The organism is Thermococcus kodakarensis KOD1, assembly GCF_000009965.1.
GTDB lineage: Archaea > Methanobacteriota_B > Thermococci > Thermococcales > Thermococcaceae > Thermococcus > Thermococcus kodakarensis.
In genome coordinates, this window is record NC_006624.1 from 1,995,233 (window position 1) to 2,051,810 (window position 56,578).

A 56,578-nucleotide genomic window follows, 5' to 3' on the forward strand; every position below is an offset into this window, starting at 1 on the left:
GCGGCCTGAAGTAGCCGTTGCTCTCGTGCCATAGAATCTCGCTCAAAAGATCATCGTCTACCTCGCGGTTGCTCTGGAGCAGGTAGATTACCCCGCCCTTCATAGTCCTCACGTAGGCCATGGGCACGCCGTGCTCAATGTAGTGCTCGACGAGCGGGAACGTCTCCCTTAGAACCTTTGGCATCTTGTGGCTTATCGCCTTGCCCCCTTGGGTTATGATGAAGTACCCCGGAATCTCCTCGCCGAAGCGCTTCCTTAGATATGCATCGAGGTAGGGCACGTCAACGATGTCTATTCCGAGCTTCTGGGTCAGCTTCCTGTTGTAGAAGCTCTTGGCGACGTAGACGAGGTTTAGCCTCAGGAGCTTTTCAAGGGAGTAGAGGTACTCAAGGTAGCCCAGAACGACGTGGACTGCATTTCTCGCGTCGTCGAGGGAAAGCTCCCTCTCCTCGCCGTACTCGTTTAAGAGTTCCTGGAATATCTCCTCTGCGCTCTTCCTTCCCTTCAGGTACTCGTCTATCGTTGCCCGGGATATCTTTATCCCCCTCGGCGTCGTTCCGGCAAAGTCCCTAACCTTGTAGCCTTTCATGGCTTTGTAGAACTCCTCGAACTCCTCAAGCTTCTCGTCGGCGAGGATTACGTTTCCATTTATCTTGCCCTTCTCCCTCAGCCCGTCCTCAAGCTCCTTATAGTGCTCATCCAAGAGGCTCACGAACTTCTTGACGAGTTCTTTAAGCTTGCCTTTCCCGAGGGCGTTCTCTATCGTGGTTAAACCCTTCACGCTCTCAGGATAGACTGGTGGCCTCGTCAGGGAGCCCGTCAGGGTTCCGTCCATCATGACGTAGTCAACGTCCCCGAGCTTCGCGGACAGGTAGCCCAGCTTGTTCTCAAGGGTCTCCATCTGGAGCCTGATGATCTGATCGGAGATGCCCTGGTTGTAGAGCATCGCGTTGGTGTAGACAAGCCGATAAGCTGGCCCGTTGCCGAAGGCGTAGCTTGAAACGGCGTAGAAGATCGTGCCGCTCAGCCTCTGCTTTCCCTGGCTTCCGTCAACGGCGTAGACCCTCGTCTGCTTCCTCTCCTTCGGGAGAGGTTTCCACTCTATCTCGGCCAGCTTGCTCTCTGCCTCGCGGTAGCCCCTCTCCAGGAGCGCCTTTATCCTGTCCACGCTCCTCCTGTCGATGAGCCTGTACATCAGCCCACCTCCGCTTCCCTGACGACTGAAACGCCGTTCTCAAGGCTCACCCTTATCACCCTATCCGCCGCGTCCTTCAGCTCCTCGTCGTGGGAAACAACGATGACCTGCGGTATCTTCCTGAGGTAGCGCTGCATTATGTCCACGAGCCTTCTCCTCCTCTCCTCGTCGAGGTACGGCGTCGGCTCGTCGAGAATGAGCAGGCTTATCTCTCCGGCGAGGTATAGGGAGAGGGCAAGCCTGAAAGCAAGGCCTAAAGCTATCCTCTCGCCGCCGCTGAGGAAGCCGAGTCCGTATTCCTTTCCGTTGTAGACCACGCCGAGCCTCACCTTGTTCTCCTCGGCCTTCACGGTGACTCCCGAATATTTTTCCTCGGTAAGCTCCTCAAATATCTCGCTCGCCATCTCGCCAACCTTGGCCAAGGCCCCTTCCTTGAGCAGGTTCTTGTAGGCCTTAACCTTCTCCCTGAGCCTCTGCACGCGCTCTCTCGCTTTCTTGAGCTTCTCAAGCTCCTTTGCCTTCTCCTTTCTGGTTTCCTTCTCCTCCCTCAGCTTCTCAAGGCTGGCCTTTACCTCGTCCCTGCGTTCTTCGAGCGACTTCAGGCGGGCCTCAAGGCCAGCAAGCTCGTTTGAAAGCTCCCTCGTCTTCCCCTTCAGCTCCTCGTGTCTGTCCTTATCGTAGGACTTTTCGAGCTCTTCAACTCTCTTCCTCAGCTCCTCGACCCTCTTCGAGGTCTTCTCGATTTCCTTAAGAATGGCCGTGAGATCAAGCTTGAGGCTCTTCAGAAGGTCTTCCTCCCGCTTGAGCTCGTCCCTCGCTGGCCTAAGCTCGATGTAGCGCTTGTAAGCGGGCTCGAGCTCTTTCAGCCTCTCCTCAAGCTCCTTAACGTCTCCAAATCCGAGCTTTTTCAGCTCGCCGAGAAGGGAAGCCCTCTCCTCCTCAAGCTCCCTCAGCTTCTTTTCTACAAGGGCGAGCTTCTTCTTGAGGAGCTCCCCTTTCTTAATCTCATCCTCCAGGCTTTTTATCTCGCCCTCTAAACCAGCCAGCTTTTTCTTCAGCTCTTCGGCTTTCTCGTTGGCCTCTTCGAGCTTTTCGAGGTCGTATTCCTTGAGCTTCTCCTCGGTTTCCCTGATCTGCTCAAGGACTTCTTTGAGGGCGAACAGCTCCCTCTCCTTCTTCAGCGTCTTCTCGACCTCCACGAGCTCGGCCCTGAGCTTCTTTTCCCTCTTTTCGAGCTCTTTCATCTCGGCGGAGATCTCCTTCAGCTCGGCCGTGTACTTCTCGAGGAGCTCCTTTCTGTGCTCCTCGGTCAGCTCCCTCCCGCAGACCGGGCATCTGCCCTTTGCCTTCTTGAGCTCCATTAGCGCCTTGTTCCTCTCACCAGCAATGCTCTTCAGCTCGCCCCTCCTTGAGCCTATCTCCTCGAGTTCTTTCATGATCTCTTCCTTTCTCTCCCTGGCCTTTTGGATTTCTGCTTCTAGCTTTTCTATTTCCTCCTCGCTCAGCGTGAGCCTCTTCTTCAGCCTCTCAAGGTTGGCCATCAGCTCCTTAGCCCTCTGGTATGCTTTGAGGTCCTCTTCGAGGGCTCCCAGCTCTTTTTGAAGTCCTTCTTTCTCCTTCAGGAGCTCCTTCACTCGGGCCTCTTTCTTGCTCAGCTCGTCAATGCGCTCCCTCAGGTTCTCCGCCTGCTGGGAGTAAGTGGCCAGGAGCTTTTCTATTCTGTTTATGCCCTCGGTAAAGTTCCTGTAGAACCTAGAGAGCCTTTCGTATTCCTTTGCCTTTTCCTCCAGGCTCTCAAGCTCCTTTACCTTCTCCTTCAGTTCTTCAACCCTCTTCTCGGTTTCCCTGATCATGCTCTGGATTCCGCTCTTCTTAGCCTCCAGCTCCCTCAGGTTTCCCTCTTCACTCTTCAGCTCGACCCTTGCCTTTGCGAGTTCCTCAGCAGTTTTTTCAAGTTCCTTCAGCTCCTTCTCAAGCCCCCCAAGCTCCCCTCTCAGCTCCGGGAGTTTCGGCGAGATTTCGTTTATTTCCCTGAGGACGGAAGTGAGCTCCTTTTCGAGGTTTCCTATTAGCTCGTCTATGTTCTCGGTGCTCTTGAGGTAGTCCTCGATTGCCTTTATCCTTGCATCAATCTCCTTTCTCACATCCAGAAGGTTCTTGTAGGAGTTTTCGTATCGATCGAGGCCGAGAACCTGCCTGACTACTTTTTCCCTGCTCTCGTCGCTCTCGAGGATAGCGTCTATCTCGCCCTGTCGGATGTAGATCGCGTTGAGGAAGACATCGTAGGGAACCAGCTTCTCCATCCAATCCCTCACGGGCTTCTGGCCCGTCTCAAGGGTCTTCCAGGAGCTTCCGTCGTGGTACTTCACAAAGGCCAGTCCCCTGCCGATGTTCCTGTGTATCTGGTACTTCACGTTCCCCTTCTCGAAGAACACGGTAATTTCCGTCCCGCTCCCGTTTATCCTCTCGAAGTCGTCCTTTTTCAGGTCTTTCGGCTTTGACGGCCAGTAGAGCCCCACGAGGAGGGCATCGAGGATAGAGCTCTTCCCGCTCCCGTTCTGGCCGATTATCAGGTTTATCCCGCTCGAGAAGTTCACCTTCGTGAGGGCGTGAGAGCGGAAGTCCTTTATTATGAGCTTTTCAATCTTCATCTCCCACCACCGAGCCAGTCGAGGAGGTTTGAACCTTTGGAAGGCCTTTTAACGACCTTCTTTTCAGAGTCCTTGCGCTCTTTCGTCTCCCTCTGTTCTTTCCCTTGGGTTTTGGGCCTCTTTTCTTTCTCAGGGCCTCCTTCTTTCTTGGCTGTAGCATCTTCTTTCCTTTCGGGCTCTTCAGTTTTCTTAGGAAGCTTCTCGTCCCATCCCTCACCCAGGAAGAGCTCAACGACTTCTTCAATAGACTCGATAGCCTTTTCGCCCGTGAGGTTTATCGCCTTCAGCTCGACGGGAATGAAGTACTCCTCTGGCTTTGGAACTTCTCCCGAGGGGGTTCTTCCGGTCAGCTTCCTCTCGAACCTCGTCCTCACGTAGACGTAGCGGGCCTTTATCAGCTCGGTGAGCTTTGAAACGTCGTAGGGCCTCTCCCAGCGGATGTCGAGCCTCACAAAGGCTTCCTCTGGAATCTTGGTGGAGAGGCGCTTCAGCTCCCTCTTTGCTGTCTCTTCGTCGGCCTTTATGTTGACGTCAATGAAGGGCCTGACATTCAGCTCCACGAACCTCGGCTCCCAGTCCTCGACGATGTAGAAGCCCTTAGGGTTCCCAGCGGTCGGTTTGAAGGTATTCCCGTCCCAGCGGTACCTTATCTCGTAGTCCCCGAAGTCCCACCTCTGGAGCGAGCCGGGATAGACGAGCTTTCCGATGTCGTAGCTCGTCAGGAACGCCCTGTGGATGTGGCCGAGGGCGTAGTAGAGGTAGCCCTTCGGCAGGTCGCCGAGCTTGAGCTCGTAGTAGTCGCGCTGGCTCTCAGGCAGTTTGCCCATCATCTCCTCGACGAGTTCCCTAACCCCTTGGTGGAGCATGAGTATGGAGTCCCCCTCCGGCCTGAATATCTCCTTCGGCGGGTTCTTTTCGAGCCACGCCGCACTCATGTACTTCATACCGTGTATCTCGACGCTTTTGTTGCCCTTCTCAAAAACCCCTTTAACGAGCCAGCCCCTCTCGGTCTTCTCGCTCGTCTGGTGCTCGCTCTCAACCTTCTCCTCCCTGAGGCCGATGAGGTAGAGCAGGCCGAGCTTTTCGAGGAGATGGTAAGCAGAAACCCTCCTCTGCGTCCTGTCGTGGTTTCCCTCGATTCCAAAAACTGGTATGCCCTTCTCCTTCGGCAGTGAGAGTATTTCCATCGCCTGTTTCAGCGTTTCAGGGCTGGGTCTGCTGGAGTGGAAGAGGTCTCCAGCTATGAGTATGAAGTCCACCTTCTCCTCTACGGCTATCTCAATCGCCCGCCTGAATGCCTCCGCGAACTCGTCGGCTCTATACGGCAGGCGGTACTGCTCGAAGCCGAGATGAACGTCAGCTATGTGTGCGAACTTCATTGGAGATTCCTCCCACCAGCCCAAAACTCCAGAACCTTATGCTGGAGTTCAACCGAGTTATACTTGGGCTTAATATCCCCGAGGGCACCTTTCCAGGGCAGTTCCGGTCTTTTTCTTGCATTTTCCCTCACGATATCACCTCAAAAGTCAACCTCGATGCCCTCTTCTTCATACATCTCTTCCTTCTCCTTCTCCTCAAGCTCGCGCCTCTTCCTTTCAAGCCACCTCTCGACCGCGCCTATGTCTTCTCCTCCGTAGTTCCCGCCGAGGGCCTTGAAGTTGTATATCTTAACCAAAGCCGGAAGGCTTATCGCCTGACCGACTATCACCGCCTCACCCTTGCCCAGTCCAGCGATGTCGCTCATAAGCTCCCCGCTCACCTGCTCGCTGGCCCTTACCACGTACTGCTGGTCGTTCGGATTAACGATGCGCATGATGATCTTGGTGTTTGTCTGGCTCAGGACGTCTTCGCTGAGCCTGCTCGGCCTCTGGGAGACCAGACCGAGGCCGACGCCGAACTTCCTTCCCTCCCTTGCTATCCTCCCAAGGATTCTAACGGCCCCTCCCTTCTCGCCATGCGGTGCGAAGATGTGGGCCTCTTCCACGATGACCATAACAGGTTCAGCAAGGGCTGGGTAGTTCTTCTCAACTCCCCTCAGGAATTCTTCCAGCTCGTTTATCTCATCCGAAACGGCCGATATGTTGCTCGAATAGGCAGTTCTGAGGTAGTCGAGCCTCTTTCTAGCTTTTTCGTAGTCCATCCTCGTCTCGAAGACCTTTTCGAGGAACTTGGCAACTACCAGTTTCATCTGTCCCTCGTCGAGCGGGCCGAGGTCGATCACGTTCACCTTGCCGGGCTCTATGAGGGCAACTATGTCCTCGCTCGAGAGCAGATGGCCGTAGTTCCTCAGGAAGCGGGAGACTTTCATGGTAAGCCTCATTATCGTCTCCTTCTCCGCCGATTTTATCTCTCCGAGGTCTCTATACTGGCCGGCATGCGGATCCCAGTATGTCCCTCCGCCCTCGCTAGCCCACCGCTGGAGTAAATCGTGGACGAGCTTGACCGCTTCCCGGCCGCCAATTCCCTGGTTCTCGTGAAGAACCGTGTCCCAGGCCCTGAGCAGGTAGGAGCGCTGTATGCTCGCGTTGCTCTGGATCTCCATCAAATCTGCCAGCTCCTCGCCGTCCATTGCTTCCGGCCTTATCTTGGCCTCTATCAGGTTCACATATTCTCTTCCCGTCCCAGGCAGGCTCAACTTCGTGTAGTCACCGTGGGGGTCGAGGACTATCACAGTTCCGCCTAATTCTTCCACAAGCTTCCAGAGCATTACTGAGACGGTGTTGCTTTTTCCGGCACCTGTCACAGCTAAAATTGCGAAGTGCCTTGACACAAGCTCGTTCACGTTGAGGTAAACCGGGACGTCTTCCCTGATTATCAGTCTTCCAAGCTCTATGTAGCCGTTTCCGCCGTAGTATATTGCCCTCAAAAGGTCTGAGCTGGCTAAATAAACCCTGTTCCCGTTTGGGACGGGAACTCTGGTCGGGACTACTTCAGCCTTCTCGCCGTTGAGTTGAACCTTCCCGAGGACGTGGACGGTAACTATCAGCGCCTCGTTCTCTCCTATGCTCTCGCCGTACTCCCTTATGTCGAGCTCAAGGGACGTGTATGTGCTCTTACCCTCGCTCAGGAGCCAGTTTATGTTCTTAAGCCCTCTTATTGTGCCGATAACCCACTCAACACCCTCTTCATTCTCTCCCCAGCGGCAGTTTTGATCTTTGGCTTCCTTACAGAGCCTCGCAACCACGAAGTCTCCGAACTTCAGGTCCGTGTCGGGATGAGCGTAGAACTGGAACGAACTAACCGTTGCCTCCCCAGTCACGATTCCAACGGGCTTGTTAATATCCTCGGCTATCCTCATAACTCCCACCTATCGAGTAACTTCCAGTTTCAGAGTTTTAAACTTTGCTGCTTGCCTATTCTTACCACAAAAGGAGAAAAATCAGCCAGGAATCCGCTCATCATCCTGCCCGTCAGGTTCGAGAGTGCTCATCACCTTGGGTGGCCACCCATCAAGGGCTCTCCTCAATCCTTTTAAGGCTTTGGAGGGAGTTTGTAATATGAGCACATCAGCCAGAGAGGCCAGCAGAAGGATTCCCCTCGCGATGGTCGTGATAAGGCCGGCGAAGCTCTTCGACATCCCTGAGGTTATGAGGATAGAGCGCGAATCTTTCCGCGAGGCCTACCCGAGAGGGATTTTCTTAATGTTTCTCGAGAACAATCCCGAAACCTTTCTCGTGGCGGAGTACAACGGGAAGGTTGTTGGCTACGTGATGGGCTACCTCAGACCAGACCTTGAAGGACACATAATGAGCATAGCCGTTGATAAAGAGTACCGGGGCAACGGGATAGGTTCTGCCCTCCTATCTGAAGCCATTGAAAGACTCATAAAGAGGGGCGCCCGCTACATCGGCCTGGAAGTCAGGGTGAGCAACGAAAACGCGATAAGGCTCTACGAACGCTTTGGCTTCAGGAAGGTTAAGAGGATTATAGGTTACTACTCCGACGGCGAGGATGCCTACTACATGCTACTCCCAGCGGAGGAATGGAGGGGAAGCTGATGATAATCTTCTACCTGAGCGGCGACAGGGTCTTCTCAACCGATCAGAACGCGATAAACGGGCTCTACAACAAGCGATACTTTGGAAAGGTCGTTGAGGGTAAGCTGTTTCTATCTCTTCTAGAAGCGGCCTATCTAGTGGAGCGCGGCAAGATTGAGGTCAGGGACGGCAAGAGGAAGCTCTCGCTTGAGGAGATAATGAACCTCGGCAGGGCCAGGGATGAGCTCTTTGATGCAAAATATCTCGTCTACAAGGACCTGAGAGATAGGGGCTACACTGTGAAGTCCGGCCTGAAGTTCGGCTCCCACTTCAGGGTCTACCGGAGGGGAATGGAAGAGCACTCCGAGTGGCTCGTCTGGGTTGTCCCCGAGAACTCCAGGTTAAGTCCAAACGACATAACCGCTCGCGTCAGGGTGGCTCACGGCGTGAGGAAGAACATGATAATGGCGATAGTTGACGAGGACGCCGACGTGACCTACTACAAGGTCGAGTGGGTGAAGTTCTAGACTCATTCGGCTTTTTCTTGGAGGGATTCAAACTCCCTCCTCAGCAGGTTCCACTCCCTCTCATTGAAGGATGCCTTCTCGGCGGGCACTAAGATCACAGTGTTGGTAATGAGGGCATAGTCCTTTAGGGCTGAAAGGAACTTGTAGACGGGAATAAAGCCGTTTTCGATAACTAGGTATTCAAGACCATCGAGATAAATAAGCTTTGGGGTTTCCTCCCGCCGCATGAAATTGACCAGGGTGTGGAGCAGGTACTCAAGCCTGCGGGGATTAACACAGCCCTCGCTGCATTCAGCGGCTGTAATCCACAAAACCGGAACCTCTTTAATGTTAAGGGCCTTTCTCACGCTTTTTGGCATTGTACGGGTTATTATGAGAGGAGCACGGCCCTTAATAAGCTTTGACAGAAGGTTGGGGCCTGAACCAGAGGGGGTAATATACACTCCGGGGGACATCTCTTCGGGCTCGCCCTCTATCTCCACAACGGGAACGAGCTCGTATCTCCTTGTTATGGACGATATTATACCTGCCCAGCCGAAAATCATAGGAAAGAGCCCTATGAAGAGGAGGAGGTTCCCAATAGTGCCGAGGAAATTCTCCGTACTCTGCTCTAAGTGGATAAACCCTGCATCGTTGAGGTCGAGGGGTAGGAAAATCGTCTTTGCCAGGGAGGTGAGTGAAAAACCGAGTGTGATTAAATCGTACGAGCGGGAGAACTGGGGATAGTGGGAAATAAATTGGTGTCTGTAGTACAAGCTAAGCAGGGTTATAGTGAGCAGCGCCACTAGGCAATCCCTGCTAGGCAATCCTGCAAGGACGATGTGCATAATGTTGGCTGTCACGTCTTACACCTAAATATGTAATATGTGACAAAAGTTTATAAGCCCTTCCTGCTGACTTTATAATCTGAATCTTGACTAAGGGTTGCAAAAACATAACAAAAATGGAAAAAATGTTCAAAGTTAGAACTTCACTTCAGGAACCCGGTCTTCTTTCCGAGGTCTTCGAAGGCATCTATGACGTACTGAAGATCCTCCTTGCTGTGGGCGGCTGAGGGTTCGAGCCTAATCCTCGCAGTTCCGAGCGGAACTGTCGGATAGACGATCGCCTGCGCGAAGATGTTGTACTCGTCGTACAGCCTTCTCGAGAACTCCTGGGCGAGCTTCTCATCGTAGAGCATAACTGGGGTTATCGGGTGCTTGGTGTTGCCGAGGTCGTAGCCGAGGTCTCTGAGGCCCTTCTGGAGGAAGTTGGTGTTGTCCCAGAGCTTCCTAACGAGCTCGTCACTCCTCTGGAGTATCTCAACGGCCGCTATAGCCGCTGCAACATCAGGTGGGTTCGGGGCGCTCGAGAAGAGGAACGGCCTCGCCCTCTGGCGGAGGTATTCGATAGCCTCCTCCGGACCCGCTACGTAGCCTCCAATGACACCGAAGGCCTTGCTGAGGGTACCCATTTCGAAGTCAACCTTGTCGTGGAGCTTGAAGTGGTCAACGATACCCCTTCCGCTGTCACCGAGGACACCCTCACCGTGGGCGTCGTCGATGTAGAGTATGGCATCGTACTGTTCAGCCAGCTCGGCCATCTCCGGGAGCGGTGCTAAATCGCCGTCCATCGAGAAGACGCCGTCGCTGACGATGATTTTCTTCTTCTTGTCCTTGTTCTCTTCGAGGCGCTTCTTTAAGTCCTCCATATCTATGTGCTTGTAGATGACCTTAGGCGCACCGCTGAGGCGCATTCCATCTATGATGCTCGCGTGGTTGAGTTCTTCGCTGATGAACACACCGTCCTCGCCCTTCTTAAGGAGCGCGCTTATAGCTCCGAGGTTGGCGTTGTAACCGCTCTGGAAGAGTATGGCCGCTTCCCTCTTCTTGAACTTGGCCAGCTTCTCCTCGAGCTCCACGTGGAGCTCCATGGTTCCGGCGATAGTTCTAACAGCTCCAGCACCAACACCGTAGTCAAGGATAGCCCTTATGGCCGCGTATCTTATCTCCGGGTGGGCGGCTAGGCCGAGATAGTTGTTGGAGCACATGTTGAGAACTTTCTTCCCGTCAACTACAACCCACGGGCCCTGGGCGCTCTCAAGCTTTCTGATGGTTACATACAATCCCTTATCCTTGAGCTCCTGGAGCTCCTCCCTAATCCAGTCAAGCTTTCCCATGAGAATCACCGATGGTTCTTGGTCATTGAAGTATAAAAGTTTTGCAGTGGGCAGGTCAGTGCAGTTCCACGAGAAGACAATGGTTGGTTGGGTACAGCGTCCCAGTGAGACGGCAAAAGCCTTAAACTCCGGGGGCTCATAAAGGTTTAGGTGAAAATCCATGTCCGAGGAAGTGAAGGAAGTTAAAATTCTCGAAAAGCCGTGGGTCGAGAAGTACAGACCCCAGAGGCTCGAGGACATAGTAGGTCAGGATCACATAGTCAAGAGGCTGAAGCACTACGTTAAAACCGGCTCGATGCCGCACCTTCTATTCGCAGGGCCACCCGGCGTCGGGAAGTGCCTCACTGGGGATGCTAAGGTCATAGCCAACGGCAGGCTCTTTGAGCTGGGAGAACTCGTTGAAAAAGTTTCCAAGGGTAGGTTCGGCCCCACACCAGTTGAAGGTCTCAAAGTCCTTGGAATAGATGAGGACGGAAAGCTGAGGGAGTTCGAGGTTCAGTACGTCTACAAGGACAGGGCCGAGAGGCTGATAAAGGTAAGGACTCGCCTCGGTAGGGAGCTCAAGGTCACTCCCTATCACCCGCTACTCGTGAACAGGAAAAACGGGGAGATCATGTGGGTAAAGGCTGAGGAACTCAGACCAGGCGACAGGCTTGCCGTGCCGCGCTTCCTTCCGGCCATAGCTGAGGAAGACCCCCTGGCTGAGTGGCTTGGCTATTTTATTGGGGACGGCCACGCCGACTCGAAGAATAAAGTAATCACCTTTACAAACACAGACCCATCTTTAAGGCAGCGCTTTATGGAGCTGACCGAGAGGCTCTTCCCAGATGCGAAGATCAGGGAAAGAATCCACAAAAACAGGGCACCGGACGTTTACGTGAACTCACGGAGGGCCTGGGAGCTTGTAAGTTCGCTTGGTTTGGCCGGGAGAAAAGCGGATAAGGTTTACATACCTGAGAAAGGCTGGGAGGGGATTCGCTCCTTCCTCAGGGCATACTTTGACTGCGATGCTGGAGTTGATAAGAACGCCGTAGTACTGGCAACTGCCAGCAGGGAAATGGCGGAGCAGGTGACCTATGCCTTAGCTGGTTTTGGAATAACCTCAAAGATAAGGGAGAAAAAAGTCAGGGGTAAGACATACTACCATGTCACAATCTCAGGTTCAGAGAACTTGGAGAGGTTTCTGAGCGAGATCGGCTTCTCCCACAGGGAAAAATTGGAAAGAACCCTAAAGCTCGTCAAGAAGCCCAACCCGAACCTCGACAGCTTGAATGTCAACTATGAACTTATCTCCTACGTTAGAGACAGGCTTAAGCTAAACTTCTCCGACGATAAGAGGAGCTGGAGCCACAGAAAGGCTAGAAAGATCTCGTGGGAGCTGATGAAGGAAATTTACTACCGCCTCGATGAGCTTGAGAGACTGAAAGAATCCCTCTCAAGGAGCATCCTCATAGACTGGAACGAGATGGCGGAGCGGAGAAAGGAGATAGCGGAAAAGACGGGGATTAGGGCCGACAGACTCCTCGAGTACATTAAGGGCAAGAGGAAGCCGAGCCTGAGGAACTACATCAAGATAGCGAAGGCCCTTGGGATCGACCTTGAACCTACGATTAATGCCATGAGGGTCTTTGCAAGGAAGTACTCAAGCTATGCCGAAATCGGAAGGAAACTCGGCACCTGGAACTCCAGCGTGAGAATAATTCTTGAGAGCAACACGGAGAAGATCAAGGAACTTGAGGAAATAAGGAAAATCGAGCTCGAACTAATAGGGGAAATCCTCTCCGACGAGAAGCTTAAGGAAGGGGTAGCATACCTGATATTCCTCTCCCAGAATGAGCTCTACTGGGACGAGATAACCGAAGTGAAGGAGCTTAAGGGCGACTTCGTCATCTACGACCTCCACGTTCCAGGATACCACAACTTCATCGCCGGAAACATGCCGACGGTTGTTCACAACACAACCGCTGCACTGGCTTTAGCTAGAGAACTCTTCGGTGAGAACTGGAGGCACAACTTCCTAGAGCTGAACGCGAGCGATGAGAGGGGTATAAACGTCATCCGTGAAAAGGTAAAGGAGTTCGCGAGGACGAAGCCGATAGGCGGTGCGAGCTTTAAGATAATCTTCCTTGATGAGGCAGATGCCCTCACACAGGACGCTCAGCAGGCCCTCAGAAGGACGATGGAGATGTTCTCGAACAACGTCCGCTTTATCCTGAGCTGTAACTACTCCTCAAAGATCATCGAACCCATACAGTCGAGGTGTGCCATCTTCCGCTTCAGACCGCTCCGCGATGAGGACATAGCGAAGCGCATCAGGTACATAGCCGAAAATGAGGGTCTCGAGCTCACCGAGGAAGGCCTGCAGGCGATACTCTACGTCGCTGAGGGCGATCTCAGGAGGGCAATCAACGTCCTTCAGGCGGCAGCAGCCCTCGACACGAAGATAACCGACGAGAACGTCTTCCTCGTGGCCAGCAGGGCGAGGCCTGAAGACGTACGTGAAATGATGACCCTTGCTCTGGAAGGCAACTTCCTGAAGGCCAGAGAGAAGCTGAGGGATATCCTGTTAAGGCAGGGCCTCAGCGGTGAAGATGTCCTCATCCAGATGCACAAGGAGGTCTTCAACCTCCCGATTCCCGAGGACAAGAAGGTGGCCCTGGCGGACAAGATAGGAGAGTACAACTTCCGCCTGGTTGAAGGGGCTAACGAGATGATACAGCTCGAGGCACTCCTTGCCCAGTTCACGATTATGGGTAAGTGATCCCTATGACGGAAGTCCCATGGGTTGAAAAATACAGACCTAGGAAGCTCAGCGAGATAGTAAACCAGGAGAAAGCGTTAGAGCAGGTTAGGGCGTGGGTCGAAGCCTGGCTCCACGGAAATCCGCCGAAGAAGAAGGCCCTCCTTCTAGCAGGCCCCCCTGGAGTCGGCAAAACGACCACCGTCTATGCCCTGGCCAACGAGTACGGCTTCGAGGTCATCGAGCTCAACGCAAGCGACGAGAGGACGTATGAAAAGATAGAGCGCTACGTTCAAGCTGCATACACTATGGATATTCTCGGAAAGAGGAGGAAGCTGATATTCCTTGACGAGGCTGACAACATCGAGCCCTCTGGGGCGAGGGAGATAGCGAAGCTCATCGACAAGGCCAGAAACCCGATAATAATGAGCGCCAACCACTACTGGGAGGTTCCCAGGGAGATACGCAACAAAGCCCAGATAGTCGAGTACAAGAGGTTGACGCAGAGGGACATCATAAAGGCCCTCGTGAGAATCCTCAAGCGTGAGGGACTCGAAGTTCCCAAGGAGGTTCTCTACGAGATAGCGAAGAGGGCTAACGGCGACCTGAGGGCAGCTGTAAACGATCTTCAGACCGTTGTTACCGGTGGAGTCGAGGATGCCGTTGAAGTCCTGGCTTACCGCGACACTGAGAAGAGCGTTTTCCAGGCGCTTGCCCAGCTGTTCGCAACGGACAACGCCAAGAGGGCAAAGTTAGCTGTTCTTGGAGTTGACATGATGCCTAACGAGCTTCTCCAGTGGATAGACGAGAACGTCCCGTATGTCTACTACAGGCCTGAAGACATAGCGAGGGCCTACGAGGCGCTCAGCAGGGCTGACATATACCTCGGTAGGGCACAGAGGACTGGAAACTACGGCCTCTGGAAGTACGCGACCGACATGATGACGGCTGGGGTGGCGGTCGCTGGCATCAAGAAGAAGGGCTTCGTTAAGATCTACCCACCTAAGACGATAAAGCTCCTCACCGAGAGCAAGGAGGAGCGTTCGCTCAGGGACTCAGTAATCAAGAAGATAATGAGCGAGATGCACATGGCTAAGCTTGAGGCCATAGAGACCCTCCGCTACCTTAGAGTTATCTTCGAGAACAACCCCGATTTGGCGGCCCACTTTGTCGTTTTCCTCGACCTCAGCGAGAAGGAAGTTGAGTTCATAACTGGAGACAAGGAGAAGGCGAAGACGATATGGGCAAAGAGCATGAACATTGAGAAGAAACTCAAAAAAGAAGGCGAGCTTGAGGCGAGAGCAAAGGAAGCCGAAAGAAGGGTGGAAGCGGCTGAGGAAGAGGAAACTATGGAAGCTGGGGAACCTGAAGAAGAACTTGAAGAAGTCGAGGAGGAAGAGTTAACCGAGGAGGAGCTTGAGGAAGCGGAGGAAGAGATAGAGACCGTTGGGAAGAAGGAGAAGCCCGAGAAGGAGAAAACCAAGAAGGGCAAGCAGGCGACGCTGTTCGACTTCCTCAAGAAGTGAATTGTATTGCGAAAAATATAAAAACCCACTTTTCTTATATTTTCTGTGATATAAAATGCTGAGCCGGGAAGAGCTTATTGAGGTGCTTGCCCCCTACAACTTTTGGGGTAGAGAGCAGGATACTGGCATCACGAGAGGAGATTATCTTAAAGATATAAGACGGAAGCTCTCCACGGGGAACGCCCTGGCTCTCGTGGGGGTTAGGAGGGCGGGCAAGACCACGTTAGCCCGTCAGTACCTGAGATTCCTAATAGAGAAGGGTCTTCCGCCGGAGGAGACGCTCTACGTTAACCTTGAGGAGCCTAGGTTCTATCCAGACCTGAGCCTGGAGCTTCTGGAAGAGATCTTCTCGGCGTTTAAAACCTACATCTCAAGGGGAGCTAGACCCGTGGTGGTTCTCGACGAGGTCCAGAACGTCGAGGGCTGGGAGCGGTGGGTCAGGAAGGTTCTGGATTTGGGTGAAGCCGAGGTCATAGTAACCGGGTCGAGCTCCTCCCTCCTCCGCTCCGAGCTTGCGACCCTCTTAACCGGACGCGTTTTAGTAACAGAGGTTTACCCCCTCTCATTCAGAGAGTTTCTCTCCTTCAAGGGGCTCCCCATTGAACTTCCTGCCCTTCTCGGAAGGAGGGGGGAGGTTGAGAGGGCCTTAAGGGAGTACCTTGAGTTCGGCGGGTTCCCGCAGGTCGTCCTAACCGATGACGAGGGATTGAAGAGGGAGCTTTTGAGGGAACTGTTCGAGGGAATAATCCTTAGGGACGTTGCCTACCGCCACGGCTTCAGGGACGCGAGGCTCGTCAAACTCGTCGCCGAGCTGGCCTTAAGCCGGTTCTCCTCTCTAGTGAGCGCATCAAGGCTGAGGAACGAAGTCTCGGGGATAGTTGGGAGAAAGGTCTCGCCAAACCTTGTAGATTCCGTCCTCGACGCAATGGAGGAGGCTTACCTTATCCACAGGGTTCCGATCCTCTCGCCAAAGGTGAAGGACGTGAGGAGGTATCCGAAGAAGCTCTATGCGGTTGACACCGGGCTGGCCAACGTCATGATAACGCGGTTCACAGAGAACATAGGGAGATTGGCGGAAAATGCGGTGGCGAGGCACCTCGTGCAGAGGCACGGGAGGGAGAACGTCTTCTACTACAGGAACGGCCACGAGGTTGACTTCGTGGTGAGAGAGAATCTAAAGATATCGAGGCTCGTTCAGGTGAGCTGGGACGTTGACGAGAGCTGGGAGCGGGAGGTGGAGGGCCTTGTCGAAGCGGCGAAGCACTTTGGCTTAAGCGAAGGGATCCTGGTAACGGGCTGGAAGTCCTGCGAGGAGAGGGTGAAGGGGATAAACGTCAGATGCCTCCCCCTGTGGAGGTTCCTGCTCTCTTGATGTGGATCCTTTACTCCCCACTTCCCCTCTCGGTGAAAAAGGGCCATCTCAGGCCCTCATGGAACTGAGGGCTCAAGATGCTTCGCTCATACCCCATGACAACCCTGTCTACGAGCTGGCGATGGAAGAGGTTAGCATAGCCGAGGCCCTGAAGCTGGCGAGGGATATGCTCGAAAACCCTGAGAAGTACGGGATAAAAGAGAAGGATGAACGCAGAAGAGGGGAGAAAGCCGCCGAGATGCTGAGGAAGACGATGGAAGAGGGAAAGGTCGTCGGGTTCTTCCACAAGGAAAGGGCCTAAATACTCCTCTCCATCCCTTCTTTCGCAATCTCAACCAGATCCTCGGGCGTTAGGACTTCAACGCCCTCAGGCTTCCTTTCGAGAACGTTTTCGTCTGGAACCACCAAAATCCTCCTGCAGTCAAAGCGGTTGAGTTTCTCCTCTATTCTCCTCACTTCCTCCCTCTTAACTCTCTCCTTCCACTTGACCTCTCCAACCACTTCGAGCTTCTTGAAGCCCTGAAGAGCTATGTCAAGCTCCAAATCGGGCATTTCAATCCTCACAGGCCTCAGGCCGAGGCTCTTGGCCAAAAGCCCTTCAACGAAGGCCTCAACGTGCCTCGGTAGTTTCCTGTCTATCGCCTTCCTTATGAACTCCACAGGAGTCTCAAGCTCCGTGTAGGCGTATTTTGCCTCAAGGTAGAAGTGAAGGTCGAAGAGGGGTGACGCGTGCCTGTAAACGAACTTCTTCCTCCTCTTTCCAGTGACCTGGGTTCTCCTAAGTATCCCCATGTCCGTTAGGACTCCAAGGTACCTCTGCAAGACTCCAGTGTTGTCCTTGCTTATCAGGCTGAGGGAGTAGAGGAACGAAGAAAGCTCCGTGCTCGTTTCCTTTCCATCGGCGATGCCCTTCATTATTGCCCTGTAAACTTCCGTCAGCTCCCTCTCCTCCTCCGTGAAGGCCTCGCCAACGAGCTCGCCTATCAGCAAACCCGAAGAACTCAGATAGCCGGCCAAGAACTCCCTCAAAGGCGACCTGTAAAGGGGGACGAGGATAGGCTCCCTGAGGTAGGTAGATGCCTCAATTAGCTCCTTTCCCCTCACTTCTCTGCTCATCTCGGCTAAAATCTCCCTCTCGTCTATGGGATCTATCCTTATCGGCTGGACTATCCCGAGGAGCGGACTCCCGGTTCCAAGGAGTTTCCTCTTCGCTAGCCAGCGGGTTGAGGTTATGAGGATGAGCTCCCCGGTTCCAGAGTAGGCGTGGAGGAGGTCGAGGAACCTATCCGGTAGCCTGTGGAACTCGTCCACCACCACCTTACCGCCCTTCAGCAGGCGAGGGAAGAGCCTCATGAACTCGCCGTAAGTCATTGTGGAGCCCTCATTTAGGTCCCTAACCATTCCCTCCCGCTCAACGAAGAAGAACTCGTCGTAGTCGAGGAAATTCCTAACGAGGAAGGTCTTTCCTGTCTTCCGCCTACCGTAGAGCATCTTCCAGCCTTCGCCCTCGAGCCTCGACAGTTCTATTCTTCTGTGAATTATTCTCATGTGCATAATTACGGCGTGAATACTTATAAGAATTTTGACCGATCAACCCAGAATCTCAACATCCGCACAAACCTTGAACACATGCGGCTTGAAGTCGCTGACCTTCTTTATCCTGACCCTGCAATCTTTTCCCTGTTTTCTGCACTCTTCGAGGATTCTCTCCCCGAACTCTCCTATCTTCTCCTCGTGCACGAAGTCGTAGTAGTGGAGCCACTTCTGGGCTTTGCTTAGGGTTAAAGCAAGGGCATCAACGCCCCTCGGTGTGGGACTTATCACCCTCTCGAAAGTTGGCAGTTCTGGCAGGACCTTGAAGGCGTCTCCTTGTATGAGCTCTATCTCCCCCTTGAGCCTCTTCCTGTTCAGCTCGATGTTCTCCAGCCCCAGCCTGTAGGCATCTTCGTTCAGCTCGACGGCGGTGATTTTGACTTTCTTATAGCGGGCTATAACGAGTGCATATGGCAGGACTCCAGCGAAGGGAATTAAAATCCGCTCGCCGTCCTTCACGAGCTGGGCCAGCCTGTACCGCTCGCCCTTCATTCTCGGGTTGAAGAAAGCTTTACTCAAATCAACCTTTATCTCGACCCCGTTCTCCTTGTGAACTGTTGTCAGCCGTTTCTCCCCCCAGATTATGGAGTAGTCCCTTATTCTGAAGGCACCCTCATGGAAGCCCTTCTTGGCAACGACCTTGATGAACGGGTGGACTTTCCTCAGGCCCCAGACAATATCCTCGGCTCTGTGCTCAAGCTCGGGAGGGATTTGGATAACAGCTATGTCGCCGATGACGTCGTAGCGCCTCAGATACTTCAGCTCCTCAGACGTCAGCCTCTCCGCTAGAACGCTCTCAAGGTTCTTGTATATCTGCCTTTCAGGCCTCAGCGGGAGTTCAACGGGCAGAACCTCGTGTCCCAGCTCGTAAACACGAGGATCATCTATAACCGGAAGCAGGACGAAGTCACCTTCACTCCTTGGCCTTCTCTTCCCGTCGTAGAGGTTCAGCTTCTTGAGCTTCCTCTTTAGTGGCTCGGCCTCCCTCTTCGGGACTTTTATCGCTGGCATCTTTGGCATCCCCACTCTTTGTTGCTGGGGGAAGGACACCAAACAGTGCTATTTCCTCGGCTCTTTCGGGGGACAAGGCCTGACTGAGCTTTTTAATGAGCTCCTCTTCATTTATTTCCTCGAACTCCCTGAGCAGTATAATCTCTTGTTTTTTGTCAAAGATGCCCTCCGGAAGGTGGATGAGCATGAGTGAGTTTTTAATCATTACCATGTCCTTGACTGCGAACAGGAACTTGGCCACCGCTGGGAAGTCGTTGTAGAGGGTTAGGTACTCCAGCCCATCAAAGTACACAACAACTGGCCCACGCTGCTCCATGAACTGGAGAATCTTTCCCTGGATGACGTGGAGTTTTGAGGGGTCGATAGAATTCTCGACGTCTGCCCTCGACAGCCAGAGGAACTCGTCCGGCTGAACTCCGAACTTCTCGACCCACTCTTCGCGGGACTTTCTGCTGACGACTATCAGGCCACTGGAGACTTCTTTAAGAATGTGGAACAACTGAGCGGAGGGCTCTTTGCGCAGTGAATACCCTCCATGTAGGGGAAGTTCCTTTTCTCTAGTCTCATTTCTTTCTGGAGTTTTTTGAGCTGTGCTCCTTTCTTTAACCCCTTCCGGTTTCTCAATACTAGTTGCTACTGCCCTTAAACTCAGGAATATCGTGGACAAAATTGCAGCATATGAGAGGGTGTAGAATATCACCATCAAAAACCAGAGGGGCCTCGGGGTGAGTGAGTCTATAATTGCACTCACAGAGCCCAGACCAAAGAACAGAAGCGAGATAAGGGTTCTTTTGGCGAGGCTCTTCCCCGGCTCTGGGACTCTTTTGTAGTAGTACAACGCCCGGTATATACCAATGAGTGCCCCGAGAAGTAGCAACCATCCCGCTATGAAGCCGTTGAAATTAATCGGGTTAACCATTGCTAGCCTCCAAATTTTGTTATCCACGTTATCCCTAAAAACCTTGCCCAACTTTGACTTCTTGTTCTGAATAAAAGCTCTATTAGGGCATCATTTCCAGTACGGCTCCCTCATAAGAACGGCCCTTTTGAAGATTTCAACTATCTCCTCGTCGCTCGCTCCGTTTCTCATAGCAGAAAGGAAGTCTATGAGGTCGTTGTTCCTCAACAAGCAAGTTTTAAACTTGCCATCGGAGGTCACCCTCAGTCTCGTGCAGTTGGCGCAGAAGACAGTGTTGTGCATCGCCCTAACGACTTCAACCTCTGCTATGCCGTAGTCGGTCGGGATGAAGTACTTCTTCCTCCGGTGCATCCTCCTTTCCTTAGTTTCGACGGCGAGCTTCTCCAGCTTCTCTTCAACGGGCTTGAGCGGGTAGAAGTACTTCCTGAAAAATGCCGTCTCGGCCATCTCCCTTGGCGCTTCAAGCTCTATAAGCTGAAGGATGGTTCCAGTCTTAGCCGCGAATTCCACCATGTCCCAGATTTCACCGTCGTTCAGGCCCTTCATGACGGTCATGTTGAGTTTAACTGGCGAGAGGTATTTCACCGCTTCCTCGATGCCCTCAAGAACGGCCTCAAGCCCATCAACGCCGGTTATCCTTTTGTAAACCTCCGGCTTTAAGCTGTGAAGCGATACGTTCACCCTGTCGAGGCCTGCTTTGGCCAGCGGCTTCGCCAGCTCCTTCAGTCTACTCCCGTTAGTAGTCATGCTGAGGTCGATGACGTAGGGCTTTATTCTCTTCACGATTTCAAGTATATCCTCTCTGACTGTCGGTTCCCCGCCCGTGAGCTTGACCTTTCTTATTCCGAGCCTTGATGCGATTCTAACGAGGCGCTCTATCTCCTCTGGAGTGAGCTCGTTTTTCGCCAGAAACCTCTGGCCTTCCCGGTGACAGAAGAAGCAACGGTAATTGCACTCCTGCGTGAGCGAAATCCTGAGGTTCGTTACTGGCCTGCCGAAGCGGTCGTAGAGCACTTCGTCCACCCATTTGTATTATGAAGGGGCTTAAAAAAGGATTTCGGTTAAGCGTTTCTGTTTTCCCAAGATTGCCTCCCCTCAATGGAAAAGTAAAAGTAGTGGTAGTTGCAACTTAGGATTAGGGGGTGCCGATGGACGTTGATGAACTGAAGGCCAGGCTCGGTGATTTTGAGGGGATGCATTCGTCCTTTGAGGAGGTCTTTTCACGGCTCTATGAACCGGAAGAGGAGCCCACGGAGGTTGTGAGGAAGCTTCACTCTTTGTCGGCAAAAAAGCTTGAGTTAGCCTCTCACCTCTACAAGGAACTATCCGCAATAGGTGGAAGGGTCGAAGATCTCGCTAAGGAACTTTACAAGAACGAGCATCAGATGAAGTTCCGCCTTGAAGAAGTGATGTCCCTTCTTGGGCGCGACGACTATGAGGGCAGGGCGAGGCTTAAGGCCGCTTTGGACAGGCTGGTTCAGTTCCACAGGCTCTACGATTATGCCATCCGGAAGGCCCTGAGTGAGCTTTCTGCCGAGGTTGAAGGTCTGACGCTCCTAGGCGAAAACCAAAAAAAGGTTCCAGTCAGCATACTTGAGGAGCTTAGAAAAACTAAAGCAATTGAGAGCCAGCTTGAGACCCTCAAGAGGTTCCTTTACAGGCTTTACGTTCACCCCTCGGACGTTCACAGGGTCGAGCAGGCCCTAAGGGAGTGGCACGCAAAAGGCCTGCTCTGGGTCGAGGCGAGAAACGTTGAGAAGGCCAGCGGAGTGAGAGAGGCTGGCGAGATACTTGAGGGACTCGCGCTCATTGGGGTAATCGAGAAAAAGGATAGGGGTGGTGAAAGTGTCTACAGACACAAGGCCTACAGTCAGAATTAGGGGAATATACAGCACTGCCCTGACGAAACTCTTCCTCGACAGGGGGTTCGGCATCAGCCAGCCCAGCAACAAGATCGTCGAGCGCTTCGGCCTCGAGAAGACCTACGACGACTTCGACGTTGACATCTACGATAAGAAGGACAGACACGGGGTTGTGCTCGTTGGGGATGCCGTTGAAGAGGCCAAGAAGGTCCTTGAAGAGGAACTTATTGACGTCTTTTTTAGAAGGCTCCCGTACCAGCTCTACGGCATATACAAGGGACTTGTTGTGAAAATCGACGAAAAGTACGTTTACGTTGACCTGGGAAGTGCCATTGGTACAATCCCAAGGAAGGATCTTCCGAAGGCCGTTGAAGGCGATGAGATACTCGTCCAGGTCAAGAAGCACAACCTCCTTCCACACCTCAGCACCACCCTCACGATACCGGGGGACTACGCTGTCCTCATACCGAAGCCCATAGGGGCACAGAGGCACGTTAAGATATCGAGGAAGATAAGGGACAACCAGGAGCGTGAGAGGCTCAGGATTCTGGGTCTCAGCATAGACCTCGGCAAGTGGGGAGTCCTCTGGAGGACTGCAGCCGCTTACAAGGACTGGAACCTTCTCAGGGACGAGATAGTGAGGCTCTCCAAGCTCGCCGACAGGCTGGCAAAGGCCGACACGTACTTTGCACCTTCCCTGATAATCGAGGGCAGGAACATATATGAAGTGGAGTTCGGAGGAGGAGCGAAGAGAAAGCTCGACGAGATAAGGAACAAGGTCGTCCCAACCGTTGATGGCCACCACCAGCTCAAGGCCAAAGACCCGGAGCTTGGCTTTGCCGTCGAGATAGCCGAGGGAATACTCTCAAAGGTACCTGGCCAGAGGGTCAAGGTTAACCAGGGCTTCTGGGAGGCGCTCGTGGAGAACAAAGGGCCTAAGAAGGGCTGGCTCTTCACCCTTGAGCACGTCAAGCCCGATGGGCAGAGGATTAGGCTAGGGCCTGGAGAGGTCTTGGAGGTCTCCCACAACCCGCTTAGGGTCACAATAAAGAGACACCTCAAGCCGGGCAAGTTCTACGACGGCCTTGAGCTTCCGATTGAGTTTGGAGATTATGCCATAACCGAGCTCGAAGCTGGAAAGTGGTGGTTCGTGCACAGGTATTACGACAAGAACGGCAACCTGAAGGGAGAGTACTACAACATAAACACGCCCGTTGAGATATATCCTGACGGGGCTCGCTACGTTGACCTCGAAGTTGATATAGTTAAGTGGCCGGACGGCAAGAAGGAGATAATCGATCAGGAGGAGCTCAAGGAGCACTACGAAGAGGGCATCATCAGCGAGAAGCTCTACCGCGCCGTGCTCAGGATAACGCAGGAGGTATTTGAGAGGGTTTAAGGCAGGGTCTTGATTTCCAGCTTTTCAGCCTCTTTTTTCAGCCTTTTATCGTATGTTGCCAGTCTCTTGAAGTCCTCTGCCGTGGCTAGTATTACCATGTCATTGAACCGCTTTGGGTTTCTGGTGAGTTCTAGCGCGCGTTTCGTGTACTTCCCAGTGTCGCAGATAACCCGCGTCCTTGGGCTGTTTAGGATTGAGGAGATGACGTTATTTATTTCCTCGCTTTTGTACCCTTCTTCCCTGAAAAACCAGTAGAGCTCGTAGAGGACAATGCTCGGAACTATCCATCTTTCCAGCCCTGCCAGCAGTTTCCTCGCCTCTGCGTTGAACTCTGAGTCCCGTAGGGTGGCGTATATGAAGACGTTGGTGTCTATTACCGTCACTCATCCTCACCCTGGCCCTTTCTTATGGCTTCCTCGATGTCCTCGATCTTCAGTCCCTTTCCGCCGGGTAGCAGGGGAAGTTCGAGGTCGCTCTTTTTTATCACGGCTTTCCCATCTTCGATCTCGATGACAAGAACGTCCCCCACCTTGATGCCCAGCTTCTTCCTGATATCGCTTGGGATAGTAATCTGATAGTTCCTAGTTACCTTTGTGATCCCCATAGTCTCACCGGATTATAGTAGAAATAAGGGACGTAAAAACGTTGCGGTGGAAACCTTAGCATCCCTTTGCGCTCTAAAGTCTGGAACTACACGATAGGCGGCTACCGCGTCGTCGAGAAGTACCTGAAGGGCAGGAAGGGAAGGAAGCTCAGCTTAGAAGAGCTTGAGCACGTTTATAAAGTCGTCGAAATCCTCAAGCGGACGATAGAGCTCGTTAGGGAACTGGAGAAGATCGAGCCTGGGTTCTGAGCTTTCCTCTTTTCTTATCCTAAAAGAAACCAATCGGTGATATTACTGAATTGGTACTATACTCACCAAGTAATATCTGCCAACAAGAAGAACTGTCATCATACCACTCACTCAACGTCCTCTATTCCCCTCTCCGTTATCCTGAAATATGCCATAAGCCCTTCGGGTCTGAAGCGGTGTCTTTCGAGGACGGCAACCCTTAGCCCTGGCTTCGGCAGCTTATCGAGGCGGAGGATGTCCTTACAGCGGTATCCAAGGGTCTGCTCGGCGACGGGCTTTGTCATCTCGGTTCTGCTGTCGAAGTGGACCTGGTTGATGACTATTACCGGTATGTTATGCTTCCGGGCTATCCAGAGGAGAACCTGAAGCTGTCTGCTCAGTTCAGCTATCAGGCCGCTTCTGTTTTCCTCTGCTCTATAGTGAGCGGTTATTGAGTCAACTACGACTAGTGCAAAGTTGCTGTCCACCGTCTTTTTCAGCGAACCTATAACGCGCCTCTGCTCCTTGAAATCTGAAGGTGTAAACAGAATGAACCTCGAGAGGGCCTCTTCGGGGTTTAGACCTCTCGTCTCAGCCATCTGGACAAGTCTTTCGGGAGAAAATCCCCCCTCGGTATCGACGTATGCTACCTTTTTCCCACTAAGCAGGCCGGTCTGCAGGGCCAGGGTCGTCTTACCGCTCGCATAAGGCCCGTAAACCTGGGTTAAGACCCCGGGAGCGAACCCGCCCCCGAGAAGACTGTCCAGGCTCTTAGTGCCCGTCGAGAGCATGAAGTTCCCTCAAACTTCGATCTCTCTGTACAGTTCTGGCTTTATGAAGCGAACCCATATCCTTCTCTTCCTCAGCTCGCTCTCAAGCTTTGAGGGGTCTTCGTCGTTGTAAACTCCGTAGTGCATGGGTATAACAACCTTGGGTCTGATATCTTCGATTATCTGAGCTGCCTCTCTCTCGTTCGCTGTGGAACGGCCGCTGATAGGAACCAGGAGAACGTCGATCTTCCCCCTCAGCCTCTGGAAGGCGGGTGTTGAGTACGTGTCCCCAGGGTGGAAAACCGTTTTGTCACCTTCGATTATATAACCGAGAGGGTACTGGCTTGAAGGATGCTCAACGTAGATTGCAGTAACCTTAACGCCGTTCTCGAGTTCTATAGTCTCTCCGGCGTCAATTTCCCTCGCCTTGGTGACACCGTCGGCTACTGCCATGAGGTACACCTGCTTCGGCCCGATGACTGTTGCATCCCTAAGCCTTGAGAGCAGTTCGACCTTCCCATAATGGTCCGTGTGCTCGTGGGTTATCAGGATGTAGTCCACGTCACCTATCCTGTCGTCGTCAACCTCTGGATACGGGTCTATGAGGAACTTCACTCCCTTCGTCTCTATCCAGAAGCAGGAATGACCGTACCATATGATCTTCATCGGCATGACCTCCTCGGGAAGTTTCGGTGGGGTTAACTTAAAGTTTTCTCGGCGTTGGCTTTATTAAGGGTTGTGGGTAGTTCACCATGATGACTGAGAAGAAGAAAGGACTGATAGTTAGGGAGCCGTACGCGACCCTCATCGTCGAGGGCGAGAAGGTGTGGGAGATACGCAAGTCCAGGACGAAGATAAGGGGAGAAGTGCTCATCATAAGCAACGGGAAGGCCATAGGAAAGGCAGAGCTCGTGGACGTTCTGGGGCCTTTTTCTCCGGAGGAGCTTGCGGAGCACTTTGACAAGCACCGCGCCGAGCCCGAGTTTCTGAAGGAGTACTCCAATGGAAAGCCGCTCTACGCGTGGGTCTTTAAGAACGCCGAGAAGTTTGAGAAGCCTAAGGAAGTTGAGATGGCCAAGGGGGTTCAGATATGGGCCAACGTGGTTCTCAAAGATTAGCCCTCTTTTTCCCAGCCCTCCGCTGGCCAGTTCTCCTGCTCCTCGGCCTCTTTCTGGTAATTGTGTTTGCTTTCTTCTCCGGGGCTGTTCTCGTTGCTTTTCGAAGGCTGGGACTCCCGCCAGAAGTGGCCCTTACGATGTTCGTCTTTGCCCTCGTTGGGAGCTTCATAAACATCCCAATAGCAGAGGAGAGAGCCTACGAGCCCGTCATCAAGCTGAGAGAAGTCAGCTTCTTTGGGTTCCTCTACCCAATTCCGTACTTTGGGGTGGAAGAGCGGAGAATGATAATCTCGATAAACGTCGGCGGCGCGCTTGTCCCCCTGAGCATAGTCCTCTACGAGCTTATCCGAATTGCAATGTTGGGACAGTACGGACTACTCTTTAACACACTCCTCGCAGTCCTGATAGCGGCACTCATATGCAACGCTGTCTCTGTACCAGTCAGGGGCGTGGGTATAGCGATGCCCTCAATCGTCCCACCTCTCGTTGCGGTCCTCCTCGGGTGGCTGCTCGGGGACGGAAACCCAACGTTGGTTGCCTACGTCAGCGGAACCCTTGGCGCGCTTCTTGGTGCGGACATAATGAACTGGAAAAAACTGAAGCACCTTGATGCTCCCATGGTCAGCATTGGTGGGGCGGGTACCTTCGACGGTGTGTTCTTAGCGGGAGTTATTGCCGTCCTCCTGGTATGACGGTGAGTTTATAAGGGGTAAATTCGACAGGAATTCGGCAAAGGAGGTGGTTGGATGTTTCTTCTGGGCAGCGGTGGAAAGCACTTCGAGGATGAGCTCAGGAATGCAGGTGCGAAGATTCTTGAGGTTGAGATAAAGCGCTTCCCCGATGGTGAGAAGTACGTGAGGGTTATGGGCAACGGGGATGAAGCAACAGTCGTAAGCTCAACATTCTACCCGCAGGACGAGAAGATAGTCGAGCTGTTACTCCTTGGGGATGCTCTGAGAGAGAAAGGTTTTGAAAAGCTGAAGCTGGTTGTTCCGTACTTCGCCTACAGCAGGCAGGACAGGGTGACCAAGGATGGGGAGCCGATAAGCGTCAGGGCGGTCATGAGGGCGCTCGGCATCTACTACGAGGAGCTCTACATCTTTGACACCCACAACCCTGAGACTCTCAGGTTCTTCCCAGGGAAGGCAGTTAATGTTTCACCTGCCAGGGTTATTGGCGAGTACTTCCGTGAGAAGCTGGGGGACGGCCTTGTGCTCGCACCCGACAAAGGTGCGTTGGAGAGGGCCAGGGCCGTTGCGGAAGTCCTTGGTCTTGAGTACAGCCACTTTGAGAAGCGCAGGATATCCCCGACAGAGGTCGAGATGCATCCCGTTGACGTTGATGTGAAGGGCAAAAACGTCCTGATAGTGGACGACATAATCAGCACGGGCGGTACTATGGTGAGGGCCGCTGAACTGTTGAGGAAGCTCGGGGCCAAGAAAATTTACGTCTCCGCAACGCACGGTGTCTTTGCCGAGGGGGCAATAGAAAGGGTCAGCAGGGCTGTTGATGAGCTTGCCGTTACCAACACCATACCAACTCCGGTATCGAGGATAAGCATAGTGCCAGAGTTGCTAAAGCTTGAGTGATCTTGCTAGGTTCTATCATTATGTTTTGACATTTTTATGCTAATTTTTCCACATTTGGAACTCCTTTTTAACGCTTTCATTTTCAAAAATATGGCTCCTCCAGGGTTTTGCAAAAATTTTTCACTGCAGGGGTTCGTCCCTATAGGGTGGAGCGCCCGAACAGGGCGCGACGAAACCCGAGCGCCAAGACGGCGGCGTCGGGGGGAACGGGTGCAAAGCACCCAGGATGAACCCCGCCCTCCAGCTCGGGTCACAAAAAGGTGCGCTCCCGAGGAAACGCCGAAAGGCGGACCCCTCGGGGGTAAGGCAGGCCCGACATCCCGACCAAACCCCGGACGGGAATTATGGTACTTCCCGCTAAGGGAAGTCCCACCGGCCGTACTCCTTGCTCAATTCCGGTTGATCCTGCCGGAGGCCACTGCTATGGGGGTCCGACTAAGCCATGCGAGTCATGGGGCGCGCTCTGCGCGCACCGGCGGACGGCTCAGTAACACGTCGGTAACCTACCCTCGGGAGGGGGATAACCCCGGGAAACTGGGGCTAATCCCCCATAGGCCTGAGGTACTGGAAGGTCCTCAGGCCGAAAGGGGCATCTGCCCGCCCGAGGATGGGCCGGCGGCCGATTAGGTAGTTGGTGGGGTAACGGCCCACCAAGCCGAAGATCGGTACGGGCCATGAGAGTGGGAGCCCGGAGATGGACACTGAGACACGGGTCCAGGCCCTACGGGGCGCAGCAGGCGCGAAACCTCCGCAATGCGGGCAACCGCGACGGGGGGACCCCCAGTGCCGTGGCATAGCCACGGCTTTTCCGGAGTGTAAAAAGCTCCGGGAATAAGGGCTGGGCAAGGCCGGTGGCAGCCGCCGCGGTAATACCGGCGGCCCGAGTGGTGGCCGCTATTATTGGGCCTAAAGCGTCCGTAGCCGGGCCCGTAAGTCCCTGGCGAAATCCCACGGCTCAACCGTGGGGCTTGCTGGGGATACTGCGGGCCTTGGGACCGGGAGAGGCCGGGGGTACCCCTGGGGTAGGGGTGAAATCCTATAATCCCAGGGGGACCGCCAGTGGCGAAGGCGCCCGGCTGGAACGGGTCCGACGGTGAGGGACGAAGGCCAGGGGAGCGAACCGGATTAGATACCCGGGTAGTCCTGGCTGTAAAGGATGCGGGCTAGGTGTCGGGCGAGCTTCGAGCTCGCCCGGTGCCGGAGGGAAGCCGTTAAGCCCGCCGCCTGGGGAGTACGGCCGCAAGGCTGAAACTTAAAGGAATTGGCGGGGGAGCACTACAAGGGGTGGAGCGTGCGGTTTAATTGGATTCAACGCCGGGAACCTCACCGGGGGCGACGGCAGGATGAAGGCCAGGCTGAAGGTCTTGCCGGACACGCCGAGAGGAGGTGCATGGCCGCCGTCAGCTCGTACCGTGAGGCGTCCACTTAAGTGTGGTAACGAGCGAGACCCGCGCCCCCAGTTGCCAGTCCTCCCCGCTGGGGAGGAGGCACTCTGGGGGGACCGCCGGCGATAAGCCGGAGGAAGGAGCGGGCGACGGTAGGTCAGTATGCCCCGAAACCCCCGGGCTACACGCGCGCTACAATGGGCGGGACAATGGGATCCGACCCCGAAAGGGGAAGGGAATCCCCTAAACCCGCCCTCAGTTCGGATCGCGGGCTGCAACTCGCCCGCGTGAAGCTGGAATCCCTAGTACCCGCGTGTCATCATCGCGCGGCGAATACGTCCCTGCTCCTTGCACACACCGCCCGTCACTCCACCCGAGCGGGGTCCGGGTGAGGCCTGGTCTCCCTTCGGGGAGGCCGGGTCGAGCCTGGGCTCCGTGAGGGGGGAGAAGTCGTAACAAGGTAGCCGTAGGGGAACCTACGGCTCGATCACCTCCTATCGCCGGAAATCCCGTCCGGGGGGTTTAAGGGATGTCGGGCCTGCCATCAGTGGGCCGGTAGCTCAGCCTGGGAGAGCGTCGGCTTTGCAAGCCGAAGGCCCCGGGTTCGAATCCCGGCCGGTCCACCACGAAGAGGTGCACATCCCGAGCACGGCTCGGGGTGGAAGGGCCTGAGACCCCGAACAGGGGTCACGATGAGGGCCGTGCATAGGCGAGCTGGTCCAGAAAACGTCCCGCCCGGTGGCAACTAAGCCGCCTGGTGGATGGCTCGGCTCGGGGCGCCGACGAAGGGCGTGGCAAGCTGCGATAAGCCCCGGCGAGGCGCAGGCAGCCGTCGAACCGGGGATGCCCGAATGGGACCTCCCGCGGCTTTTGCCGCACTCCCAGTCGGGAGGGGGAACGCGGGGAATTGAAACATCTTAGTACCCGCAGGAAAAGAAAGCAAAAGCGATGCCGTTAGTAGGGGCGACCGAAAGCGGCACAGGGCAAACTGAACCCCGGGCCGAAAGGTTCGGGGGATGTGGTGTTGTAGGGCCCGCGGAGGAGCCCTGGGGGCGAAGCCGAAGTCCGCTGGAACGCGGCGCCGGAGAGGGTGAAAGCCCCGTAGGCGTAAGCCCCCGAGCTCCTGCGGTGTCCCTGAGTACCGTCGGTCGGATATCCGGCGGGAAGCTGGGAGGCATCGGCTCCCAACCCTAAATACGTCCCGAGACCGATAGCGAACTAGTACCGTGAGGGAAAGCTGAAAAGCACCCCGGGAGGGGGGTGAAAAGAGCCTGAAACCAGGCGGCGATAGGAGGGTGCGGCCCGAAAGGGTTGACCCTCCCCGAAGGAAACACGGGCGACCGTGGAGTACGAGGGGAGGTGACCGGGGTTGCACCGTCCGTCTTGGATCACGGGGCAGGGAGTTCACCCGAGCGGCGAGGTTAAGGGGGTCAACCCCGAAGCCGCAGGGAAACCGACAGGTCCGCAGCCCGTAAGGGCGAGGGACGGGGTGTGAAAGCGCCCGGAGTCGCTCGGGTGAGACCCGAAGCCGGTCGATCTAGCCCGGGGCAGGGTGAAGTCCCTCAACAGAGGGATGGAGGCCCGCTAGGGGTGCTGACGTGCAATTCGCTCCCGTGACCCCGGGCTAGGGGTGAAAGGCCAATCGAGGCCGGCGATAGCTGGTTCCCGCCGAATTATCCCCCAGGATAGCCCGGCCGGAGGTAGGCAGTGGGGTAGAGCACTGATTGGGGGTTTAGGGGGCGAAAGCCTCCGGCTCCCTGTCAAACTCCGAACCCACTGCCGCCGTAGATGGCCGGAGTAGGGGGGCGGTGTAAGCCGTCACCCGAGAGGGGAACAACCCAGACCGGGGTTAAGGCCCCAAAGTGCCGGCTAAGTGTTACTCCAAAGGGTGTCCCTGGCCTTAGACAGCGGGGAGGTAGGCTTAGAAGCAGCCATCCTTTAAAGAGTGCGTAACAGCTCACCCGTCGAGGTCAGGGGCCCCGAAAATGGACGGGGCTTAAGCCGGCCGCCGAGACCCCGGCGCACGGACCGATTGGTCCGTGATCGGGTAGGCGGGCGTGCCGATGGGGCGGAAGCCGGGCCGTGAGGTCCGGTGGACCCGTCGGTATTGCGGATCCTGCCGGGAGTAGCAGCATAGCCGGGTGAGAATCCCGGCCGCCGTAGGGGCCAGGGTTCCACGGCAATGTTCGTCAGCCGTGGGTTAGTCGGTCCTAACCCGACCCGTAACTCGGCGTCGGGGAAAGGGAAACGGGTTTATATTCCCGTACCGCGGTGGTAGGTGCGGCAACGCAAGCCCGAGGGGTGACGCCTCGGGGTAGGCGGACCGGTCCACAAGGCCGGCTAAGCGTATAAGCCCGGGGAGTGCCGTAATGGCGAGAACCGGGTGAAAGCGCGAATGGCCTCCCGTAAGGGGGGTTCCGCCGATCCCTGGGGCCCGTGAAAAGCCCCTCGGGAACGATCCACCGCGACCGTACCGAGAACCGACACTGGTGCCCCTGGGTGAGAAGCCTAAGGCGTGTCGGGGGAAACCCAGCCGAGGGAACTCGGCAAATTGGCCCCGTAACTTCGGGAGAAGGGGTGCCTGCGGGTGTGTAACCCGCAGGTCGCAGTGACTAGGGGGGCCCGACTGTTTAGTAAAAACACAGGTCCCAGCTAGCCCGAAAGGGTTTGTACTGGGGCCGACGCCTGCCCAGTGCCGGTATGTGAAGCCCGGGTACAACCGGGTGAAGCACCGGTAAACGGCGGGGGTAACTATAACCCTCTTAAGGTAGCGAAATTCCTTGTCGGTTAAATGCCGACCTGCATGAATGGCGTAACGAGGTCCCCACTGTCCCCGGCTGGGGCCCGGCGAAACCTCTGCCAGGCGCATATGCCTGGGACCTCCGGTGGGAAGCGAAGACCCCATGGAGCTTTACTGCAGCCTGCCGTTGCCGTACGGCGGGGGGTGCGCAGCGTAGGCGGGAGGCGTCGAAGCCCGCCCTCCGGGGCGGGTGGAGCCGCCCATGAGACACCGCCCACCCTCTGCCGTACGGCTAACCCGCGGAAGCGGGGACAGCGGTAGGTGGGCAGTTTGGCTGGGGCGGCACACCCTCGAAAAGGTATCGAGGGTGCCCTAAGGTCGGCTCAGGCGGGTCAGGAATCCGCCGTAGAGTGCAAGGGCAAAAGCCGGCCTGACTGGACCCGTAACAGAGGCGGGTCCAGCCGCGAAAGCGTGGCCTAGCGAACCCCTGTGCCTCCCCGGTGGGGGCCAGGGATGACAGAAAAGCTACCCTGGGGATAACAGAGTCGTCTCGGGCGAGAGCCCATATCGACCCCGAGGCTTGCTACCTCGCTGTCGGCTCTTCCCATCCTGGCCCTGCAGCAGGGGCCAAGGGTGGGGGTGTTCACCCATTAAAGGGGAACGTGAGCTGGGTTTAGACCGTCGTGAGACAGGTCGGATGCTATCTACCGGAGGTGTTGGCCGCCTGAGGGGAAGGCTCCCCCAGTACGAGAGGAACAGGGAGCCGCGGCCTCTGGTCTACCGGTTGTCCTACAGGGCATAGCCGGGCAGCTACGCCGCAGCCGATAAGGCCTGAAAGCATCTAAGGCCGAAGCGGCCCCCGAAAACAGGCGGCCACTCCTGGGCGTTGGGCCTGGGCGACCGGTCCGTTGCCCAGGACGAGGGCCCGGGAAGAAGACCCGGTTGATGGGGCGGGGATGTAAGCGGGAAGGGAAACCGACCCGTTCAGTCTGCCGCTCCCAACAGCCCGAGTGCTACCGGGCGGGACGTCTGAGAGACCAGCTCGCCTATGCACGGCCCTCAAGCCCCAATAATCCTTCTGAAAATTCTGTTCTCTGTGATCGTTGTGATTAACTGCAATGATAAGTATTGATTGCGTTCCTGTTTATTCTGATAGCAACTGTTAAATTGTTGCTTATTGAGATCTTTTGGTGGTTTGCATGAGGTTATTGATTCTTGACCTTGATGGAACTCTCTGGGATCATGAAGACGCTTCTCGACTTACTCCACCCTACGAGTTTCATGGCGATTACCTCGTCGATGCCTACGGTGAGGAACTGCACCTTTTTCCAGGCGTCCGCGAGTTTCTTGACTGGGCCAGCGAACGCTTTCTCCTCTCAATAGCCAGCTGGAACGTGGAGGAGAAAGTGAGGCCCATCCTCGAAGGCTTTGGCCTCTGGGACTACTTCCTGTTCCCGAAAATCGAGGGACACCCCAACAAGGCGGACATGATACGAAGAACCATTGAGGAGCTCGAATCGATTGGTTATACAATCGACGACGTCATCTACGTTGACGATAGGGCAATCCACGTGGACAAGATTAAACAGGAACTGCCAGATGTTGACTTCATCCACATGTGGGTTGATGTAAAGTCTTTTGAGGAGCTTAAACAACTCCTTGAAAAGCTGGACTGAGGTGATTGAAATGGAACTTCTTATCGTCAAGGACAAAAGAATAGACTACGACGGCTCTGCAATCCAGAGCCACTGGGCCTACAGAAACTTTGGAATCCTCGGCGACTCGATAGTGATCTTCCGCGGGAAATGCGACGTTAAAGTGGAGGAGATGATTGACATCGAAGACCTCCGTCAGAGCAAGGAGATAAAGAGCCACGACATGGTGCACTACATCATCGAGGTTTTTGACCTTGTAAACACACTCTTTGCCTCGACGCTCCAGAAGCTCTTCATAGCAAGGCTGTGCGAGGTTCTGGGTGAGTACGGAGTAAAGACTCAAAGGAAGGGCGACGACATCTATGTGAACGGAAAGAAGCTCAGCATCTCGATAGCCACGGTCTCTCCCGTCAGTGTGAAGATGCACATCGGCATAAACGTCGAGGCCAGGGGAATTCCAGAGGGCGTTGACGCGATAGGCCTGAAAGAGCTTGGGGTAACCGACGTTGATGAGTTCATGGAGAAGACTGGTAAGGCCCTCGTTGAGGAGTTCAACAAGGTAAAGAGGGACAGCCTCAAGGTAAGGTGGGCTCAGTAGAAGAAATAGAGTAGAGACCCAACGAGGGGAACCGCGAGGTTGTCGTCCACCCACGGCTGGTATTCAGCCAGCATGAGCACGAATGCCCACCCTATTTTTCCTATTGTGCTCCCTTCGAGAAGGGCAATCGCGATTATAACTGCCGTTACTAGGTAGCCTAAACTCCCAGTCCAGTGCTTTTTGAGCTTTACGTTGAAGCCGTTCCGCCTGAAGTAGTGGTGCCTGATTATCCCGGTAACTCCGTCGCTTATTGCCATCGCCAAAAGCAGGGCCGTTGAATAGTTTCTTGGCATGAAGTAACTTATTCCAGCGGCGGAAAGAGCGAAGAACACTTCACCGTAGTTGTTCTGGAGCTGATACCACGAGAATTCGCTCCGTTTTAGGTGGGGCCACAGCTGTGTGAGGCCGAAGGCGAAGGCCGCTGGTGCGAATACCTCTTTCGGAATGAGCCCATAATAGAACATCAGTATTGCTGGAACAATGCTGAAGTGTATGAGCTTCCTGTTCACCCAGGCCCATTCCTGCCCTAGGTACTTTGTAAACCAGATCGTCCCGACTATGATTGAAGCTCCAATAACGGCATAGGGAACCCAGCTGAAGTCCACGTTATTTCACCAAAGATGAAAAGCGTGAGGAGGGTTATATACCTTGCTCATCCGAAGGCCTTATGCACTGCCTCTAGGGCGTTTACGAAATCCCCAGCGTGCACAACGATATACCACTCTCTTGTTCTCGTCAGCTCTCCCCTCGACTTTCCGATCAGCTCTCCGTAAAGGCCCTGGATTCTTATCCTGGGCTCTGTGGTCGTTAGCTTCAGCGTTATCTCCGTTGGCTTTCCGTTTTCCCAGATCACGCCGACTTTTAAGCCCGCTTTCGTCTCCTTCCTCTTCTTCAGCCCGAGCTTTAGGTAGCGGAGCCTCTCCTCTGGAACCCCATTCTCCTCTGCTTTCTCTCGTAGGTACTCATCCGCTAGGGTTAATCCATGAAGTCCGAGGGCGTATCCGAAGACTGGTATCCCGAGGTCTTTCCTGCTTCTCCCCTTGTAGGCGTAGACCTCTATTCTGCTTCCAGAGCCCTTTGAAGCCAGCTGAATTCCCATGGCCTCTTCGTCTTTGAAAGCCCCGAACTCCTCAACGATGTCCTCGTACGCTGAGAATGGGAGCGAAAAGCTCGCCCACGTTCCCCAGAGCCGCGGTGGCACGGAAAGAAAGCCCCTCTCCTCAAGGTGGTACTCCATGGGCTTTGGCTTCAGCACGAGAAAGCCCTTCTCAGTTACGTCTAGTTCGATCACCGCCCGCTCTTCTGGGAGGAGGGCGAACTTTCCATCGCCCTCATAGTCTCTTGCCTTCAGCAACCTCGATTCCCTAATTTTTCTGTGTTCTCTTGAGCTTACGACAACTGGAACGGGTGTTTTTCTTCCGCTCTCTTTATCGTACGGCACCTTGAATCCTGCCTTCAGGAGCTCTTCCTGTATCTCCAGCGACGCCGGAAAGAAAACTTGGCTCCTTAGAAGTTCAACTTCCACTTCGATCACCGTTTTATTTTTCTGTCGTCTTGTTTTTACCATTAAGCTTTATAACTTTTACCCTTAATAACGTAGTTTTGAACCGGCCGTAACCTTAAAAGGGCATTCCACGAGCTAAGCGCGGTGGTGAAAATGGTTCACTGGGCTGACTACATGGCCGAGAAGATCATCAGGGAAAGGGGCGACAAGGAGGAGTACGTGGTAGAGAGCGGAATAACCCCGAGCGGTTACGTTCACATAGGCAACTTCCGCGAGTTCTTTACCGCTTACATCGTTGGACACGCCCTCAGGGACAGGGGCAAGAGGGTCAGGCACATCCACATGTGGGACGACTACGACCGCTTTAGGAAGGTTCCCAAGAACGTCCCACCCGAATGGAAAGAGCACCTCACGAAGCCGGTCCGCGAGGTTCCGGACCCCTGGGGCTGCCATGAGAGCTACGCGGACCACTTCATGAGCCTCTTCGAGGAGGAAATCTCAAAGCTTGGCATTGAGGCTGACTTTCTCCACGCGAGCGAGTTGTACAAGAGCGGCGAATATGCCAAGGAGATAAGGCTCGCCCTTGAGAAGAGGGACGAGATAAAGGCCATTCTCGACAAGTACCGCGAGAGGGCAAAGCAGCCGCCACTCGAAGACTCCTGGCAGCCGGTCATGATCTACTGCCCACACTGCAGGAAGGAAGCTGAGTTCGTCTCCTGGGACGGCGAGTGGAAGGTGTCTTATAAGTGCCCCCACTGCGGCGCTGAGGGCGAGACTGATATCAGAGAAGGCAACGTCAAGCTCCGCTGGCGCGTTGACTGGCCGATGAGATGGGCTCACTTTAAGGTTGACTTCGAGCCAGCGGGTAAGGATCACCTGGCCGCTGGAAGCTCCTACGACACTGGAAAGGAGATAGTGGAGAAGGTCTTTGGCTGGAAGGCACCTCTGACACTCATGTATGAGTTCGTCGGCATAAAGGGCCAGAAGGGCAAGATGAGCGGGAGCAAGGGTAACGTGATTTTACTTTCCGACCTCTACGAGGTTCTTGAGCCCGGAATAATCCGCTTCATCTACGCAAAGGCCAGACCGAACAAGGAGCTGAGGATAGACCTCGGCCTCGGTCTGCTCAACCTCTACGACGAGTTCGACAGGGTCGAGCGCATCTACTTCGGCCTTGAGCATGCAAAGAATCCCGAAGAGGAAGAAGAGCTGAAGAGGACGTACGAGCTTTCGATGCCGAAGCTCCCGGAGAGGCTGGTGGCTCAGGCACCCTTCCGATTCCTGGTTACCCTCGTCCAGATGCCGCACCTCGATGAGGACGGGATAATAAGGATTCTCCAGGAGCAGGGCCATGTCCCGGAGAACCTCACCGATGATGACATCGAGAGGATAAAGCTTCGCATACGCCTGGCCAAGAACTGGGTCGAGAAGTACGCACCAGACGACGTTAAGTTCTCGCTCCTCGAAAGGCCTCCCGAGATAGAGCTCAGGCCCGAAATTAGGGAAGCAATGCTCGAAGTTGCAGAGTGGCTTGAGGAGCACGAGAGGTTCAGCGTCGATGAGCTGAACAACGTTATCTTCGACGCGGCAAAGAAGCGTGGTATTCCAAGTAAGGAGTGGTTCAAGGCACTCTATAACATCTTCATAGGCAAGGACAGAGGGCCGAGGCTGGCACCGTTCCTGGCTTCCCTGAACAGGGAGTTCGTCATCAAGAGGCTGAGGCTAGAGGGTTAAACCCCTCTATTTCTTTGGTCCATAGACCTGGAAGTAGGAGTGCTCGTTCAGCTTTTCTTCTCCCTCTTTCCTGAAGTAGAGCTTCGCGAGCAGTTCAACTGCCATTTTGCCCCAAACGTTGAACTTCACCCTGAACGAGTCCTTTTCGCTCTGAAACTCTATGACGACGGTCTTTTCTTCTTGGTCTGGTAGAACCTTGTTTACCCAGTACTCGGCTCCGACTACCTGGCCGTTCATGAGAACTGGCAGGAGCGCCCTTAGGTCTGTGAACTGAAGGATAAACTTTCCTCCAGGCTTCAGAACTCTTGCAGTTTCTTTGAAAACCTTGGCTAAGTCCTGAGGTTCAAAGTGGACGAGGCTGTCTATAAAGAGCACGTAGTCAAAGCTGTCGTTTTCGAACGGGAGTTCTCTCGCGTCTCCTTCGATGAACTCTACACGAGACTCCTTCTCTTTCGCAAACTCCCTCGCTTTTTCCAGCATGAACCTGCTGTTGTCAAGTCCGACTACCTCAAATCCGAGGTCCTCTAGAAGGAACGAGAAGCCCCCAACACCGCAGGCGAGGTCAAGGACCCTACCTCTCGTTTTCATGAACTTCATAAGTAGCGGCTCCAGGTTCTCTATCCTTCTCCGATACTCCTCGGAGTTTATGTCGCTGTAGGCTTTAAATGCTGAGTAGTACTCTACAAACCCCATGTTGGTAGGTTTGTTTTGAGACCTTATATACCTAACCCGCGCACTAGATTTTTAATGACTCCAATTGAGATTCCGTCGGGGTGAGGTTAATGGATTCGATCAGAATCAAAGCGCCGGCCCATCTTCACACTGGGAACCCCGACCTCAGCGGTGACATGGGCAGGCTCTACGGGACAGTTGGTTTTGCAATCGAGACCCCTTCTCTGGAGGTTGAAGTTAGGAAGTCTGATAGGGACCGTTCGAACGACAACGACGCTTTGAAGTTTTTAAGGCGGTTCAGGGAGTCCTACGACTTTCCGCCGGTTGAGGTTACAGTCCGCAGGTACATTCCTAAATGGGTCGGGATAGGTTTCCACACGACCCTTGCACTGACCATGGGCGCGGCAATATCCAAACTCTACGGTCTCGGCTTGTCCCTTGAGGACGTTGCTTTGGCCATGCGCAGGGGTTTGATAACCGCTCTGGGCTTCTACGCTGTTAAAGTAGGAGGCTTTATCTACGAGGGCGGCTTCCCGGTTGATAGGCGGGAAAAAGTAGTCCCCCCGCTGATATTCAGGGGCGAAATGCCCGAGGACTGGCTCTTCGTGGTCGCCATTCCGGAGACGCCGAGGAAGGCCCTCACCGAGGTCAGGAAGAGGGAGGACGAGATTCTCGGAAACCTGAAGAAGATGCCCCCTGAGCTGGCCGACAGGCTCTCAAGGATAGTCCTCATGAAGATCCTTCCAGCTTTCGTTGAGAGAGACATCAGAACCTTCGGAGAAGGTCTGTACCAGTTCAACCACCTCCTCGGCGAGTTCTGGAGCGATTACCAGGAGAACGTCTACTGCTGTGACATCGTGAACGAGGGAATCAAGCTGATGCTCGAAAGGGCCCACTGCGCCTGCCAGACGAGCTGGGGGCCGACCTTCTATGGCCTCGTTGATGGTATTGAACATGCTGAAAGGCTCAGGGCCGAGGTTGAGGCCTTCCTCAGGGAGAACGGAGACGGTGGTGAGGTCTTCGTCACGAAGGCCGACAACAGGGGAATGGTGGTGCTGGATGGTTAAGGCGGTTGGTATAGACTCCGGGACGAAGAGCATGGACATCTTCGGCTTCGACGACGAGACTGGGGAGGTTATAGTTGACGCATCCGTGGACAGGAACCGCGTTACCGAGAACCCAGGGATAATAATCGAACTTCTCAGGGAGGTTCAGGAGGAGCACGGGAAGATAGACGCCATAGTCGGCCCCTGCGGCTATGGAATTCCCTTAAAACCTGCCAGGGAAGCCACCGATGCCGAGATAGCCCTGGCGACTTTCATAACGGAGGCCGATGTGGGGAGAAGGCTAAAGATAGTTGGCCTAAGGGAACTGATGCTCATGATGCGAGAAGCCGACGATCTCAACATATACTTCACCCCAGGGGTTATACACCTTCCAACGGTTCCAGAGTGGAGGAAGGCCAACAGGATAGACCTCGGTACGGCGGACAAGGTGTTCACCGCGGCCCTCTCCATCGTTAGGGAGGCTGAGAGGAAGGGAGTGCCCTATTCCGAGACCAACCTCATAGCAGTTGAGATAGGCTTTGCCTACACTTCCGCAATGGCAGTTAAGAACGGCCAGATCGTTGATGGAATGGCGGGCACCGCTGGATTCCCCGGCTACCTTGGGATGGGGTTCATGGACGGCGAGCTGGCCTACGCCCTGGCGAACGCCCTGGAGGACTTCGGGAAGATGGTGCTCTTCCAGGGTGGGGCGGCCTACGTGGCTGGAATAGACCCCTTCAGCGTTTCTCCAGAAGAGTTCGTTGGGCTGGCAAAGGAAGACGAGGAAGTGAGGAAAGGCTACGAAGCGATGATAGAGGCCATAGTCAAGGACGTCTTTGCCCTGCTCCCCTCGGTAACGCCCGATTCGATATACCTGAGCGGTCGCTTCTCAAGGATCCCGGAGTTCTTCAGGGACGTCAAGGAGGCGCTTGAAAACGCCTTTGAAACCTACGGCTTCTCCGTTGATGTTCTCAAACTCGAGAGCAGGGCAAGGGCGAAGGAGGCAGCGGAGGGAAGCTCAATAATAGCGAACGGCATTGCAGGCGGAAAATACCGGGAGCTCGTTGAGACACTCAGGCTGGGGGAGAGCTCCGGTTCGATCTTTGACTGGGTCAAGCTGAAGGAGAGGGAAAAGCTCAGGATATTCGAGAAACTGATAGTTTGACCGAACCTTTTTGAGCTTAGGTTTTTATGTTTCTTCCCAAACTTTTTCTGGTGGTGGGAATGGAGTTCAACCTCATCATAACCGGTGTCGGCGGCCAGGGCGGTTTGACCCTCTCGAGAATAGTCGGGAACGCCGCAATGGTAGAAGGTTACAACGTCAGGATCGGTGAGACCCTTGGGATGAGTCAGCGTTATGGGAGCGTTCTGAGCTACCTCCGCTTCGGTGAGGAAGTGTATTCCCCTCTCATTGAGGAGGGAGAAGCGGATTTGATGCTGGCCCTCGAGCCTGCCGAGGCTTTAAGGAACGCCCGCTTCCTGAGCAGGAAGAGCCACGCGATAATCAACGCCTACCCAATCCACACCGCTACGACCCTCGTCGGAAAGGAGCGCTACCCGGAGCTTAATGAAATAAAGGAGGCAATAGGCCGGATCTGTCCGGTGGATATGCTCGATTTCCAGAAAGAGGCCGATAAAATAAACCCTAGAACCCTGGGAGTACTCATGCTCGGGTACGCTTATGGGAAGGGACTGATTCCGCTCAGGAAGGAGAGCATCCTTGAGGGCATCAAGCTGACGCTCAGGGAGAAGCTCTGGGAGATGAACTTCAGGGCCTTTGAGAGGGGAGTTGAGCTGTCGAAAGAATGAACGTCTCAATGTTCTCCACAACCTTTATATCTTCTCTCTTCTTCTTGTAGTTGCTATATAGATGGGGTGAGTTAATATGGAGTTCAGAAAGATTCAGTTTACTGGGAGGAGCTCCTACATAATCTCGCTCCCAAAAAAATGGGTCAAGATGAACAACCTCAAGCAGGGTGATGCCGTTCCCCTCGTTGTGAACCCCGATGGCAGCATAACGATATTCCCGAAGGAGGTCAAAGAAGTTAGCGAAAAGAAAATTTTGACAATTTCAAAGAAATACTCGCCTGACATGGCAATAAGGCTCGTCATCTCTGCTTATATCCAGGGCTACGACGTTCTTGAGATAAACCTCACGGAGGAGATGCCCATATACAAGGTTAAGCTGAGGAAAACTCTTCAGAGCCTCCCTGGAGTTGAGATAATCCTGGACGAGCCGACCAGGATAGTCGCCAAGAGCCTTCTCGATGAGGATGAGGTGAACCTGGCGGAGCTCCTGAACAGGATACGCTCCCTAATACTCTCAATGCTCGGTGACATCGAGCTCCTGATACAGTCCCCTGGAAACGAGGAGATCCTGAGGGATATTAACGACCTTGAAAGCGAGCTTGACAGGTTCTACTTCCTGATAATCCGGACCGTCAGCAGGCTCCTGACAAAACGCGGCATCACGGAGGAGAGCGGCATAATAAGGAGAACCTTTGACCTAATCGGCATACTCTTCATAGTGCGCAACATCGAGAGGATTGGGGACCACCTCATAAGAATCGCGGAGAATCCCGACAGAATAAACGTTCCCTATCTCAAGGAGAAGTTCAGCCAGATGCTTGACCAGATTGAGGAACGTGACCTTATGAAGGTGGACAAGCTCATGCTGGAGCTTAAGGAGGAGATAAAGTCCATAGACTACCACAGGTCAATAGCTATGGAGAGCTACCGCAGAATCCTCGAGTACCTTGAGAACATCGGCGAGACCATAATAAACATGGCCTTGAGTTAGCTTCGTTTCCATAATTCTTTTAACCTTTCGAGGAAACTCTTCTCGGTGATTCTCATGGCCGCTATCATAGTCCACGGTGGGGCTGGAACAATAAGGAAAGAGGAGAGAATACCCAAGGTCATTGAGGGTGTTAGGGAGGCTGTTCTCGCCGGCTGGAGAGAGCTGAAGAGGGGTTCCGCGCTGGATGCAGTTGAGGAGGCAGTTAAAGCCCTCGAGGACAACCCTATTTTTAATGCAGGAACTGGAAGCGTTCTTACCCTTGATGGGAAGGTCGAGATGGACGCCGCTATAATGCGCGGTAAAACGCTCGACGCTGGCGCCGTTGCTGGAATCTGGGGCGTCAAGAACCCGATAAGCGTTGCCAGAAAGGTCATGGAGAAAACCGACCACGTTCTCCTGATAGGTGAGGGAGCTGTAAAGTTCGCCAGACTGCTCGGCTTCGAGGAGTACGACCCGATAACGGAGGAGAGGCTCAAGCAGTGGGAGGAGCTCAGAAAGAAGCTCATAGAGAAGGGCGAAACAAAGCACTGGAAGAAGCTCAACGAGCTGATCAAGGAGTATCCAGAAGTCCTGAGGAGCACTGTTGGCGCTGTGGCCTTCGACGGTGAGGAAGTTGTTGCAGGAACTTCCACTGGTGGGGTTTTCCTCAAGATGTTCGGCCGCGTTGGAGACACTCCAATAATCGGCGGCGGAACTTACGCGAACGAAGTTGCGGGAGCTTCCTGTACCGGCCTCGGCGAGGTCGCGATAAAGCTCGCACTGGCAAAGAGTGCTGCCGACTTCGTCAGGCTTGGCATGGACGCTCAGACGGCAAGCGAAGCCGCTATAAGCCTCGCCACGAAGTACTTCGGCCCAGATACGATGGGCATTATCATGGTCGATGCAAAGGGCAACGTCGGCTTCGCCAAGAACACCAAGCACATGAGCTACGCCTTCATGAAGGACGGAATGGACGAGCCGGAGGCTGGTGTTTAGTGGAAAAAACGCTCAGAAACATCTGGCTCCTCAACCTCTCGACGTTTTTCTTCTTCCTCGGCATCAGCTTAACCAACCCCATAGTTTCCCCCTTTGCGATAACGCTCGGGGCAAGCCCTTTTCTTGTTGGTTTGGTGGCTGGTGTTACATCCTTTGTTTCCCTCGTTTCAAAGCCAGTTGGCGGTCTCATCGGGGATAGAGGCTACCGCCTTGAGATGATGATAGCCGGAAACGTGCTCTCTCTCATAAGTGGCCTTCTCTACGTCGTTTCCGCCTACACATCCAACATTGTACTTTTCGCGTTTTCAAGGGCACTCCACGGCTTTTCAATGGGGATATTCTTCCCCTCAAGCCTCTCCACAGCCGTTGATCTGGCACCGCCCGGCAGGGTGGGTGAGACCCTCGGATGGCGTGGCATGATGTTCTCGCTCGGCAACATAATCGGGCCAGCCCTGGGAGGCTATCTGTCCGACTACCTCGGCTTCGCCGGAGCTTTTTCCTTCGTGTCGCTCTTCTCTCTCCTCGGCGCGGGCTTTGTGATACCCGTGTGGAAAGAGGTCGGGAGAATAACCGGCGACGAAGAATCCTCCGGAGGGAGCGTCAGCTATCGGGCACTTCTTAAAGTCTCGTTCGTTTTCACTTCACTGGCACTCCTCTTTTTCTCTGCCTCTTATTCGGGTATAACGACCTACCTTCCGGCTTTCTACAAATACCTCGGCTTCCCGCAGAGGACTTTCGGCCTCTACATGATGGTGGTTGGTGCGTCGAGCTTCGCAACCAGATTAGTTGGGGGTAAGACTGCAGACAGGATTGGCCCGGTTCCCGTTTCCTTTGGTGGCATCCTGGTCGTCATAACTGGATACGTCTTCCTCAACTACAGAATTCTTCCGCCAGAGTCCTACATAAGTGCCGTTCTCATCGGTGCGGGCTTTGGTCTTTCAGTCCCCGCGATGCAGATGATGGCCCTCGCTCCCCTTCCCGGAAAAATCCGCGCAATGGGCTCGAGCATATACACGATGTTCTTTGATCTTGGTACACTGGGTGGTCAGGTCGCCCTAGGCTACGTTGCGGACCTTAGAGGATACGAGGCTGTTTTCCCGCTGCTCCCCTTCATCGCAGGAGTGGCACTTATAAGCATCCTGATCACGAAGGTTAAGGGTGAAGGGAATGCCTGAAATGGTAAGGGTCTCCTATGGAACTGCAATAGCGATGGGCCTAATCAGGGCGAAGCTGTTGGCGAGGCCAACTACCGCTTATCTCATGACCTATTGGCCAGGAAGGTGCTCCAACGACTGTGCTTTCTGCGCTCAGGCCCGCTCAAGCAGGGCAGACCTTGAGAAGCTGTCGAGGGTTGTGTGGCCTTCTTTCATGCTGGAGGATGTACTCGAAGGTTTGAAGAAGGGAAACTTTGCAAGAATCTGCCTCCAGACCATTGATTATCCGGGAATGGTTGAGGACGTTTTTGACCTCCTTGAAGCCTTCTCCGACCTTAATCTTCCGATTTCAGTCTCGATAACCCCTGTTGATTCGGAGACCCTTGAACGCTTCAAGGAGCGCGGCGTGGACTACATAGGTGTCGGCCTCGATGTTGCCAGCGAGAGGCTCTTTAGGGAGATAAAGCCAGACCTGTCATGGGAAGAAGTGTGGGACTTTGCGGGCAGAGTGATTGATGTTTTTGGCCGTGGAAAGGCCCTACTTCATGTTATAGTTGGCCTTGGAGAGACTGACGGGGAGCTTGTGAATACCTTCATACGCGCGAGGGAAATCGGCGCTGATGTTTCCATATTTGCCTTCACGCCTATAAAGGGAACCCGCCTTGAAAATAGGGAACCGCCGAGCCTCGAACATTACCGAAAAATCCAGCTCGCTAAATACCTCGTGAGCATCGGGAAGGAAGATGCCATAGTCTTCGATGGGGACTCCATCAAGGGCTTTGCACTCTCCAAGGACGAAGTTGCAAAGATTCCCACGACGGTTTTCATGACCCACGGCTGTCCGGGCTGCAACCGGCCTTACTACAACGAGAGACCTGGAAAGGAACCCTACAACTACCCGTTAGCACCAAAAAGGGAAGATTTTGAGAGAACATTGAGGCTCATCCTTTGAGTGCTTCCAGCGCTTCGTTCATCTCCTTGACCGGGAACTCCACGCTGACTTCTTCCCCTTTTGCCGCTTTTATTAGGGCTTCGAGGAACTTGCTGAGGAGTTTGTCCTCTTTGAGGAGAACTCTGAGTGAATCCATGTTCTCCGTGAGCTCCAGTTCTTTTCCGGCATCTCTGATTATCGTTAGTATGTCCCCGAGCCTCTTGAAGCCGAGGCGGAAGAGATCGTCGTTCGGCGCGTTGTAAATAGCTCTAAGCGCGCACTTGACCGCTCCCCTGTAGTTGTCTTCCTGAAGGAAGATATCAGCGAGGCGGAAGCAGGCCTCGAAGTACAGCTCGGGCTCTTCCTCCATGCTCTCGTGAAGGATCTCATCGAGCTTTTTCTTGGCAGTTTCGAGGTCTTTTTGGTTTTCGGCCTCTATGGCCTCCCTGAAGAGCCTTGCTATCCTCTCCTTCCTGTTGAGGGGCTCGTACTTAATTACCACCTTCCTCACCCCTGCTCTCCTTCCAGGCTGATTCAAACTCGGGCCAGACCTTTTCAAACTCCTTTTTTACTCCCCACCTTCTCCTGAAGGCGTTCAAAAGGACGGTTATGTCCCTCTTAAGCAGTTCGTAGCTCTCCGGATGGGCCGTGCTGATGTACTGTGCCCAGTCTATTATCAGGATGTCTCCATCTTTAGTCAGGACTATGTTGAACTCGCTCATGTCCGAGTGAACTATACCAAACCTAACGATCTTGAGGTACTCCTCAAGAACCCTATCGAGTATCCTCTCTGCTTCCTCTCTGGTTAAATCAGTGTCCCTGAGTTCGGCCAGCTCGGTTCCCTCCACAAACTCCATTACGACTACGTGCCTGTTCCAGGCTACCGGCCGCGGAACCCTCGCTATCGGGCTGAGCAGGACGAGGGCCTCGTGCTCCTTCTTGGCTATCAGCCTTGAAACGTAGAGCCAGCTGGTGTGGTGCTTGTCCTGGAAGACGTGGCCGTGGTAGCCGGCCCTTCTGGAAGCTGTCCTCCCTCCTATCCTGTTGAACTTTACCGCGACCTTCTCCCCAGAAGGAGTTATGCCTACGTAAACATCAGCGTCCTTCCCAACACCTATCTGCGTCGTGCTTATGGCCTCTATTACTCCCTTTTTGGCGAGCGCCCTGATTGCCAGCGCGTCGTAGCCGTGTATCGTGAGCTGGTAGCCTATGTAGCCGATGTCGCTCCTCCTGACGACTAGTCCCCAGTCGTCGAGCTTTCCAAGGCGGAAGGATGCAGTCTCAACGTCCACCCTGGCAAAGCGGGCTATGTCCTCTAAGGGAACCCACCTGTGGTGGCGCATGTTGAGCTCTACTCCCCTAAGTATCCTGAAGTCCAGGTCCCTGAGTGATGGGTAAGCCTCGAGTGCGAGCAGTTTGCTGACCATGTTCTCTCCCGTAACTGGTTGCCCGCGCCTTTTATAAACTTACTTTGCTATCCAACAAACTTTTAAGCGTTTCATCTTCTCTCGAACCTATGCGGAAGAGACTCCTGTTGCTGCTCTCCCTCGGCTGGATATTCAACTACGCCCACAGGATGGCGATACCACCCCTTATCCCCATAATCAAGTCGGAACTGGGCGTAACCAACGCCGAGGCAGGTCTGCTGATGACTGCGTTGCTACTCCCCTATGCACTCGTCCAGGTACCCGCGGGCTATCTTGGAGACAGGCTCGGGAGAAAGCGTCTTTTGGTGGTGAGCATCGTTGGATACTCCCTCTCTTCTGCGCTCATAGTTTTCGCGCGCCAGTACTGGGAGCTTCTGGCGGTTAGGGCTCTCTATGGGATTTTCTCTGGCCTGTACTATGCTCCAGCGACGGCTCTCATAAGCGAGGTCTATCGGGAGAGAAAGGGCTCCGCTATGGGGATCTTCATGGTCGGGCCGCCAGTAGGGAGTGGAATTGCTCCTCTGATAGTCGTACCCATAGCGCTCTCCCTCCAGTGGAGGTACGCCTTTGCTGTGCTCTCTTCCATGAGCCTTCTTGTTGGAGTCGCCCTTGCCCTCGCCGTCAAGGGGGAAGTCTCGAAGCCTTTTAGGGCCTCACTCTCGATTCCGATGAACGTTCTCCCCTTGAGCGCTGCGAATTTCCTTGCGCTCGCCGCATTCTTCGGCCTTCTAACGTTTCTGGTGTCATTCCTGGTGCACTCAGGAGTCTCCCTCGGGATTGCCTCGGGTCTTTTCTCTCTGCTTTCGGTTGTGGGTGTAGCAGGATCTTTCCTCGGTGGCTTGGTCTATGATAGAACGGGAAGGAGAAGCGTCTCGCTGATACTCGTGCTCAACGCACTGCTAACGTTCCTCCTTGCGGTAACGGCATCTCCCTGGATTATAATCCCCCTCGGGCTTACGTTCTACTCTGTGGGTCCAGTAGTTACTGCCTACACCTCCGAGAAAGCAAGTCCAGAAAACCTGGGTTCGGTCATGGGTTTCGTCAACATGGTTGGATTCTTCGGCGCGACGGTCGGGCCTTATCTCGTCGGCCTGCTTATAGATATCTTTGGATACAGGCCTGCTTTCTTGTCTATTCCCGTAATGTATCTGCTTGCGTGGGCAATACTGTGGGTTGAGGGTCTTGTGGAAAGGAAAAAACTTGGAACAAGCCCGAAAAGAATGTAGTATTGTAAATACTCGCTTTAAATCAGGGGTAGAAGAAAAAAGAGAATGGCTTCAGCCGTACATTACCTCGTGCATAGCTATCTGCTGTGCCAGCCTCTTCTCCGAGCCAATGACTTTATCCACGGCCTTGAGGAAGTCGTCCTGCGTAACGTACGTCCTCCTGTCCCTGATGGCGAACATGCCTGCCTCGGTAGCTATGGCCTTGAGATCTGCTCCGCTCGCCCCCTCGGTTATCTCCGCTATAACGCGCAGGTCAACGCCCTTGAGGTTCATCTTTCTCGTGTGAACCTTGAGTATCTCGAGCCTGCCCTGGTAGTCCGGGAGCGGAACCTCTATGAGCCTGTCGAACCTGCCCGGCCTGAGTAATGCTGGATCGAGTATATCGGGCCTGTTGGTTGCCGCTATGACCTTCACGTTGCCCCTCGGGTCGAAGCCGTCCATCTCAGCGAGGAGCTGCATGAGGGTTCTGTTGACTTCCCTCTCGCCGCCGGTGGTTTCGTCCATCCTCTTTGCGCCTATGGCGTCTATTTCGTCTATGAATATTATCGTGGGTGCCTTCTCCTTGGCAAGCTCAAAGAGTTCGTGGACCAGTCTGGCACCCTCTCCGATGAACTTCCTTACCAGCTCGCTTCCGACGACGCGGATGAAAGTGGCGTTGACGTGATTGGCAACTGCCTTTGCCATCAGGGTCTTTCCACAGCCCGGCGGGCCGTAGAGGAGAACTCCCTTCGGCGGCTCGATGCCGACCTGTTCAAACAGCTCAGGGTGCTTGAGCGGGAGCTCTATTGCCTCCCTGAGTTCCTGGAGCTGCTTCTCAAGTCCGCCTATGTCGTTGTAGGTGACCTTGGGCCTTTCAATGACTTCGAAACCGAGGACACTCGGGTCTTTCTCGCTCGGCAGGAGCTCGACTATCGCCATCGTCCTCTGGTCGAGTGCCACCCTGGCTCCTGGCTTGAGCTTGTCCCTCTCTATCCAAGGCGCTATCCTGACAACGAAGCGCGGCCCGTTGTAGTTCTGAACGATAGCCCTTTCGTCGTCGAGCACCTCTATGACGTTCCCCGCAAAGGCCGGCGGCTGTCTGAGCCTTGACATTTCCATTCTCAGCCTTGAAAGCTCCCTCTCAAGTCTCTCCTTGTCTGCCTCCAGCGTTCTCACCTGTAACTCCAGCTGCCTGATTCTCCTTTTGAGGAAAGTGACGTAGTCATCGTAACCCTCCGGGTGAACGTCAGTGTTCTCAATACTCATGGTATCTCACCTCTAACTTCTCTCCTGATGTATGTCTCGTTGGGACTCTTTTTAACTCTATCCATCCCAGCAGAAACAGGTTTGGGTTTTGGACAATTTCTATCTAATGCACAAGTTTATCATCCGTTGATTCACAATGGTCTTCAAACTCAACTTCGAAACACTTATTAACCTTTTTGACGTTGGATATATTGGCACTACAATGGAGGGGTCAATAATGAGGATTGAAATAAAACTCCGACCCGCTGAGGTGGGCACAATTCTTCCGTTTAACTACAACTACGAGGTCTATTCTCAGCTGCTTGAGAAGGTCTATCTGGTTTCTCCCGAACTTGGAAAGGAGGTTGAATCTAGTGGTGTTGACTACTTCACGTTCTCAAGGATAATGGTCAGGAAGAGGGAGCTCATTCCCGAGGCTGGCATTAGAGTTCTCTCCGATGACGTTTCTCTCTACGTCTCCTCCCATTCCGCCGATGTCATCCATGCCATCGCCGAGGGCTTTCTCGATGACCCCCTCCTGAAGATTAAGGATGCCACTTTTATTGCAGATGACGTTAAGGTTCTGAAGGAGCCCGAACTTAAAGGTCCCGTTCTCTTCTCAACGCTCAGTCCGATCCTCGTTAGGACGGTTAAGTTCGTCAACGGCAGGATGAAGGTGTGGGACCTCTATCCCGACGATGAAATGTTCTTTGACAAGCTCAGAAAGATAATGCTCATGCGCTATTCGAGCATTTACGGCAGAATGCCCGAAAACAAGGAGTTCAAAATTGAGGTTCTCAAGTTTAAGCCCGTCCGGATTCTCGTTAGGGATACCTACTACAGGAGCTCCCTTATGGTCTTCAAGTACTCTGGCTCACCCGAGCTGGCCTGGCTGGGATATGAAACGGGGTTTGGTGAAAAGACTCGCTACGGCTTTGGCATGGTTAAAGTAATTGACTCAGAGCAAGGGCAAGAAGGCCAAGAATGAACTCTATGGCCCACACTATTGCGACCAGCTTTGGTTCGTTCACGCGCACTTTTCTCATTATCATCCCCAGAAAGCTTGGATAAGGTGGTGCCTTTAGCGTCCCGTCAGGCAAGACTTCGGTTCTTCCATGCTTTCTGACTCCAAACCTCACCCCAACTGCTTTTATAACGAAGTCAAGAAAGTGTGGTATCAGGAGAACCGCCCCGTAGGCTTCAACCTTTCCCACAACGGCAACGAGTCCAATAAGTGCTCCGAGGCTCAGGGTTCCAGTATCGCCAGGAAATACCCTGGCTGGATATCTGTTCCACCAGAGAAAGCCTAGAGCTGCAGCAGTTCCGATAAGGGCCAGCTCTCTGGCCGTTCCGTCGGTAAGCACTCCCAGGAAAGCCAGCGCTATCGCGCTCGTCCCGACTTCCAGTCCGTTGAAGCCCGCTAGCATGTTCACCAGGTTCGCTGAGCCCACCACGTACAGAAGTGCCACTATGGGATAGATAACTCCGAGATTAAGGGGGAATCCGAATACGTCAACGTATCGGGGAATGTCAAAAAACATTACAGGTGAAGCGACTATCAGGGACAGAGCAACCTTGTGGGACTGCTTTAAAGCAGCAAGGTCATCAATAATTCCCACTATCCCGAACAGGAGAAAAACGAGACCGATCTCTGGTTTGATTAAAGATGACACTGCCCCAATAGATATGAGCAGTGCCAATCCACCCATTTCGGGGACTTCGGGTTTGGTCAGCTTGTGTATATCCCTCCCAACTATCCTCGCCTTTTTCATGAGTCCGGCGATGTAGGGGGTTAGTACCGCCGAGAGAGTTAAGGCTATAAGGGGAGCCGCCGCTTCCATTACTGACACCGCATTCCGTTGGAACCCGCAAAAATAAACCCTTCGGTGGTAGTATGGACATCAGACTGGTGGTCTTTGACCTCGACGGCACGCTGATCGGTGCCCCAAAGGCGTTCTCAGAAGTCAAGGAGGAGCTTAGAAAAAGGCTCCTGGAGAGGGGCATAAGCGAAGAGCTTATTGGAGACCTAACGCCCATGTACGAGACTCTGATCGAGATCTCTGAGAAAACGGGTATCCCCTTTGATGAACTCCATTCAATCCAGGTCGAGCTTGAGACCGAGAGGATGAAGGACGCCTTTCTCTTCAAAGGTGTTCGTGAGTCCCTAGAGTTCTTGAGGGAGAAAGGAATCAGGATGGCGGTTGTAACCAGGAGTTCAAGGGATGCCGCCCTATTTGCCCTCCAGAAAACTGGCATTGCTGACTACTTTGACGTTATTGTGGCAAGAGAAGATGTTCCCCCAGACCAGTTGAAGCCAAATGGGGGGCAAATAAAGCGGGTTCTGGATGCCCTTGGAGTTCCCCCCGAGAAGACCTTGGTTGTGGGTGATCACGGCTACGACGTCATAGCCGCGAAAAACGCGGGTGCACTCAGCCTCTTGGTGACGTCCCACGATGCAGGAAGGATGAGTTTCTCGGTTGAGGCTACTCCCAATTTCGAAATTCCCACTATGGAACACTTTATTCCGTTAATGGGGCGGTTGCTGTCGAGCTACGTCGTTGTTCCCGCTTACAACGAGGAGAAAACAATAGGCTCGGTTCTCACCGACCTCCTGCGTTATTTCAGGCGTGAAGAAATAGTCGTTGTCAACGATGGTTCGAAGGACAGAACTGAAGAGATAGCGAGGTCCTTCGGTGTCCACGTTCTCACCCATCTCGTGAACAGAGGCCTTGGTGGGGCGCTCGGTACGGGGCTCGCTTACGCGGTAAGGAAGGGCGCTAAAATGATTCTTACCTTCGATGCCGACGGTCAGCACTTGATAGGCGATGCATTGAAGGTCATGAAGCCCGTTGCGGAGGGAAAAGCGGACTTTGCAGTCGGTTCCCGCCTTAAAGGAGACACCAGTCAGATGCCCTTTATCAAAAAGTTTGGAAACTTCGTCCTCGATTTCATAACTGCACTGTTTGCGCGTAAGTACGTCAGCGACAGCCAGAGCGGGCTCAGATGCTTCAGCGGTGAGTGTGCCGCGAAGATCAAGATTACCTGCGACAGGTATGCTGTTTCAAGCGAGATTATAATTGAAGCAGTTAAAAACGGCTGCAGAATCGTGGAGGTTCCGATAAAGGCCGTCTATACCGAGTACTCGATGAGGAAGGGGACAAACGTCCTTGAGGGTGTTAAGATAGCCCTCAATCTGCTGTTTGACAAACTGAGGTGAGGTATCATGTATGTGGCTCAGATCATAGCACTGTTAGTTCTCGCGTACCTTCTCCTTAGAATATATCGCTACTACTCAGAAGGACGGCTGGACTGGCAGAGCGTAATATCATGGGCTCTGCTTGTACTGGTGTTTGTAGTCGTTGCGATCTTCCCAATTCAGGTATCCCAGACGATAAAGGATTTGCTGGGTCTTGGGAGGGGGCTCGATGCCCTTTTTGTGGTATCCATAGGCCTACTGTTTTTTATCGTCTTTGACCTCTACCTGAAAATCGACAAGACTGAGAGGGAGATAACCGAGCTGACGAGGAAAGTTGCTATAGAACTCGAAGAGATCAACGAACGGCTCAAGGCACTGGAAGAAAAAGTTGGAGAGCGCTAAAAGTCCTCCCCAAACAGTTCCTCCAGGAAGAGCCTCACCCTTTCCTTTTTGAGCTTGAACTGTCTGATCTTCACTATTCCCTTTTCCTGTGCCTCTCTCAGGAGTATCTCGGTGGCCTCGTTGGGGTACATTTCTTCGTAGACTATCTCCCTGATGCCCGCGTTTATCAGAAGCTTGAAGCAGGTGTCGCAGGGGAAGTGAGTGACGTAAAGCGTTGCCCCTTCTAGGCTTATGCCCTTCCTTGCCGCCATCGCTATGACGTTCTGCTCGGCGTGGACTGCCCTGTGACAGTGGCCGTCAACTATGAGACACCCCACATCAATGCAGTGATCCATACCCCTCGGTGCGCCGTTGTATCCTGTCGCGAGGATGTAGCCATCTTTCACTGCGACCGCTCCAACTCTAAGCCGCGGACAGGTCGCTCGAAGGGATACCAGCTTCGCTATCAGCATGAAGTACTCGTCCTTGGTCGGTCTGATCTTCTTTATCCTCTCTGCCTTTTCATGATCGAGGATTATCTCTATCTTCGACATACCGCATCACTGGAGGCGTTTGTTGAGGTTTGTAATATACATCGTGATTCTCGTTATCCTCTCCTCATAGGAGGGATGGGTCTCGACAAAGGATACCCACTTAGGCCCTTGGTCTCTCTCTATACTGGGTTCAATACTCGGCAGGGCGTTGATCTTTACATCGGCTCTTAGGTCTTCGTAGTACTTCATCTCTTCGAGCGCCCTTTTGAGGCTCATTGGAGTAGGTAGCAGCCTCAGTGCAGTGTCGTCGGCCATAAACTCTCTCTTTTTCATGAGGCTTATTCTTGAGGCCTCGTAAGAAATGTACAGCAAGGGAGCGATTATCCTGACCGCAAGGTTTCCGCCGATCATCAGCAGAATAGTCGTTATGAGCATTAGATACCGTCCGTACGTGACCATTGGGAACAGCTTTGTGTCCCCGTTTTTTATGTGGCCGAGCTCGTGTGCGGCTACTGCCAGGATTTCATCCTCATCCAGAACCTCAAAGAGCCCCAACGAGAGGACGATATTTCCACCGAAGGAGTATGCGTTGGGGATGTAGTCATCCTGAAGGTACACAGCTGGGACTTTTGTTCCAGCCTTTTTTGACATCTCCACTATGCCCTCGTGGAGCCACTTCATTTCGCTTTCATCCAGCGGTATGAGCCCGCTATTAGCCCCACCTCTGTTCGCCATTAGGTACATGGTCACAAGGGCTAGTGCGGCGAGAAGTGTAGCCGCTATTCCCACCGCTCCTAGAGATAGGTACAGCAACAGCACCTCGAGGGCTACTATGAGGGGTATCATACATCATCACTTTTTCATCCTTGAGAGGTAGGCATAGGTCGCCTCCCTGAAGTTGTTCATTAGGGCATCCAGTATGCTCTTGACGACTTTCTGCTCAAACTCCTCCCTGGTCGTTGTTATTGAGTAAACATACCTCATTCCACCCCTTCCGCGCTCCACCGTTCTCTTCAGCAGTCCTTTCTCGCATAGTCTGTTCATCAGTATGCTGACGGTTGATCTTCTGATTTCGGGGTGTTTCCTCTTCAGCTCTTCATACACCTGCCCAGCAGTCGCGACTTTGAAGCGCCACATAAGCTCCATTATCTCCGCTTCCATCGGTGGAAGAACGGCCTTTATGCCCTCTTCGGTGAGCTTGAATTCGTGGGGTTCCATGATGATCCCTCCTCCTATTGGGGAATAGTAAAGAATACGATAAAAACTTTTCTAGCAAGCTTTTGGGAAAAGCTTCACTAAAAAGTTTGAACGTCTTTGTTAGATTGGCTGAGAAATGAGAAATTCTCCTAGTTCACAGGCGGAGTAATGTGGGTTTTCTTCTTTTTAACGCCTTTCGGGCGTTATGCTACGAGCAAACCCCTGAAAATTGCTAATTGATGAGAAGAATCACTAAAAAACAGGGCGCTTAAAAGGACATTCCACCTTTGATGAAACTTTTCGCCAGCAAGCTTGACCAAAAGCTTATAGCTTTTCTTTGAGGTGGTTTTATTCAGGATTTTCCACTGCTAGCGTGCCTGTTCTTGTAGTGAGAACATGTTTAGGGGGGAGTTTCCTGGAAAGGTGTTTTCTTTCTTTGACGCCCGAAGGACGTTGATTTAGAGTTAAACACGCGTTAACAGGATGAGTTTGAGAGTTCTCACATTCGAGACCAGCTGTTTGGTGGGAAAATCACGATGAATTGGGATTCTAAAAAAGAGCTATGAACCTTGATCAAACTTCGCCAGCAAGCTTTTGGAAAAAGCTTGACTAAAAGGGTTCCCTTCTCCTCAATCTCGCCTGTTAGGGGTGTATGCTCTTATAGAAGGCAAGCTCGCGCGGGTTTAATTCCAAATCTTCCCGCTAATTGTGATTTTGGCTTTCTTTTTAGTGCTCTTTGGGCACTATACAGTGAGAGAATCCTTTGAATCAGGCCAATTGAAAGTAAACCCCTTATAAAATGAGCCTGCTTAAAAACGCATACTATTTTTCCGCCAGCGCTGAAGCTTTTGGGAAAAGCTTCACCAAAAGTTTGAATGTCTTTGTGAGATTGACTGAGTAAGTAGATTCTCGTGATAAATTTGCAGGGAATTTTGGTTTTTTCTTCTTTTTAACGCCCTTCGGGCGTTATACTGTGAGTAAACCCCCTTAAAACCGCTAGTTGAGCATTGAGAATCACTGAAAACTCGGTAGTATAAAAAAAGGACATTCCATCTTTGATGAAACTTTGCCCAGCAAAGTTTCTATGGCGGGCCGGGCGGGATTCGAACCCGCGGCCACGGGGTTAAAAGCCCCGCGCTCTAACCAGGCTGAGCTACCGGCCCATACCCGAATCTTTAACCCGATGAAGCTTTTATAAGCTTTGCCCTCTGAAGACCAAGGGTTTTATATTGGTGCTCATTAAGCAGTGACGGTGGTGACAGTGGCAAAGCTCTCTATAAACCTCTCGGGTCTGGAGTTTGAGAACCCTCTCATCCTTGCGTCGGGGATAAACGATAAGGTCCCGGAGCAATGGATAAGGGCCCACGAAGAGGGAGCCGGCGGCGTAGTTACAAAATCAATTGGAATCGAGCCGAGGAAGGGCTACGACAACCCCACAATCGTCGAACTCCCATATGGGTTAATAAACGCTATGGGCCTCCCAAACCCTGGATGGAAGGGCTTTCTTGAGATGGTTGAGGGATACAGCTTTGACTTCCCCCTCATCGTGTCCATTTTCGGCGGAACGCCGGAGGAGTTCGCCTTTCTAGCGGAAAAGCTGAGCGAAGTTGCCGATGCTTTTGAGCTTAATCTGTCCTGCCCTCACGCCAAGGGCTATGGTATGGAGATAGGTCAAAAGCCAGAGAACGTCTATGCTGTGGTAAAAGCCGTTAAAGACGCCACCGATAAACCAGTCATAGCGAAGCTCACACCCAACATTGACGACATAACCAAGCTCGGCCTAGCCGCTGAGAACGCTGGAGCCGATGCCGTCTCTGCTATAAACACACTGAAGGCAATCGCGATAGATATCTACGCCAGAAAACCCATACTGAGCAATAAGGTCGGTGGCTACTCTGGACCTGGCGTTAAGCCCGTTGCCCTGAGGGCTGTCTATGACCTCGCGAGGACGCTTGACATTCCTGTGATCGGAATCGGCGGCATAACGACCTGGCAGGATGCTGTGGAGTTTCTCTTGGCTGGAGCGTCAGCCCTTCAGATTGGAACCGCAGTTTCCCTTCGGGGCTGGAAGGTGTTCAGAGAGATAAATGAGGGAATCGAGCGTTACCTTAGGGAAGAAGGGTTTTCGAGCGTAGAGGAGATAGTCGGCTTGGCTCTGGAATAATCGAAAGAATTATCTAGTAGGAAAGTCTACTATACTATGGTGAGCTACTATGCCTTTGACGAAGGTCACCCGCAACTACCAGATAACGATTCCGGCCGAGATAAGAAAGGCCCTTGGGATAAAGGAAGGCGAGTACCTCGACGTTGAGCTCAGGGGGGACGAGATAGTGATTAAAAGGGCCAAAAGGAAGTGGAAAACCTTCAGGCTCGGCAGGAAGATAACCGAAGAGGAGCTTGAGAGGCTCGAAGAGGAAGCCATGGAGGAGGAAATGGCATGGAGGCCGTGATAGACACCAACGTTTTCCTATACGCGGCGGTTGAGGAGATGCCCCGCCACAGGGAGGCCTTTGAACTCCTGCACTCCCCCTCTCTGGAGAAATGGATCGTGCCAACCATTGTCATTTACGAAGTCGTCTGGAACTTTAGAAAGCTCGGATTCTCAAGTGAAGAGGCCAGGGAACTCGTAGAGCAGATAGTTGAAGACGAGAGAACAAAACTCGTAGACGACAGGAGGTATTTGATAAAGGCGTTTGAAACCCTCCAAAGCCTTTCCTTGACACACTACAATGACTCGGTGTTGCTGACAATAGCTACGGAAGTTGGGGCCCTTGCAACCTACGACAAGAAGCGTAGGAAAAGAGCTAAGAAACTGGGCATTAAACTGCTTCCAGAGGTGGTAGAATGAAGCGCGCGGTCGTCCTCTTCAGCGGTGGGCTTGACAGTACCGCCTGCCTCTACTGGGCAAAGAAGAACTACGACGAGGTCATAATGCTGACAGTTAACTACGGCAGCAACGAGGAGAAGGTTACCAACAAAGTGGCAGAGTTCTTCTCGAAG

At 53.6% G+C, this 56,578-nt stretch carries 54 protein-coding genes, 2 tRNA genes and 2 rRNA genes (2 of these 58 cut by a window edge); 33 read left to right on the forward strand and 25 right to left on the reverse strand.

Features of this window, described 5'->3' with window-relative positions:
• The 4 genes from nurA to herA all read right to left on the reverse strand — a co-directional run.
• Positions 1-1,195 carry the 5' portion of a DNA double-strand break repair nuclease NurA gene (gene nurA / locus TK_RS11105; protein ID WP_011251160.1) on the reverse strand. 137 nt of this gene lie to the left of the window's left edge, so 1,195 of the gene's 1,332 nt are visible here — the first part of the coding sequence; its start codon is at positions 1,193-1,195; its stop codon lies off the left edge, out of view.
• The gene (gene rad50, locus TK_RS11110) at positions 1,195-3,846 is read right to left on the reverse strand and encodes a DNA double-strand break repair ATPase Rad50 (protein WP_011251161.1); all 2,652 of its coding nucleotides are present in this window, start codon (positions 3,844-3,846) and stop codon (positions 1,195-1,197) included. Before rad50 ends, nurA begins: the two co-directional genes overlap by 1 nt.
• A complete protein-coding gene (mre11, locus tag TK_RS11115) occupies positions 3,843-5,225 on the reverse strand; it encodes a DNA double-strand break repair protein Mre11 (RefSeq protein ID WP_011251162.1) in 1,383 nt (460 codons plus the stop codon). The genes rad50 and mre11 overlap by 4 nt, the downstream gene beginning before the upstream one ends.
• A gap of 140 nt (positions 5,226-5,365) precedes the next feature.
• Positions 5,366-7,144 carry a DNA double-strand break repair helicase HerA gene (herA, locus tag TK_RS11120; RefSeq protein ID WP_011251163.1) on the reverse strand — a complete coding sequence of 593 codons (1,779 nt, stop codon included), beginning with the start codon at positions 7,142-7,144 and terminating at the stop codon, positions 5,366-5,368.
• Positions 7,145-7,343: 199 nt separating this feature from the next.
• Here herA and rimI point away from each other — a divergent pair, with 199 nt between their 5' ends.
• On the forward strand, positions 7,344-7,844 hold the full coding sequence (gene rimI, locus TK_RS11125; RefSeq protein ID WP_011251164.1) for a ribosomal protein S18-alanine N-acetyltransferase: 501 nt from the start codon (positions 7,344-7,346) through the stop codon (positions 7,842-7,844).
• Positions 7,844-8,350, forward strand: coding sequence for a tRNA-intron lyase (endA, locus tag TK_RS11130; protein WP_011251165.1), 507 nt, complete (start codon positions 7,844-7,846; stop codon positions 8,348-8,350). Before rimI ends, endA begins: the two co-directional genes overlap by 1 nt.
• Before the next feature lie 2 nt (positions 8,351-8,352).
• Here endA and TK_RS11135 read toward each other — a convergent pair whose 3' ends face one another.
• Positions 8,353-9,192, reverse strand: coding sequence for a DUF835 domain-containing protein (locus TK_RS11135; RefSeq protein ID WP_011251166.1), 840 nt, complete (start codon positions 9,190-9,192; stop codon positions 8,353-8,355).
• A 128-nt stretch (positions 9,193-9,320) separates the two neighbouring features.
• On the reverse strand, positions 9,321-10,508 hold the full coding sequence (locus TK_RS11140; RefSeq protein WP_011251167.1) for a glycine C-acetyltransferase: 1,188 nt from the start codon (positions 10,506-10,508) through the stop codon (positions 9,321-9,323).
• Positions 10,509-10,668: 160 nt separating this feature from the next.
• On the opposite strand from TK_RS11140, the gene TK_RS11145 reads away from it, so the two are divergent.
• The 4 genes from TK_RS11145 to TK_RS11160 are packed head-to-tail and all read left to right on the forward strand — an operon-like array spanning position 10,669 to position 16,447.
• A complete protein-coding gene (locus TK_RS11145; RefSeq protein ID WP_011251168.1) occupies positions 10,669-13,269 on the forward strand; it encodes a replication factor C small subunit in 2,601 nt (866 codons plus the stop codon).
• A 5-nt stretch (positions 13,270-13,274) separates the two neighbouring features.
• A complete protein-coding gene (locus tag TK_RS11150) occupies positions 13,275-14,774 on the forward strand; it encodes a replication factor C large subunit (RefSeq protein WP_011251169.1) in 1,500 nt (499 codons plus the stop codon).
• Between the two features lie 55 nt (positions 14,775-14,829).
• Entirely contained in the window at positions 14,830-16,146 is a 1,317-nt protein-coding gene (locus TK_RS11155) for an ATP-binding protein (protein WP_011251170.1), read from the forward strand.
• Between the two features lies 1 nt (position 16,147).
• On the forward strand, positions 16,148-16,447 hold the full coding sequence (locus tag TK_RS11160) for a hypothetical protein (RefSeq protein ID WP_048053785.1): 300 nt from the start codon (positions 16,148-16,150) through the stop codon (positions 16,445-16,447).
• On the opposite strand, the gene TK_RS11165 is transcribed toward TK_RS11160, so the two are convergent.
• The 4 genes from TK_RS11165 to moaA all read right to left on the reverse strand — a co-directional run bounded on the left by TK_RS11165 (position 16,444) and on the right by moaA (position 20,683).
• Positions 16,444-17,694, reverse strand: coding sequence for an ATPase (locus TK_RS11165; RefSeq protein ID WP_048053786.1), 1,251 nt, complete (start codon positions 17,692-17,694; stop codon positions 16,444-16,446). The two genes, TK_RS11160 and TK_RS11165, sit on opposite strands and share 4 nt — an antisense overlap.
• A gap of 42 nt (positions 17,695-17,736) precedes the next feature.
• Positions 17,737-18,750: a tRNA (guanine(37)-N1)/4-demethylwyosine(37)-methyltransferase Taw22 gene (locus TK_RS11170; RefSeq protein WP_011251173.1), complete on the reverse strand. Its 1,014-nt coding sequence runs from the start codon at positions 18,748-18,750 to the stop codon at positions 17,737-17,739.
• Positions 18,653-19,669, reverse strand: coding sequence for a DUF835 domain-containing protein (locus tag TK_RS11175; RefSeq protein WP_011251174.1), 1,017 nt, complete (start codon positions 19,667-19,669; stop codon positions 18,653-18,655). The genes TK_RS11170 and TK_RS11175 overlap by 98 nt, the downstream gene beginning before the upstream one ends.
• A 90-nt stretch (positions 19,670-19,759) precedes the next feature.
• The gene (gene moaA / locus TK_RS11180) at positions 19,760-20,683 is read right to left on the reverse strand and encodes a GTP 3',8-cyclase MoaA (protein ID WP_011251175.1); all 924 of its coding nucleotides are present in this window, start codon (positions 20,681-20,683) and stop codon (positions 19,760-19,762) included.
• A gap of 134 nt (positions 20,684-20,817) precedes the next feature.
• Between moaA and TK_RS11185 the strand changes: the two genes are divergently transcribed.
• Complete coding sequence (locus TK_RS11185; protein WP_011251176.1) at positions 20,818-21,549, forward strand: hypothetical protein; 732 nt, start codon at positions 20,818-20,820, stop codon at positions 21,547-21,549.
• Positions 21,515-22,930 (forward strand): DUF402 domain-containing protein, encoded by a 1,416-nt coding sequence (locus TK_RS11190; protein ID WP_011251177.1) that lies wholly within the window; start codon positions 21,515-21,517, stop codon positions 22,928-22,930. The genes TK_RS11185 and TK_RS11190 overlap by 35 nt, the downstream gene beginning before the upstream one ends.
• Here the strand turns inward: TK_RS11190 and TK_RS11195 are convergent.
• Both TK_RS11195 and TK_RS11200 read right to left on the reverse strand, forming a co-directional pair.
• Positions 22,927-23,313, reverse strand: coding sequence for a PIN domain-containing protein (locus tag TK_RS11195; protein ID WP_011251178.1), 387 nt, complete (start codon positions 23,311-23,313; stop codon positions 22,927-22,929). The two genes, TK_RS11190 and TK_RS11195, sit on opposite strands and share 4 nt — an antisense overlap.
• Positions 23,310-23,534, reverse strand: a complete 225-nt coding sequence (locus TK_RS11200; RefSeq protein WP_011251179.1) for an AbrB/MazE/SpoVT family DNA-binding domain-containing protein — start codon at positions 23,532-23,534, stop codon at positions 23,310-23,312. The genes TK_RS11195 and TK_RS11200 overlap by 4 nt, the downstream gene beginning before the upstream one ends.
• Before the next feature lie 66 nt (positions 23,535-23,600).
• Here TK_RS11200 and TK_RS11205 point away from each other — a divergent pair, with 66 nt between their 5' ends.
• A complete protein-coding gene (locus TK_RS11205) occupies positions 23,601-23,783 on the forward strand; it encodes a hypothetical protein (RefSeq protein WP_011251180.1) in 183 nt (60 codons plus the stop codon).
• Positions 23,784-23,890: 107 nt separating this feature from the next.
• Here the strand turns inward: TK_RS11205 and radB are convergent, their stop codons facing one another.
• Together radB and TK_RS11215 are read right to left on the reverse strand one after the other, a co-directional pair.
• Positions 23,891-24,553, reverse strand: coding sequence for a DNA repair and recombination protein RadB (gene radB / locus TK_RS11210; protein ID WP_011251181.1), 663 nt, complete (start codon positions 24,551-24,553; stop codon positions 23,891-23,893).
• 9 nt (positions 24,554-24,562) lie between these two features.
• A complete protein-coding gene (locus TK_RS11215; RefSeq protein WP_011251182.1) occupies positions 24,563-25,198 on the reverse strand; it encodes an MBL fold metallo-hydrolase in 636 nt (211 codons plus the stop codon).
• A gap of 86 nt (positions 25,199-25,284) precedes the next feature.
• Between TK_RS11215 and TK_RS11220 the strand changes: the two genes are divergently transcribed.
• From TK_RS11220 to TK_RS11255, 8 genes are all read left to right on the forward strand, one after another.
• The gene (locus tag TK_RS11220; RefSeq protein ID WP_011251183.1) at positions 25,285-25,650 is read left to right on the forward strand and encodes an ASCH domain-containing protein; all 366 of its coding nucleotides are present in this window, start codon (positions 25,285-25,287) and stop codon (positions 25,648-25,650) included.
• Positions 25,623-26,342, forward strand: coding sequence for a DUF1614 domain-containing protein (locus TK_RS11225; RefSeq protein ID WP_011251184.1), 720 nt, complete (start codon positions 25,623-25,625; stop codon positions 26,340-26,342). The genes TK_RS11220 and TK_RS11225 overlap by 28 nt, the downstream gene beginning before the upstream one ends.
• A gap of 54 nt (positions 26,343-26,396) precedes the next feature.
• Positions 26,397-27,239 carry a ribose-phosphate diphosphokinase gene (locus TK_RS11230; RefSeq protein ID WP_011251185.1) on the forward strand — a complete coding sequence of 281 codons (843 nt, stop codon included), beginning with the start codon at positions 26,397-26,399 and terminating at the stop codon, positions 27,237-27,239.
• Positions 27,240-27,631: 392 nt separating this feature from the next.
• Positions 27,632-29,120: ribosomal RNA gene (locus TK_RS11235) — 16S ribosomal RNA — on the forward strand.
• 53 nt (positions 29,121-29,173) lie between these two features.
• Positions 29,174-29,250 (forward strand) — tRNA-Ala (locus TK_RS11240).
• A gap of 107 nt (positions 29,251-29,357) precedes the next feature.
• Positions 29,358-32,386: ribosomal RNA gene (locus TK_RS11245) — 23S ribosomal RNA — on the forward strand.
• Together the 16S and 23S rRNA genes with 1 tRNA gene alongside form the textbook arrangement of a ribosomal RNA operon.
• A gap of 177 nt (positions 32,387-32,563) precedes the next feature.
• Complete coding sequence (locus TK_RS11250; RefSeq protein WP_011251186.1) at positions 32,564-33,040, forward strand: magnesium-dependent phosphatase-1; 477 nt, start codon at positions 32,564-32,566, stop codon at positions 33,038-33,040.
• A gap of 10 nt (positions 33,041-33,050) precedes the next feature.
• Entirely contained in the window at positions 33,051-33,617 is a 567-nt protein-coding gene (locus TK_RS11255; RefSeq protein WP_011251187.1) for a DUF366 family protein, read from the forward strand.
• Here the strand turns inward: TK_RS11255 and TK_RS11260 are convergent.
• Positions 33,611-34,222: a membrane protein gene (locus tag TK_RS11260; RefSeq protein WP_011251188.1), complete on the reverse strand. Its 612-nt coding sequence runs from the start codon at positions 34,220-34,222 to the stop codon at positions 33,611-33,613. The two genes, TK_RS11255 and TK_RS11260, sit on opposite strands and share 7 nt — an antisense overlap.
• A gap of 47 nt (positions 34,223-34,269) precedes the next feature.
• Positions 34,270-35,142, reverse strand: coding sequence for a hypothetical protein (locus TK_RS11265; protein ID WP_011251189.1), 873 nt, complete (start codon positions 35,140-35,142; stop codon positions 34,270-34,272).
• 132 nt (positions 35,143-35,274) lie between these two features.
• Between TK_RS11265 and lysS the strand changes: the two genes are divergently transcribed.
• Positions 35,275-36,855 carry a lysine--tRNA ligase gene (gene lysS / locus TK_RS11270; protein WP_011251190.1) on the forward strand — a complete coding sequence of 527 codons (1,581 nt, stop codon included), beginning with the start codon at positions 35,275-35,277 and terminating at the stop codon, positions 36,853-36,855.
• A gap of 6 nt (positions 36,856-36,861) precedes the next feature.
• On the opposite strand, the gene TK_RS11275 is transcribed toward lysS, so the two are convergent.
• Positions 36,862-37,548 carry a class I SAM-dependent methyltransferase gene (locus TK_RS11275; RefSeq protein ID WP_011251191.1) on the reverse strand — a complete coding sequence of 229 codons (687 nt, stop codon included), beginning with the start codon at positions 37,546-37,548 and terminating at the stop codon, positions 36,862-36,864.
• Between the two features lie 89 nt (positions 37,549-37,637).
• Between TK_RS11275 and TK_RS11280 the strand changes: the two genes are divergently transcribed.
• From TK_RS11280 to TK_RS11310, 7 genes are all read left to right on the forward strand, one after another.
• Positions 37,638-38,594 carry a beta-ribofuranosylaminobenzene 5'-phosphate synthase family protein gene (locus TK_RS11280; protein WP_011251192.1) on the forward strand — a complete coding sequence of 319 codons (957 nt, stop codon included), beginning with the start codon at positions 37,638-37,640 and terminating at the stop codon, positions 38,592-38,594.
• Positions 38,587-39,738, forward strand: a complete 1,152-nt coding sequence (locus TK_RS11285) for a DUF1464 family protein (protein WP_011251193.1) — start codon at positions 38,587-38,589, stop codon at positions 39,736-39,738. The genes TK_RS11280 and TK_RS11285 overlap by 8 nt, the downstream gene beginning before the upstream one ends.
• 59 nt (positions 39,739-39,797) lie before the next feature.
• The gene (locus tag TK_RS11290; RefSeq protein ID WP_011251194.1) at positions 39,798-40,382 is read left to right on the forward strand and encodes an indolepyruvate oxidoreductase subunit beta; all 585 of its coding nucleotides are present in this window, start codon (positions 39,798-39,800) and stop codon (positions 40,380-40,382) included.
• Between the two features lie 76 nt (positions 40,383-40,458).
• Positions 40,459-41,373 (forward strand): phosphate signaling complex PhoU family protein, encoded by a 915-nt coding sequence (locus TK_RS11295; RefSeq protein ID WP_011251195.1) that lies wholly within the window; start codon positions 40,459-40,461, stop codon positions 41,371-41,373.
• A 54-nt stretch (positions 41,374-41,427) separates the two neighbouring features.
• Positions 41,428-42,348, forward strand: coding sequence for an isoaspartyl peptidase/L-asparaginase family protein (locus TK_RS11300; protein WP_011251196.1), 921 nt, complete (start codon positions 41,428-41,430; stop codon positions 42,346-42,348).
• Positions 42,348-43,523 (forward strand): MFS transporter, encoded by a 1,176-nt coding sequence (locus TK_RS11305; protein ID WP_011251197.1) that lies wholly within the window; start codon positions 42,348-42,350, stop codon positions 43,521-43,523. The genes TK_RS11300 and TK_RS11305 overlap by 1 nt, the downstream gene beginning before the upstream one ends.
• Positions 43,516-44,454, forward strand: a complete 939-nt coding sequence (locus TK_RS11310; RefSeq protein WP_011251198.1) for a radical SAM protein — start codon at positions 43,516-43,518, stop codon at positions 44,452-44,454. The genes TK_RS11305 and TK_RS11310 overlap by 8 nt, the downstream gene beginning before the upstream one ends.
• On the opposite strand, the gene TK_RS11315 is transcribed toward TK_RS11310, so the two are convergent.
• Both TK_RS11315 and TK_RS11320 read right to left on the reverse strand, forming a co-directional pair.
• Positions 44,444-44,935, reverse strand: a complete 492-nt coding sequence (locus TK_RS11315; protein ID WP_048053787.1) for a hypothetical protein — start codon at positions 44,933-44,935, stop codon at positions 44,444-44,446. The two genes, TK_RS11310 and TK_RS11315, sit on opposite strands and share 11 nt — an antisense overlap.
• Positions 44,925-45,860, reverse strand: coding sequence for a serine/threonine-protein kinase RIO2 (locus TK_RS11320; RefSeq protein ID WP_011251200.1), 936 nt, complete (start codon positions 45,858-45,860; stop codon positions 44,925-44,927). The genes TK_RS11315 and TK_RS11320 overlap by 11 nt, the downstream gene beginning before the upstream one ends.
• A gap of 89 nt (positions 45,861-45,949) precedes the next feature.
• Here TK_RS11320 and TK_RS11325 point away from each other — a divergent pair, with 89 nt between their 5' ends.
• Positions 45,950-47,086 carry an MFS transporter gene (locus TK_RS11325; RefSeq protein WP_011251201.1) on the forward strand — a complete coding sequence of 379 codons (1,137 nt, stop codon included), beginning with the start codon at positions 45,950-45,952 and terminating at the stop codon, positions 47,084-47,086.
• A gap of 51 nt (positions 47,087-47,137) precedes the next feature.
• Here TK_RS11325 and TK_RS11330 read toward each other — a convergent pair whose 3' ends face one another.
• Entirely contained in the window at positions 47,138-48,331 is a 1,194-nt protein-coding gene (locus tag TK_RS11330; RefSeq protein WP_011251202.1) for a proteasome-activating nucleotidase, read from the reverse strand.
• Positions 48,332-48,548: 217 nt separating this feature from the next.
• On the opposite strand from TK_RS11330, the gene cas6 reads away from it, so the two are divergent.
• Positions 48,549-49,298, forward strand: a complete 750-nt coding sequence (gene cas6 / locus TK_RS11335) for a CRISPR-associated endoribonuclease Cas6 (protein ID WP_011251203.1) — start codon at positions 48,549-48,551, stop codon at positions 49,296-49,298.
• On the opposite strand, the gene TK_RS11340 is transcribed toward cas6, so the two are convergent.
• Positions 49,255-50,151, reverse strand: a complete 897-nt coding sequence (locus TK_RS11340; RefSeq protein ID WP_011251204.1) for an MraY family glycosyltransferase — start codon at positions 50,149-50,151, stop codon at positions 49,255-49,257. The genes cas6 and TK_RS11340 overlap by 44 nt on opposite strands.
• Before the next feature lie 53 nt (positions 50,152-50,204).
• Between TK_RS11340 and TK_RS11345 the strand changes: the two genes are divergently transcribed.
• Positions 50,205-51,527 (forward strand): HAD-IA family hydrolase, encoded by a 1,323-nt coding sequence (locus tag TK_RS11345; protein WP_011251205.1) that lies wholly within the window; start codon positions 50,205-50,207, stop codon positions 51,525-51,527.
• A gap of 6 nt (positions 51,528-51,533) precedes the next feature.
• Positions 51,534-51,908 carry a DUF2304 domain-containing protein gene (locus tag TK_RS11350; protein WP_011251206.1) on the forward strand — a complete coding sequence of 125 codons (375 nt, stop codon included), beginning with the start codon at positions 51,534-51,536 and terminating at the stop codon, positions 51,906-51,908.
• Here the strand turns inward: TK_RS11350 and TK_RS11355 are convergent.
• The 4 genes from TK_RS11355 to TK_RS11370 all read right to left on the reverse strand — a co-directional run bounded on the left by TK_RS11355 (position 51,905) and on the right by TK_RS11370 (position 54,741).
• Positions 51,905-52,441, reverse strand: coding sequence for a deoxycytidylate deaminase (locus TK_RS11355; protein ID WP_011251207.1), 537 nt, complete (start codon positions 52,439-52,441; stop codon positions 51,905-51,907). The two genes, TK_RS11350 and TK_RS11355, sit on opposite strands and share 4 nt — an antisense overlap.
• A gap of 6 nt (positions 52,442-52,447) precedes the next feature.
• The gene (locus TK_RS11360; protein ID WP_011251208.1) at positions 52,448-53,227 is read right to left on the reverse strand and encodes a M48 family metallopeptidase; all 780 of its coding nucleotides are present in this window, start codon (positions 53,225-53,227) and stop codon (positions 52,448-52,450) included.
• Between the two features lie 6 nt (positions 53,228-53,233).
• The gene (locus TK_RS11365) at positions 53,234-53,599 is read right to left on the reverse strand and encodes a BlaI/MecI/CopY family transcriptional regulator (protein WP_011251209.1); all 366 of its coding nucleotides are present in this window, start codon (positions 53,597-53,599) and stop codon (positions 53,234-53,236) included.
• A 1,064-nt stretch (positions 53,600-54,663) separates the two neighbouring features.
• Positions 54,664-54,741, reverse strand: a tRNA-Lys gene (locus TK_RS11370).
• Positions 54,742-54,833: 92 nt separating this feature from the next.
• On the opposite strand from TK_RS11370, the gene TK_RS11375 reads away from it, so the two are divergent.
• The 4 genes in view from TK_RS11375 to queC are tightly spaced (at most 49 nt apart) and all read left to right on the forward strand, a layout consistent with a single transcriptional unit that may run on beyond the window.
• The gene (locus TK_RS11375; protein WP_011251210.1) at positions 54,834-55,742 is read left to right on the forward strand and encodes a dihydroorotate dehydrogenase; all 909 of its coding nucleotides are present in this window, start codon (positions 54,834-54,836) and stop codon (positions 55,740-55,742) included.
• Between the two features lie 49 nt (positions 55,743-55,791).
• Positions 55,792-56,028, forward strand: coding sequence for an AbrB/MazE/SpoVT family DNA-binding domain-containing protein (locus TK_RS11380; RefSeq protein WP_011251211.1), 237 nt, complete (start codon positions 55,792-55,794; stop codon positions 56,026-56,028).
• On the forward strand, positions 56,016-56,426 hold the full coding sequence (locus TK_RS11385; protein WP_011251212.1) for a PIN domain-containing protein: 411 nt from the start codon (positions 56,016-56,018) through the stop codon (positions 56,424-56,426). The genes TK_RS11380 and TK_RS11385 overlap by 13 nt, the downstream gene beginning before the upstream one ends.
• Positions 56,423-56,578, forward strand: partial view of a 7-cyano-7-deazaguanine synthase QueC gene (gene queC, locus TK_RS11390; RefSeq protein ID WP_011251213.1) — the start only. Its footprint extends 564 nt past the window's final position; 156 of the gene's 720 nt are visible here — the first part of the coding sequence; its start codon is at positions 56,423-56,425; its stop codon lies off the right edge, out of view. Before TK_RS11385 ends, queC begins: the two co-directional genes overlap by 4 nt.

Coding starts and splice junctions, on each gene's coding strand:
- rad50 (WP_011251161.1), bottom strand. CDS start 3,846: ATGAAGATTGAAAAGCTCATAATAAAGGACTTCCGCTCTCACGCCCTC.
- mre11 (WP_011251162.1), bottom strand. CDS start 5,225: ATGAAGTTCGCACACATAGCTGACGTTCATCTCGGCTTCGAGCAGTAC.
- herA (WP_011251163.1), bottom strand. CDS start 7,144: ATGAGGATAGCCGAGGATATTAACAAGCCCGTTGGAATCGTGACTGGG.
- rimI (WP_011251164.1), top strand. CDS start 7,344: ATGAGCACATCAGCCAGAGAGGCCAGCAGAAGGATTCCCCTCGCGATG.
- endA (WP_011251165.1), top strand. CDS start 7,844: ATGATAATCTTCTACCTGAGCGGCGACAGGGTCTTCTCAACCGATCAG.
- TK_RS11140 (WP_011251167.1), bottom strand. CDS start 10,508: ATGGGAAAGCTTGACTGGATTAGGGAGGAGCTCCAGGAGCTCAAGGAT.
- TK_RS11145 (WP_011251168.1), top strand. CDS start 10,669: ATGTCCGAGGAAGTGAAGGAAGTTAAAATTCTCGAAAAGCCGTGGGTC.
- TK_RS11150 (WP_011251169.1), top strand. CDS start 13,275: ATGACGGAAGTCCCATGGGTTGAAAAATACAGACCTAGGAAGCTCAGC.
- TK_RS11155 (WP_011251170.1), top strand. CDS start 14,830: ATGCTGAGCCGGGAAGAGCTTATTGAGGTGCTTGCCCCCTACAACTTT.
- TK_RS11165 (WP_048053786.1), bottom strand. CDS start 17,694: ATGAGAATAATTCACAGAAGAATAGAACTGTCGAGGCTCGAGGGCGAA.
- TK_RS11170 (WP_011251173.1), bottom strand. CDS start 18,750: ATGCCAGCGATAAAAGTCCCGAAGAGGGAGGCCGAGCCACTAAAGAGG.
- TK_RS11175 (WP_011251174.1), bottom strand. CDS start 19,669: ATGGTTAACCCGATTAATTTCAACGGCTTCATAGCGGGATGGTTGCTA.
- TK_RS11185 (WP_011251176.1), top strand. CDS start 20,818: ATGGACGTTGATGAACTGAAGGCCAGGCTCGGTGATTTTGAGGGGATG.
- TK_RS11200 (WP_011251179.1), bottom strand. CDS start 23,534: ATGGGGATCACAAAGGTAACTAGGAACTATCAGATTACTATCCCAAGC.
- radB (WP_011251181.1), bottom strand. CDS start 24,553: ATGCTCTCGACGGGCACTAAGAGCCTGGACAGTCTTCTCGGGGGCGGG.
- TK_RS11215 (WP_011251182.1), bottom strand. CDS start 25,198: ATGAAGATCATATGGTACGGTCATTCCTGCTTCTGGATAGAGACGAAG.
- TK_RS11220 (WP_011251183.1), top strand. CDS start 25,285: ATGATGACTGAGAAGAAGAAAGGACTGATAGTTAGGGAGCCGTACGCG.
- TK_RS11225 (WP_011251184.1), top strand. CDS start 25,623: ATGGGCCAACGTGGTTCTCAAAGATTAGCCCTCTTTTTCCCAGCCCTC.
- TK_RS11230 (WP_011251185.1), top strand. CDS start 26,397: ATGTTTCTTCTGGGCAGCGGTGGAAAGCACTTCGAGGATGAGCTCAGG.
- TK_RS11250 (WP_011251186.1), top strand. CDS start 32,564: ATGAGGTTATTGATTCTTGACCTTGATGGAACTCTCTGGGATCATGAA.
- TK_RS11255 (WP_011251187.1), top strand. CDS start 33,051: ATGGAACTTCTTATCGTCAAGGACAAAAGAATAGACTACGACGGCTCT.
- lysS (WP_011251190.1), top strand. CDS start 35,275: ATGGTTCACTGGGCTGACTACATGGCCGAGAAGATCATCAGGGAAAGG.
- TK_RS11275 (WP_011251191.1), bottom strand. CDS start 37,548: ATGGGGTTTGTAGAGTACTACTCAGCATTTAAAGCCTACAGCGACATA.
- TK_RS11280 (WP_011251192.1), top strand. CDS start 37,638: ATGGATTCGATCAGAATCAAAGCGCCGGCCCATCTTCACACTGGGAAC.
- TK_RS11285 (WP_011251193.1), top strand. CDS start 38,587: ATGGTTAAGGCGGTTGGTATAGACTCCGGGACGAAGAGCATGGACATC.
- TK_RS11290 (WP_011251194.1), top strand. CDS start 39,798: ATGGAGTTCAACCTCATCATAACCGGTGTCGGCGGCCAGGGCGGTTTG.
- TK_RS11295 (WP_011251195.1), top strand. CDS start 40,459: ATGGAGTTCAGAAAGATTCAGTTTACTGGGAGGAGCTCCTACATAATC.
- TK_RS11300 (WP_011251196.1), top strand. CDS start 41,428: ATGGCCGCTATCATAGTCCACGGTGGGGCTGGAACAATAAGGAAAGAG.
- TK_RS11310 (WP_011251198.1), top strand. CDS start 43,516: ATGCCTGAAATGGTAAGGGTCTCCTATGGAACTGCAATAGCGATGGGC.
- TK_RS11320 (WP_011251200.1), bottom strand. CDS start 45,860: ATGGTCAGCAAACTGCTCGCACTCGAGGCTTACCCATCACTCAGGGAC.
- TK_RS11325 (WP_011251201.1), top strand. CDS start 45,950: ATGCGGAAGAGACTCCTGTTGCTGCTCTCCCTCGGCTGGATATTCAAC.
- TK_RS11330 (WP_011251202.1), bottom strand. CDS start 48,331: ATGAGTATTGAGAACACTGACGTTCACCCGGAGGGTTACGATGACTAC.
- cas6 (WP_011251203.1), top strand. CDS start 48,549: ATGAGGATTGAAATAAAACTCCGACCCGCTGAGGTGGGCACAATTCTT.
- TK_RS11340 (WP_011251204.1), bottom strand. CDS start 50,151: ATGGAAGCGGCGGCTCCCCTTATAGCCTTAACTCTCTCGGCGGTACTA.
- TK_RS11345 (WP_011251205.1), top strand. CDS start 50,205: ATGGACATCAGACTGGTGGTCTTTGACCTCGACGGCACGCTGATCGGT.
- TK_RS11350 (WP_011251206.1), top strand. CDS start 51,534: ATGTATGTGGCTCAGATCATAGCACTGTTAGTTCTCGCGTACCTTCTC.
- TK_RS11355 (WP_011251207.1), bottom strand. CDS start 52,441: ATGTCGAAGATAGAGATAATCCTCGATCATGAAAAGGCAGAGAGGATA.
- TK_RS11360 (WP_011251208.1), bottom strand. CDS start 53,227: ATGATACCCCTCATAGTAGCCCTCGAGGTGCTGTTGCTGTACCTATCT.
- TK_RS11365 (WP_011251209.1), bottom strand. CDS start 53,599: ATGGAACCCCACGAATTCAAGCTCACCGAAGAGGGCATAAAGGCCGTT.
- TK_RS11380 (WP_011251211.1), top strand. CDS start 55,792: ATGCCTTTGACGAAGGTCACCCGCAACTACCAGATAACGATTCCGGCC.
- TK_RS11385 (WP_011251212.1), top strand. CDS start 56,016: ATGGAGGCCGTGATAGACACCAACGTTTTCCTATACGCGGCGGTTGAG.